The sequence below is a fragment of the Bacillus cereus group sp. RP32 genome, from assembly GCF_040459735.1.
Classification (GTDB): Bacteria; Bacillota; Bacilli; order Bacillales; family Bacillaceae_G; genus Bacillus_A; species Bacillus_A wiedmannii.
Map to the genome: position 1 here is coordinate 2,363,092 of NZ_JARVHO010000001.1, position 57,671 is coordinate 2,420,762.

The following is a 57,671-nucleotide window of genomic DNA, read 5'->3' on the forward strand; positions in this document are numbered from 1 at the left end:
TTGGGACAAGTAAATTCTCCTTATTAATGAGAGCGCCATTCGTATCTTCAAATATTGTTTTCCACATAAAGTCTTTCAGTTTTGTTTGGAAAGATAAATCTCCTTTTGGACTTAATACAGCTCTCATAAAATCACTATTTTCATTTAGAAATTCAAGAATAGAAGTAATAAGTATAAACGGCATTGTTGGGGAAGGATTGGACCCAAGATCCGCAATAACTTCAGGCAATCTCTGCTTGGCAATGCTAGAAAACTCATACATAATTTCTTCTTGGCATTTCGTCATTAAATCAAATTTATCTTGATAGTGCGCATAGAAAGTACCACGATTTATGTTCGCTCTCGTTGTAATATCTTTCACTGTAATGGCGTCAAAGCCTTTTTCTTCAATTAATTCTACCAATGCATTTCGTATAGCAGTTTTCGTACGAACAACACGTAAATCTAAATTACTATCACGCAAAGTATGTCCCTCCTTCATTTTAGCCAACACATTTCAAGGATGTGTCTTATAACCGACACATTCACAATTTTTGATTATTGTATAAGGTTCGACTCGAACATATAATTCAAAATATAAATAAACAACACGTTGTTGGTTATTATAAATCAAATGTAAGGAGGAGAAAAGAAAATGTTTAAAAATAAACTTTTATTGTTATCACCAGTTATTGCACTACTCGTAGTTTTTATTTTTTCATTAACGTTATTTCCAACCGTTCAACCTCAGCCGAAAAACTTGCCAATCGCAATCGTAAATGAGGACCAAGGAGTAGAAATCCCGAATCAACCAAAAATGAACATGGGGCAAACGATTGTTGATAATATGAAAAAGACATCAAAATCAGAGGAAGAACCTGCGGTCAAGTGGGTAGAAGTAAAAGATAAGGAATCTGTGCAAAGAGGATTAAATAATCAAGAGTATTACGCAGCATTAGTCATTCCGAAAGACTTTAGCACAAAACAAGCATCATTACGAACACTACAGCCATCTTCGCCAGAGGTAGAAATATTCATCAATCAAGGAATGAATACAGCAGCATCAACTATGGCAGGGCAAATGTTAAATGGGGTAGTTGATAATATGAACAATACTGTTCGCACGCAACTATTAGAAGGATTGAAGGCAAAAGGAGCTACAGTAAAAGTAGATCAAGTTTCAAATGTAGTAACACCGATTACGAAGGAAGTGACAAACGTAAATGAGATCGGCAAAAATAGTGCGAACGGTAACTCGCCAATGTCTTTATTCCAGCCGTTATGGATTGCAAGTTTAGCGAGTGCGGCAATTATCTTTATTGCGATAAATAAAATGCCGATTCGTACAAGAAATGAGAACTTCGTATTAAAACTAAAACAAATCATAACAGGTGCTATCGCGGCATCTGTCATTGGGTTCGGTCTTACATGGATTGCAGATGGTATGGTAGGACTAAACATTTCAAATTTCACTGATACGGCACTGTTTTTATCTATTACGTCCTTTAGTTTCTTCTTAATGATATCAGCGGTACTTTCACTAGTTGGACTAAAGGGAATCGGTTTATTCGCTCTTTTACTATTCTTCGGGGCACCGCTATTATCGTTAGCACCTGAAATGTTGTCGCCATTTTACCAAGACTGGGTGTACGCATGGTTGCCAATGCGATTTATGATTGAAGGACTTAGAGAAATATTCTTCTTTGGAAAAGGGTTAAGCTGGAGTACACCTGTAACAGTGCTCGTTTGGATTGGAGTAGTAAGTATCGTTATTATTTTAGCGACTGCTTTCAAACGTAGTGCAGGAAAGGAACAAAAAACTGAAGTAAATGCTTGAAAAATAGTAGAGGGAAAACCGTTTCACTAGTAGTGGAGCGGTATTTTATTTGAGAGAAAAGTTAGATAACATAGAAGAGGTATTTAAAATGTAGTAGTTAATTGTGTAATATGATGTATAAAATAAAAATGATAAGAAAGAAGAAAGGAGAAAAAATGAAACGAGGGATTTTTGTAGATATTCCAAATGAATATGATAATCTACTTTGGAAAGTGTTAAAGCCGATCGATATTACATCATTTGATTGGCGAGTGGAAAACGAGGAATCTTATTTCATATTACCTGATGGATTAGGACCAGAATTATTTTCAGAAGATAACAAGGTAATGAGTGGATTAGAATTTAAAAAATTAATAAAAGATAACATATATTATCTCATTTTTGCAGATTTAAAAGCGTATCCAAAAGGAGAAGTACTAGAAGAGATTGAAACATATGAAGAGTTTAAAGAAAGCAAGTGTGAAGTAGTCGTATTAGTAGCGGATGGTGATTACATACACATTTATGCGAAAGGCCAAGAAGCAATTGAATTGATGTATGAAAACGCAATGAATCAAGGTTTTTACGTTGAATACGTGACAGACGAAAATGACGGTAGAACGCGATTATCAGTATGGTAGTAATTTGAAAGGGGAACGGCAATATGGAGAGAAATACAGTTAAAGAATATACAATTCGAACTGCTATTGAAGGGGAAAGTGATAGCATAATTACTCTATTAAAAGAAGTAGCAGAGTGGCTACAACATAAAGAAGTGGATCAGTGGCAGTATTTGTTAGGTGGAGAGGCTACGGCTGAAATACTAGATGGGATAAGAGAGAAATATACATATGTGGTTATGAAAGAAGATGAAATTGTCGGTACGGTTACAGCATCTCCTAAACAAAATGAATGGGATGAACATATCTTTGGTAAAGAGGAAGTTTCTAATTCATTATATATTCATAGATTTGCGGTGAACCGGAAGTATAAGGGGAACGGAATAGGAGAATGGATTTTACGGTGGATAGAAGAGAATGTACAACATGACAAAGAGTTTTTGAGGTTAGATTGTGTCGGGCATAATCGTACGTTGAATGATTTTTATAAGCGATGTGGTTTTGGATATATCGGTAGTACGGATGGACATAGTAAGTTTCAAAAGAAAAGGGGAAAGTGAATGAATTTAATTAACAAAGAGTTAGTTAAAAGATTAGTGCAAGAACAGTTTCCTAAATGGGCACATTTAAATGTGAAGCCTGTAAAGTTTAGTGGGCATGATAATCGAACGTTTCATCTAGGGGATGAGATGAGTGTCAGATTGCCAAGTGATGTGGCATATGTACCGCAAGTAGAGAAAGAAAATAAGTGGCTACCTATATTAAGTAAGGAGCTTTCTTTACCGATTTCTACACCAGTTGCGAAAGGAAATCCATCTGAAGAGTATCCGTGGCCTTGGTCTATTAATGAGTGGATAGAAGGAGATACTGTTACGAAACAAAATGTTCGTGACTTACATGAATTTGCAGCGGACTTAGGATCATTTTTAGTAGAATTGCAATCCATTGATGCGAGTAATGGCCCAATAGCTGGAGCACATAACTTTTACAGAGGTGGGCTTATATCTGTATATGATGAAGAGGCGAGAAATGCTATCGAAAATAATAAGGACGTTTTTGATGAAACTGTATTAAAGCACCTTTGGGATGTAGCACTTCAGTCAACGTGGAAGCGTAAACCAGTTTGGGTTCATGGAGATGTTGCACCAGGAAATTTACTCGTTAAGGATGGAAAGCTTTGTGCTGTAATTGATTTTGGTATTTTAGGAGTAGGAGATCCAGCTTGTGATGCAGCGATGGCATGGACATTTTTTGATAAAAGTAGTAGAAACGTATTTAAAGAAATATTGCAAATAGATGAAGAAACGTGGAATAGAGCGAGAGGATGGGCACTTTGGAAGGCGTTAATTACATATGATGCAAATAAGACTAGCAATAAAATAGTGGCAGAAGAATCGTATCGTGTTATTCAAGTGATTGTGGATGATTATGAGAGGTAGTAGAAAAAGCCTATTTTTTAAATAGGCTTTTTCATATGATTAAATATTAGAAATCGAAAGAAGGAATGTAACATTATTATACAGAATATTTAGATAATAGGAGGTGTCGAATTTTGAGTGAAATTGAATTAAAAAGGAATGTAATTAAGACAGGGAGTGAGAAGGGGATCATTCTTCGGTTTATACTCGCTAGTCTAGTTGGGGTATTTATGTTTTTCGTACCAGTTACGATAAACGGTGCTTCTTCCATTATGATTGATCATATCGTATCATGGATCCGGACTTCGGTTCCGAGCGTAGTACCTTATTACGCTCTACTCGTTATGATAATGGGGGCGATTTATCCGTATTATACGAAAAAGTGGAATGCATCTATCGTAGATATTTGTTTTTCGATTTTAAAAGTAGTTGGCGTCGTTTTTGGTGTATTATATTGCGTGAAAGTAGGGCCAGCATGGTTCTTTGCGCCAGATGTAGGGCCGTTTTTGTATGAAAAACTAGTAATATCGGTAAGTTTACTCGTGCCAATTGGTTCGGCTTTTTTAGCGTTATTAGTCGGGTACGGATTACTAGAATTTATCGGTACGTTTTGTCGTCCGATTATGAGGCCGTTATGGAAAACACCTGGACGATCAGCAATTGATGCGGTTGCATCCTTTGTGGGGAGTTATTCGTTAGCTTTATTAATTACGAATCGCGTGTATAAAGAAGGGAAGTATACGACAAAAGAAGCAGCTATTATCGCTACAGGTTTTTCTACAGTATCCGCAACATTTATGATCATCATCGCAAAAACATTAGACATTATGCATTTATGGAATGTTTATTTTTGGACTACTCTTGTTGTAACATTCATCGTAACTGCTATCACCGTAAGAATTCCACCACTTAGTAGAAAATCAGATACATATGTAACAGAAGAAGGGTTCCCAGAGCCCGTTTATAAAGAGAAAATGCTAGAACGCGCTTGGGAAGATGCGCTAGAAGTATCGAAATCTGCACCAAGTATTATGAAAAATATCGCAGTAAATTTAAAAGACGGATTTATCATGACAATGGGCATTTTACCATCCATTATGTCAGTCGGATTAATTGGTATCGTCTTAGCGAAATTCACGCCAATATTTGATTGGATCAGTTATATTTTCTATCCGTTTACATGGCTATTACAATTACCAGAAGCAGAACTAGCTGCTAAAGCCGCATCCGTTGGTATCGCAGAAATGTTTTTACCTTCTCTTTTAGTTGTAAGTGCACCACTTGTGACAAAGTTTGTCATTGCGGTTGTTTCGGTATCATCTATATTGTTCTTCTCAGCTTCCATTCCTTGTATTTTATCGACAGACATTCCGTTAAAAGTATCGGAACTTATTATTCTCTACGTACAAAGAACGATATTAACATTACTTATTATTACGCCGATTACTTATTTGTTACTTTAAAGTTTTAAAAAGATAAATCTCTAACAAAAGAAGCCTTCTGTAAAAGGAAGGCTTCTTTTGTTTAAAATCGGGTTATTCCCACATCACTATCATGCTAAGAAAATCAAATATCCTAAAATGTGAAAATATACTATTTTCTGTTTTTGTGATGTTTTTATTTATTTTTTGAATATGACGTCATGCTTCTTAAGAAGATTCCTAGTCCTGCAAAAAAGAAACCTAAGCATAATAAGCTGCCTGGTGTTCCCCAAGTAATTTGATCTAGCATTTTCATCCCCTCCCATTTATCATTACATAGCATTTATTGGGAATTATCAAAATTTCCCTTTTTAAAGGTTAGTGATGAGCTTTCCCGCCTTATACGAGAAGAATATATTTGAAAAGGAATTGTTTTAAATACATTCTATTATTCTTATAAAACGTTTTCTTTTCATATGATATAGTAACAACAAAGGGGGCTTTCAAATGGAAATAATTCACGAAAGAGCAAAGTTACGGATAATAGATAGTGAGGATGTCGAAACTTTGTTTTCGATTGTAGAAGGAAATCGGGATATTTGGGCGTATTTAATTTCTAAAATGGATAGTGCGCAAGATATGCAGCAATACGTTCAAAAAGCGATACAGGGTTATGGAAAGGGTACTCAAATACCTTTCGTTGTAGTGGATCAACAGACGAATACGATTGTAGGAAGTACACGTCTATATAATATTTCAGTAGAAGATAAGACAGTCGAGTTAGGGCTGACTTGGTATCATCCAAGTGTGCAACGTACGAGTATAAATACAGAGTGTAAGTACATGCTTCTCCAGTATGCTTTTGAAAAATTACGTATGCTGAGAGTACAAATTAAGACGGATGCAAGAAATGAAAAAGCACAACGAGCAATTGAAAGGTTAGGTGCAGTAAAAGAGGGTGTGCTTAGAAACGAAAGAAAATTGCCAAGTGGTCATGTGAGAGATGCGGTTGTGTATAGTATTATCGCAAGTGAATGGCCAGTTGTGAAAGCACGTTTATTAGAAAATTTAGAGTTGTATAAAGAAAAGTTATAATTCGTGTTTTGAAAGGTATATTGTTCGTGATGTATGAAAAATATACCTTTTTTCTTACAAAATGCTACTTTATTTTAATTCCTTTTGTTTCATCGTTCCCTTCTGAGAAAAAATTCGTTACAATGTAGTTGTATGGTAATAAACTTATGAATTGAAAATATGTAATGAAAACCGCAAATAAAAATGAATTGATAATCCTCAATTTTAAATGAAAACCCTTTTATACATAAATAACAAGTAAAGTTCCTTCTTTTAAATAAACTCAAACAAAACGATTTGATATAAATGTTTTTTTATAGAAGTATGGATGATGTACGGAGGCAATTACAAATGAAAGAAAATAAGAAGAGTAAGAAAAGACGAATCTTTCAAGTATTTTTACTAATGATTTGTTCTGCTATTTTATATGTAAGTTATGCAGCTTACGATATTTGGAGCTATCGCTTTAAAACAGATGATAGTGTGAAAACGGATGCTGGTATCGTACTAGGAGCAGCTTCATGGAACGGAAAACCATCTCCTGTATTTAAAGAAAGAATTAATCATGCGATTTCTTTATATAAGAACGGAAATATTAAAAAGATTATTTTTACAGGTGGTACAAAGTTCGAGGCAGAACTTGAGGAAGCGCGTACTGCAAGAGTATATGCAATGAAACAAGGTGTAAAAGAGGAAGATATTTTAATTGAAACAAAATCCCTTTTCACAGAAGAAAACTTAAAGAATGCGAAGGAAGTTGGAATAGAGAACGGAATACGCACATACACGATTGTAAGTGATCCACTTCATATGAAACGCGCAATGAGAATCGCAAAACATATTAATATTGAAGCGTATGCTTCACCAACGCCGACATCAGCATATAAAACGTTAGACACAGAAATACCATTCTTCTTTAAAGAATTATTCTCGTACATTGGATATGTAACCTCTTTGCCGTTAAAGGCATTGAAGGGAGACTAATATAAGAAAAGAACCTATTTTAAATGGGAACTTTTCTTATTGGTCAAAAACATTGTATTTTTATCGGAATAGTGAAACAATAGAGAGGTAGCTTCATATAATCATAATGAAAAAGTGAGCGGTTGATGAATCGAACATAAAGGAGATTATAGTATGGCACTCTCATTTGTTGAAACAGAAGAACAATCTTTCATTATTGAACAAATAAATAAATTGATTCCGAAGTTCATGGAAAGAGAGCATCAACTAAGTGAATTAGGATCATTTCCGTATGAAAATATAAGTGATTTGAAAGATATCGGATATACGAAATTAACGTTACCGAAGGAATTTGGTGGTAGTGCGATTTCTTTATATGACTTCGTTTTATTTCAAGAGAAAATCGCGGAAGGCTGTGGAGCTACTGCGTTATCGATTGGCTGGCATATTGGCATTGTGAAAGAGCTAGCGGAAAATCACTCTTGGAATGATGAGATGTTCAAATGGTTTTGCGAAGAAGTACGTAACGGTGCACTCTTTAATCGGGCAGCAACAGAACCAAAAACAGGGAGTCCGACGCGTGGTGGTAAGCCAGAAACAATAGCGGTTCAACAAGGCGAGAAGTGGATTATAAATGGAAGAAAAACTTTTACAACGATGGCGCCAATACTTGATTATTTTATTATTTCAGCGAGTATTGAAGGTCGAGAAGAAGTTGGAGAGTTTGTCATTCCGAGAAATACGCTCGGTGTATCCATTGAAGAAACGTGGGATAGCGTTGCGATGCGAGGGACTGCTAGTCATGACCTTGTCTTACAAAATGTAGAGATAGAAAGTCGCTTTTTTACAGATGTAAAGGGCGGGAAAGTGAAACAAAAGGGTATTGGCTGGTTGCTACATATACCAGCATGTTATTTAGGAATTGCACAATCAGCAAGAAATTATGCAGTTCAGTTTGCGGGATCATACAAGCCAAATAGTTTAAATCATTCTATTAGTTTATTGCCGAATGTTAGAAGATTAGTTGGAGAATTAGAACTTGAGCTTATGCAAGCTCGCGTCTTTTTATATCAAATTGCGAAAAAGTACGATGAGGCAGAGGATAAACTATCATTGCAAGCCGAACTAGCAGCAGTGAAATATGCTGTAACAAATGCGGCAATATCTATTGTAGATAAAGCAATGCGCATCGTAGGAGCAAAAAGTTTATCAGAAAAAAATCCGCTTCATCGTTACTATTTAAACGTCAGAGCAGGATTGCACAATCCGCCGATGGATGATGCAACACTATCTATGTTAGCGGATGCGGCGTTTCGGTCGTAGTTTTTTTAACTTGCATTTTATTGTTTATGGACAATATAGTTGTTTTGAAAGCACGTGTTTGATTAGTAATCGAACACGTGCTTTTTATGTGTACGACGTACCAAATTGAGATGTAAATTTTTAGTATAAATGGTTATCATGATTTTGTAAGTGTTCCTTGATGGAAAAACATTTTCCATGTTCCATTTATCAGTTTCCAAATGGAACTTCGCAAAGTATTCTGCATTCTAGTTTCATCTCTTACAAGATATGTCGTCAACACAGTATCCTTCGATAAAGGGAATATTTCAAAATTACAAAGAGTCATTTCTCTCACACTAAGTCCGTCTCCACCAACAGAATCCTTCTTATACCAAACGTTTCCCGAACTTCCAAACTCAAAAAAATCGTCTGCAAGTAATTTGTCCAGTTCTGCTGGATTTGTACGAGTTTTAGGTTCTAATAGTTTTTCCTCCAGTTCACATAAATGCTTTTTTAATTCAGAGTGCTTTTTCACGTGATCATCCCCATATATTCATTATCGTACAACAACTAAATTGCTCTTTTTAACTAACGAAAAGAATTTTGACTAGTTAGATAATTGGTTGCGTATTATTATAATGCCAGTTTGAAAGCTTTGTAAACATTTGTTATATTTAATCCCAAATTAAAGGTCTTTCCAAGTTTATCATTCGTAAATATTGTAAAAATTGACCAGTATGGACCGCATCATGATAGGCAATTCGTAATAGCATGTCGCCTAAATATCTTTGATAGCCAACATCGCTTCGATCAATAAGGGTTGAATCTAGCTCAGCTATGCTTATGGATTGAACATACTCTATGAAGTCAGTAAAGTACGATTGTGCCAATTCAATTTCTTTTTTTACACAAGTAATTGGCTCGTCATCATACGGGAAATGTATATCATTTATTGAGCCGTTGTTTTTTAAAATCATATGATAATAAAAAGTTGAGCTCCATACATGACGAATCATCTCACCAAAGGACATAGCTTCATGATCAGGCTTCCAATTAAGAAAATTATCGGGAAGAGAATTCCATAATTTTTCTGAGCGCCTTCTCGTTTCTTTCAAATTTAATATACTAAGATTAATTGCATTCATAATACATTCTCCTTTACTATTAAACTTAAAATAATTGTATCAGTTTAATAGTTAGGGTATCATCGAAATATGAATGTATATCCGAATATCTCATATATAGCTAAACTAATTGCTGAACCTACAAGAGCAATTATCTTAGATTGTCTAATGAATAATCAGGCACTACCTGCTAGCGAATTGGCTTATATGGCAAAGGTGTCACATCCAACGATTAGTTCTCATCTTTCTAAATTAGTAGAGGGGAATCTACTTACAGTTGAACAACATGGTAGACATCGTTACTATCGACTTGCTAATCAAGAGGTAGCAGAAGTTCTTGAAAAGTTAGGAACAATTGCACCATCAGTCCAAGTTCGGTCTTTAAAACAATCGGATCAATTAAAACAAATTCGTTATGCTCGAACTTGCTATGATCATCTTGCAGGCAGACTCGGTGTAGAGATAACTGAAAAATTACTACATAGGGAATTTATAATTTTAAAGGAAGGAGAATACATTGTAACGGAACAAGGTAAGCGATGGTTTCTGAATTTTGGAATAAATATTGAAACGGCAGATATAAAGAGAAGGGTATTTGCAAAACCTTGTCTTGATTGGAGTGAACGACGCTACCATATTTCTGGTTGGTTAGGATCTGCGATAGCAAAACTATTTTTTGAACAGGAATGGATTACAAAAACGGATAAGAATAGAGCCGTCCATCTTACAAAAAAAGGTATGAAGTTATTGAAAGACCAATTAGGCATTGACATGGAAAATAAAAAAGTCCATCAAAATGCAGTGCCTCCTATCGAGTAAACAGTATTAAATAACCTGAGTTCTATATTTATATAGACTCAGGTTATTTAATTTGTTTTAAAATCTTTGATGATATTTGCATATGGCAACTTTAACCTCATTTGCTTTACGGAAAGAGGTTAAATGAAAACATAGTAGTTTGAGGCAGTTCTATTAAATTATTAATCATATTCATTGAAAATTAAGCGTAAGAATATAGTAAATGAAGGGAGATATAAAATGAATAAAATTAAACTGAAAGTATTAAATGTAAGATATGTAGTGATATGTATTTTATTCACTATTATATGTATCCTCACTTCATTCTTCATTTCTAGTAATTCCAGCGTATTTAAATCATTTTATATGAATCAGTTATTAGGAACGAATTCTACTAAAGGTCTTATGTATATGATAGGAAGTGAAAATCGTTATTTTGCAGAAGAATTTCATAAAGAAAAAGGACGAGCGTCTTTGGAATCTTTTTTACTGTCACTTTCTACAAACATTAATGTAAATGATCTCCGAAGTTTATTAACTAGAGAACTTCCTAATATGAATCAATTTTATTCGGAAATATTAATTGCTGGGGAAGGAACAGATTATACGAACATTCCTGAAGAATCCAGTATTCCTTTAGATAACATTAAAGATAAAGGTACTGCTATTAAACACCCAAAGAGTGGGAAAGAAAACAATTCTACTGGTGAAAATTCAAATACACAAAATAACGGTGAAAATAAAGTTTTTATTTATCATACACATAGTTGGGAAGCGTTTATTCCTCTCATTCCAGGTGCTACGATACCCGATGATGCTTCCAGTACAAATAATGAAGTGAATATTACGTTTGTTGGAAACTATTTAAAACAAAAGTTAGAAGAAAAAGGAATAGGTGTTTCACATGATACGACAAATATGAGGGATTTTCTGCGAAATAAAAATTTAAATTGGGCCCAATCTTACAAAGGATCCCGTCAAATATTACAAGATAAATTAGCACAAGATAAAAATATTATGTTTCCAATGGACCTTCATAGAGACGATGCACGAAAAAATATTACAACAAAAAATATTAACGGAAAGAATTATGCTCGGCTTTATTTTATTTTAGGACGAGAAAATCCTAACTATGAAAAAAATAAAAAAATAGTAACGGCAATAAATTCCTATTTAGATGAGAAGTATTACGGTTTAAGCCGAGGGATTTTTATTAAAGATCGTAAAAGCGGGAACGGAGTATATAATCAAGACCTTTCTCCCAATGCATTACTTATTGAAATGGGAGGGGTAGATAATACACCAGAAGAATTGTATGCGTCAGTTGACGCATTAGTAGAAGCATTTAGCCACTATTATAATGAAGTAACTAAGAAAAATAACTAAATGTATAGGGGAAACCTAGTATTTTTGTAAAATAAAAAGGAGTGACACCTAGTCAGAAGTTCTAGGGGTTACTCCTTTTTTAGTAGAATATAATATTAACAATGAAGGCAATCAATAAAAAAAATCTTTCTTTTCATTCTTCTTTTTACAGTTTTATAGGAGAATGCTATGTTTCTTATTTCAGCTACTGTATAATAAGAAAAAAGCACGAAAAGAGGTCATCTCATGCTAGAGGTTATTGCAACATGTTTAGAAGATGTGAAACGAATTGAACGAGCTGGCGGGAAGCGAATTGAATTAATTACATCTTATACAGAAGGCGGTTTAACGCCGAGTTATGCATTTATTAAAAAAGCGGTAGAAGCAGTACATATACCGATTCACGTTATGATTCGTCCGCATGCGAAGTCTTTTACATATACGGAAGAAGAAATTGAAATGATGAAGGAAGATATTATCATTGCGCAGAAGTTAGGTGCAGCTGGTGTTGTATTAGGTGTATTAAACGAACGAAATGAAGTGGATGAAGAGAAATTAGCGAATTTACTATCTGTTGTAGAGGGAATAAATGTAACGTATCACCGAGCGATAGATGATATAGAGAATCCAGTAGAAGCGATGAAAACTTTAAAGAATTTTCATAAAGTGACTCACGTTTTAACTTCAGGTGGACAAGGAAATATAGTAGAGAATATTCCGGTGCTTGCAGAAATGCAAAAGGTAAGCGGTGGTCAAATTCAGCTTGTAGTTGGAGCTGGTGTGACAAAAGAAAATATAAAGCAATTGCTAGATGAAACTGGAATTTCGCAAGCTCATGTCGGTACAGCGGTTAGAGAAGGGAAATCATGTTTTTCTGAAATTGATCCTAATTTAGTACAAGAATTAGTTCAAATCATACAATAAACAGTTAAGAAAGAGGAGAAACGATGAAGGAAAATACGAAGAAAGAATTATTCTCATGGGCTAAAACGATAGGATTTACTCTTGTATTAATTGCTATTATTCGCGGTGTTTTATTTACACCTTCATTAGTACAAGGTGAATCGATGATGCCTACTTTAGAAAATAACGAACGAGTTCTTGTGAATAAGATTGGTTATAGTATAAGTGGATTAGATCGCTTTGATATTATCGTCTTCCACGGAAAAGAAGGATACGATTTAGTAAAACGAGTGATTGGTTTACCAGGCGATACAGTGGAGTATAAAAACGATGTTTTATATGTAAACGGAACAGCGATGGAAGAACCATATTTAAAAGAGTTTAAAGAAAAAGCAGCAGGCCGTGTATTAACTCCAGACTTTACGTTAGAACAAATCACTGGAAAAACGAAAGTGCCAGCAGGCCAAGTGTTTGTTTTAGGAGATAATCGTGAAGTTTCGAAAGACGGTCGAATGTTCGGATTTATTTCAGAAGATGAAATTGTCGGAAAAGGCCAAGCTGTTTTCTGGCCGTTGAAACAAGTAAGAGCGTTATAAAGAAGTATGGGAGAAATATTCTTCCGGTGGATTTACATCACATTTTTTGTAAAACTGAATGTTCATTTAAGAAAGACAGAGGTCATTTTGATTATTATTTTTCAGAATGGCCTCTGTTTATTTGAAGATAGTATTGCAAGGAGGGAATTTAAATGATAACGAAAGAAGCAGAAGTTATCTTAAACAGGAAAGGAGCCAGGAAAGTAAACGAAATTCCTAAAGAGGTCTTACAATTACTACAGCAAGGGAAAATAGAAAGTGTTAATCTAACAGAATGGCTATCTATAAATCATATTGAACTACTTAAAAATGTCTTACCTTCAATAGGACTCAAGAATAGTTTGGAATGTATAGTAGCTGAATTAGAAAAACAGAACGTTGAAAGAGGAATGAAAGTCATACGAAAAACAGGAACTTTATTGGATGAAATTATACTCAAAGAGAATGAAGGAAACAAGGAAGACATACTGTTAAAATTATCTGATCATATTTCAGATAGTGTACGATGTTGGGCAGCGTTTATGAATAAAAAATCAAATGACACATTAAAAGATACATTAACGTACATTCGACCTTTTGCGGCGGATCATCATTTTGGTGTTCGAGAAATTGCTTGGATGTCTATTAGAGAAGATCTTTCACAAAATATAGAAGAAAGTGTGGCATTGTTAGTAGAATGGGCAAAAAGTGAAGATGAGAATATTCGCAGGTTCTCTGTAGAATCTATTCGTCCTCGAGGTGTATGGAGTAAACATATTGAAATATTAAAACAAGAACCTGAAAAAGCACTTCCCATTCTTAATTTACTTAAATCAGATCCATCAAAATATGTACAAGATTCGGTTGGAAACTGGTTAAATGATGCCAGTAAAACTAAACCGGATTGGGTAATGAACCTATGTGAAGAATGGGCAAAGGATACTGACATAAAATCAACTAGTAGAATTATTAAAAAAGCTAAAAGAACGATTTTGAAAAATAAGTAATATGTAACTAAAAGACTTGTTAGTTGTACGAAGGAACAATCAATCGTGTTAAAAAAAGAATATTTCGAATAACTATGAGAAGAGCGTGTATTGATTAATACATGCTCTTTATATTTTCTTTTCTATCAGTGTTATGAATGAAAGGTGATCAAATTTTATTTCAAATCTACACTTCTGTACTTTTTTATTGTAATTTTTATTCTAATAGTTTTGTGGCAATATGTACTTTGGAAAGTGAACCGTCTCTATTTCTAAAAATAATTTTATATTCACCGTCAGGAAGCCAATCAGTCCAGTGAATATCGAATTCACTTATCGCTTGTTCCCCAGGTTTTAAAGTTCCGTCAATCATCCAAGCACCTTTAGCGTTATACAAAGTATAACTAAAAGGAGAATCACCTGTATTTTGTACAAGAACGCTTAAATTATCTCCATTTAAATAGTTGGAAGTATAAGTGGTTAATCCGAAAAATGCAACGTCTTCGTTAGTTATGGTACGTTGTTCAATTTGAGAGTTTAGTTTCGTATCCTCGTTTGTCGCAAATGTCACATTATAATCTATACAAAAAGATAACATAATAGCAGGAATCACTAGAAACTTTTTCAAAAGAAACACCCCTTATATTTAATTTTGTGCATATTATGATAAACGAAATATATGAGGAATGTAATAACTTGATTTAAAAATTTACAAATGAATTTAATTATTTACGTTTTTTAAACTACTGACAAATATATCGGTTCATAGGCTTGAAAAAAATATTGATATAATTGAAAGAATATTTTATAATTTTAAATTATATGTTTGTTTCGAAAAATGGAATATAAGTTCCGAAATTCGGAACAAGAGGGAGATAGAATGAGTATAAATAAAACGGCAGTTAAGACAATGGATATTTTAGAGTTGTTTTATGAGCATGAAGAGCTCAGTTTAACAGAGATGGTTCAGCTTACGAGTATGCCGAAAACATCTGTTTATCGTTTAATTGGCTCGTTAGAAGAAATGGAGTTTTTACAAAAAAACGAGAAGGGGAAATATCGTCTCGGAGTCGTTTTTTTACGGTTCGGTCAACTTGTTTCACAAAGATTATCAGTAAGAAATATTGCGATTCCCTATATGAAAGAGCTTAGAAATAGTTTAGGGCAGGCAGTTAATTTAATTATTCAAGATGGTAATGATGCGATTTATGTGGAAAAGATGGAAGGTGCTCAGCCTGTACGCGTGTATACAGCTGTTGGAAGAAGAGCGCCACTTTATGCGGGTGCATGTCCGAGAATTTTACTATCGTATTTCTCTGAGGAAGAGCAACGGAAGTACATAGAGGAAACAGATTTAAAACAGTTTGCGGATGGAACAATTGTGGATAAGGAACAATTGCTAGAAGTGTTACAAATGGCGAAAAAGGAAGGGCACACAATTAGCTACTCTGAGTTAGAAAATCATACAGCGGCTATAGCAGCTCCTATTTTTGCAAGTGATGGAACGGTTGTAGCAGGTATTAGTATTTCGGGATTAGCAATTGAGTATAACGAAAGTAACATTGCATATTTTATTGCGAAGGTGAAAGAAACAGCACATCGAATTTCGAAAGAACTCGGCTTTTTGGCATAGAAAGAGGGAGTAGGATGAAATTTTCTGCGTTAGGGGATCAAGCAATTATTGTTACATTTGGTGAAGAAATTGGGATGGAGACATACGAAAAAGTGCAGCGATTATTTCAAGCGTTGAGACGGTACCCGTTTACAGGAATGGTTGAGTGTGTACCATCTTTCACTTCATTAGCGGTCTACTACAACGTATACGAAGTATGGGAGCGAAATGGGAGAAGTGAAGGGTCATATCATTACGTTTGCCGGTATATACAGGAGCTTTGTAATTCGTATCAAGAAGAATTAAATCAGGATGTGAAACATATTTCTATACCTGTTTGCTACGGGGGAGAATATGGACCTGATTTAGAAGAGGTCGCACATTATAGAGGATTACGAGCGGAGGATGTCATTCGCATACATAGTGAAACAACATATTTTGTATATATGTTAGGCTTTACACCGGGATTCCCGTATTTAGGAGGGCTATCAAAAGAACTAGAAACACCTAGAAAAGAAACACCACGGTTACAAATTGCTCCTGGTTCGGTAGGTATTGGCGGAAATCAAACAGGTATATATCCGCTTGAAACACCGGGTGGATGGAATATTATCGGTCGAACACCAATCTCCTTATTTAATCCAGCAGAAGAAACACCAACATATATTCAAAGCGGTATGTATTTACGATTTATCCCAATAACGAAGGAAGAGTACGTATCACTTGAGGGGGCTAAAGAATGGATGTAGAAGTTTTACATGCAGGAATGTTTACAACAGTCCAAGATTTAGGGCGAGCTCATTATCAACAATACGGTGTACCAGTTGGCGGGGCCATGGATCAAAGTGCACTTCGGATGATCAATCTGTTAGTCGGTAATGAAGAGAATGAAGCGGGACTCGAAATGACAATTATGGGGCCTAAATTGTTAATAAAGAAAACGACTTTACTTGCGATTGGTGGAGCAAATATGGAGCCGTTACTGAATGGGAAGCGTATTCCATTATGGCGTCCCATTTTAGCGGAAGAAGGTAGTATGCTTTGTTTTGGGAAAGTGAAAAGCGGTTGCAGAGCGTATGTGACTTTTGCAGGTGGTATACAGATTGATCGCATAATGGGAAGCAAAAGTACTTACATACGTGCTGCAATTGGTGGTATTGAAGGAAGAATGCTGAAAAAAGGAGATTATTTTCAAATTGGAACGCACACAGAAATGGCGAGTCGTTGCATTCAAAACTTACAAAACGATGAACGAAACAAAACGAAATGGGCAATTAGCAAAAGCGTACTGCCAAAGTATAAGAAGTATCCTAAGCTGCGTGTCATAACTAACTTTGAATATGATCAATTTACAGAAGAAAGTATACAGGCATTTTTTACGAAAGAGTATAAAGTATCTAATTACGCTGACCGTATGGGTTATAGAGTTGAAGGAGAAGTTTTAAATAGAGTGGAAGAAAAAGAGATTTTATCGAGCCCCGTTACATTCGGAACGATTCAAGTGCCAAACGGTGGACAGCCGATTATATTAATGGCAGATAGGCAAACGACAGGTGGCTATCCGAGAATGGGAAATATCATTTCAGTAGATTTACCTCTTCTTGCTCAGCTAAAACCGGGGGACTATGTTTCATTTGAGAAAATTACGCTTGAAGAAGCGGAACAATTGTACATAGAACAAGAAGTAAATATGAGTCTATTAAAGAAATTCATCGCTTTACGAAGCTGACATTGGGAGGGAAAACATCGTGATGACAATCGATTTAAACTGTGATTTAGGAGAAAGTTTTGGAGCTTATAAAATGGGGAATGATGATGAAATTCTTCCGTTCGTTTCCTCTATAAACGTTGCTTGTGGTTTTCATGCGGGTGATCCGACTGTAATGAGGAAAACGGTCGAAAAGGCACTGCAGCACAATGTAGCAATAGGGGCGCATCCTGGTTTTCCTGATTTAATTGGATTTGGAAGAAGAAACATGAATGTTTCAGCAAGTGAAGTATACGATTACGTTTTATATCAAATCGGCGCATTAGATGCTTTTGTGAAAGCGGCAGGCGGGAAAATGCATCATGTAAAACCGCACGGTGCCCTATATAATATGGCGGCGACAAATCCGGAAATTGCAGATGCAATCACGAAGGCAATTTATCATAGTAATCCCAATCTATTACTTTACGGATTAGCAAATAGCGAGGCGTTTATACAGGCTGCGGAAAAATATAATGTAACTCTCGTACAAGAAGCTTTTGCAGATCGTACGTATAAGCAAGATGGAACGTTAACGAGCCGGACAGAAGAAAATGCGCTCATAAAAAATGAAGACGAAGCGATAAAGCAAGTGCTTCAAATGGTGAAAGAGGGGTATGTAAACGCGGTGAGCGGAGAGAAAGTAGCGGTTCACGCACAAACAATTTGTTTACATGGTGATGGAGAGAAAGCAGTCCAATTTGCGGGAAAAATATACAGAACATTCAAACTTAATGGTATTTCTATTTGTGCACCGAAATAAAAAATAGGGGGAATTGTTAGAAATGATTAAATTAATCGGGATACTACTTGTTGCAGTTGGTTTTTTATTTAGATTAAATACACTATTAGTAGTTATGGTTGCAGGTATTGTTACTGGTATGGTTTCAGGATTAAGCTTTTATGATGTCATCAGTATGTTCGGTAAATTTTTCATAGAAAATAGATATATGTCTATGCCAATTATATTAACTTTACCGGTAATCGGAATTTTAGAGCGTTACGGTTTAAAAGAAAGAGCAGAAGCACTTATTACGAAATCAAAAGGCGCAACAACTGGAAGAGTATTAATGTCATATTTTACGATAAGAGAATCATCGGCAGCACTTGGACTGAACATTGGTGGTCATGCACAAACAGTAAGACCACTCGTTGCACCGATGGCAGAGGGAGCTGCGCAAGGAAGATATGGTAAACTCCCAGAAAAGTTAAGAGAAAAAATTAAAGCAAACGCAGCAGCTGCGGAAAATACAGCTTGGTTTTTCGGAGAGGATATATTTATCGCGACTGGAGCTATTTTATTAATGAAAGGATTCTTCGATTCAGTAGGTATGCATGTCGGTGTATGGGATATGGCTCTTTGGGGTATTCCAACTGCAATATCTGCACTTATCGTAAGCTGGATCAGATTTAGAAGATTTGATAAATATATAGCTAAAACGATGACATCAAAAGAAAAAGAAGAGAAGGAGGCAATATAAAATGAACATTATCACAATGGATACAATTTATTACGTATTAGGTATAATCGTTGCCTTTATCGCTGTTCGTATTGTATTTGATCGTGAACATCCAAATCAATTTGGTTCTAGCTTATTTTGGGCGTTATTTGCCATTACGTTTTTATTCGGAAATGTAATACCTTCGTTTTACGTTGGTTGTATCGTGCTCGCTATGGTCGTGTTAGCTTCATTAAATAAAGTAACAAAGTCAGAGGAGAAAGAAGTACCAGTACAAGAACGTGTGAAACATGCGGAGAAATTAAAAAATAAAATTTTTATGCCTGCACTACTAATTCCTATTTTTACAATTATCGGTACGTTAACGTTAGGGAAAATCAAATGGGGGAATGTATCCCTTGTTGATCCAGATAAAGTAACGTTAGTTGCATTAGCACTAGGAGCATTACTCGCATTCGTTGCGGCGATGCGTATTACAAAATCGAAAATAACAACGCCTGTTCAAGAAGGAAGCAGACTATTACAAGCTGTCGGCTGGGCTGTCATTTTACCACAAATGTTAGCAGCACTTGGCGGTATTTTCGCGAAGTCTGGTGTTGGACAAGTCGTTTCAGATTTAGTCGGCCAAGTGTTACCGACAGAGTATCCGTTCGTTGCTGTTATGGCATATTGTTTAGGAATGATGCTCTTTACAGTCGTAATGGGGAATGCATTCGCAGCGTTTGCTGTTATTACTGGCGGAATTGGTTTACCTTTAATTGTACAAATGCACGGAGGAAATCCGGCAATTATGGCGGCACTTGGAATGTTTGCTGGATACTGCGGAACATTGCTTACTCCAATGGCAGCAAACTTTAATATCGTTCCGGCGATGCTTTTAGAGCTAAAGGATAAAAATGCGGTTATTAAAGCACAAGTACCAATTGCTCTTTCAATCTTTATTATCAATATGTTTATTATGTACGGTCTTGTATATCGTTTCTAATTAGGAGGGAAAAACTATGAAAACAGTATTACTAACAGGATTTGATCCGTTCGGCGGAGAAAGTATCAATCCGGCTTGGGAAGTCGCAAAGAGTTTGAATGAAAAAATAGTGGGAGAATACAAGATTATTAGTAAACAAGTACCAACTGTATTTCATAAATCAATACAAGTTTTAAAAGAATATATAGAAGAACTAAACCCTGAAATGATTATATGTATTGGACAAGCTGGAGGCAGACCAGATATTACGATAGAGCGTGTCGCAATTAACGTTGATGATGCAAGAATTGCTGACAATGAAGGGAATCAGCCGGTAGATGTACCGGTTGTAGAAGAAGGACCAGCTGCCTATTGGTCTGCACTTCCAATGAAAGCAATTGTAAAAAGAATGCAAGAAGAAGGCATACCAGCTTCCGTTTCACAAACAGCAGGTACATTCGTTTGTAATCATTTATTCTACGGTCTTATGCATGAACTAGTGAAACGTGATAAGAAAATAAAAGGCGGATTTATTCATATTCCGTTCTTACCAGAACAAGCGAGTAACTATCCAGGTCAACCGAGTATGTCACTTTCTACTATTAGTAAAGGGATAGAATTGGCAGTAGAGGTAACGACGACAGTTGAGGTGGATATAGTGAAAATTGGGGGTGCGACGCATTAAATAAAACGAATCGTACGACACCTCCTGTAAACAACTGGTATAATAAGTATAGCAATATACATAGAGGTGATTTTTGTGCAACAATTTAAAGAAGTACGCTCAATTTTAGAAAAAGCGAAGAAAATTACAGTGTTAACAGGCGCAGGAGCAAGTACGGAAAGTGGTATCCCAGATTTCCGTTCAGCAAATGGATTGTATGCTGATGCGAATGTGGAGATGTATTTATCAAGAGGATATTATAATAGAAGTCCGAAAGAATTTTGGAAGCATTATAAAGAAATCTTTCAAATTAATACGTTTCATCAATATAAACCAAATCGTGGCCATCGTTTTTTAGCTAAATTAGAAGAACAAGGGAAAGACATTACGATTTTAACGCAAAATATTGACGGTTTACATCAATTAGGCGGTAGTAAGCATGTCATTGATTTACATGGAACACTTCAAACAGCACATTGTCCGAAGTGTAAAGCGAGATATGATTTGCAGTATATGATTGATCATGAAGTACCTCGCTGCGGGAAGTGTAATTTCATTTTAAATCCAGACGTTGTTTTATACGGAGATACATTGCCGCAATATCAAAATGCGATAAAACGTTTATATGAGACAGATGTATTTATCGTTATGGGCACTTCATTAAAAGTACAACCTGTTGCTTCATTCCCGGAAATCGCAAAGAGGGAAATAGGAGCAACAACGATCTTAGTAAATGAAGAGTTAACAGGGCAAGAATATAACTTTGATTTTGTTTTTCAAAATAAGATTGGTGAGTTTGTTGAAGGGTTATCTTCAATGAAATAAGTTATCGGAAAAACTGAGGTATCCACCTCAGTTTTTTATTTGAGTAATCACTGTTTAAAATATTTCAATAATGTCGCAACCACATCTCTATAACCTATAAAAAAGGCTTTGGTTGGAAAAATAGCAGAATAGGAAGAAATGTTTTCTTTAGCGAATACACAATCGTCATAAAGTAAGCTAATGTGTAGCTGTTGTAAAGGTTCTATTTCGTTTTGTTTTAAGTATAAAACTAAATCATTATAAAGTTGCGTACTATACTCACTTACAGACCATTCTAATGAATGCTGACCTACTATGCTAGTCCACCATACTTTAAAACTATATAGTATTTCTTTAAAGGATTCCTCATTACATAACTGATTGTCAAAAAGCTTCTCGTAAAAGATATGGTTTTCCTCATGAAAAATGTGGAAATCATATTTGTCGTCAGTAATTTGTTTGCGAAGTGTATGCCATAATTCTTTGAAATTCACTTCAAAGCCAGTAGAGAAATTTACTTGTTTTGCTATGTAAGGAAATTTAAAATTTTCCTTTTTCTCTTTTTGGTTAAGATAAATATTTTGAATATAAATCATAAAGTTTAAACAATATGACGTATTAGTATGTATTGTGAATGGATCTGTCATTTCATGTTCTCCTTAGTAATGTCTTTTATTGTAGTATACAGAGAAATGTAAATGAATGGTATGAAAAAAGAATTGCATACACTCTTTCTTTCAGAAGAAAATTCATGTTATGACGTATTAAAGGGAATGGTAATAAATAGGTTGTAAAATTAAAAAACTGAAAATTAAATCTTTTATTTCTTTAGTAATTAATATAAAATTCTATATATATCATATAAATAAATTTGATACATAATGGTTCTATGTAGAAATGTTAATAGAATGAAGCGAGGGAGCGAAATGAGACAGAAAAAGGAGCAGAAGAAACAATCGAAAAAGAAAAAGACTCATATTCCTTTTCGATTAAATGTACTATTTTTTATCGTCTTTCTTTTATTTTCAGCTATTATAATTCAATTAGGTAAAGTACAAATCATTGATGGAGAAACGTATAGAAATGAAGTGAACAAAAAGGAAGATGTAACGGTAAGCACACCTGTTCCTAGAGGGAAAATGTTTGATCGGCAAGGTCAAGTGATTGTAAATAACAAACCACTACGAACCGTTACATATACGAAAATGAAAGGAGTAGATTCGAAAGAAGTTTTACAAGTAGCGAGACAGTTAGCTCAGCTAATAGAAATGTCGCCAGAAGATATAGCTAAGTTAACAGAAACAGATAAAAAAGATTTTTGGATGCAGTTAAACGAAAAACGAGCAGCAGAAAAAGTAACGAAAGAAGATGAGAGTACATTTAGGAAGCGAGAGATAGAGGGGAAAGAATTAGATAAAAAGGTTGAAGAGTTGCGCCGTGAAAGAATTACGCCAGAAGAATTAAGCGAACTATCAAAAGAGGATCTAGAAGTACTAGCAATTAAAAGTAGGATGAATGCGGGATATAAAATGACGCCGCAAATTGTTAAAAAAGATGTAAGTCAAAATGAATATGCAATCGTAAGTGAAAGATTGGCAAGTTTACCAGGAGTGGATACGACAGTAGACTGGGAACGTGAATACCCAAATGATAAAATACTTCGTTCCATACTTGGTAGCGTTTCTACTGAAAATGAGGGTTTGCCAAGAGAACAGTTAGATTATTATTTAGTGCGCGATTATAACCGAAATGATCGCATTGGTAAGAGCTACATCGAGAAACAGTACGAAGATGCATTACATGGAACGAAAGAACAGTCGAAAAATATTACAGATAAAGCGGGAAATATTATTCGAACTGAAAAAGTGACCGAAGGAAAAAGTGGTAACAACTTAATGTTAACAGTAGATATGGAGTTACAGAAAAAAGTAGAGGAAAGTCTTGAAAAGAATTTACGAGCATTTCATTCTGCAGAACCGATGATGGATCGCGCGTTCGTCGTAATGATGAACCCGAAAAACGGGCAAATTTTATCAATGGCAGGAAAGAAAATTGTAAATAAAGATGGCAGCATGCAAATAGAAGACTTTGCTTTAGGAACGATGACAAGTTCTTATGAGTTAGGATCAACTGTGAAAGGGGCTACGTTATTAGCCGGATATCAAACTGAAACAATTAAGCCGTATACGCATTTCTTCGATGCACCAATGTATTTTAAAGGAAGTACTAAGCCAAAGAAATCGTGGAAAGACTTTGGAGATATTGATGATTTAAGAGCTTTACAAGTTTCATCAAACGTATATATGTTTAATACAGCATTAAAGATGGCAGGTATAAATTATGTGCCAAACAATCCATTAGACATTAAACAAGAGACATTTAATAAAATGCGCTACTATTTTAGACAATTTGGCTTAGGTGTACCGACTGGTATTGACTTGCCGAATGAATCGATTGGTCAAATGGGTAGAACGGATACCATACCTGGTTTTTTACTTGATTATGCGATTGGACAATACGATACATATACGCCGCTTCAACTTGCTCAATATATTTCAACCATTGCAAACGGTGGTTACCGAATGAAACCGCAAATTGTGCAAGAGGTGAGAGAGCAACCACATAGACCAGAGGATGTTGGAAAAGTTGTTCGGTCTATTGAACCAGTTATTTTAAATCGAGTGGATATGGACACTTCATACATTAATCATGTAAAAGAAGGATTTAGAAGAGTTTTTCAAGAAACTGACGGGACAGGTACTGCAACGTTTAAAGGATTACCGTATAAACCAGCTGGAAAAACAGGAACAGCTGAAACCGTGTATGGCGGAGAAAGTGATATTGGAAGAGATGAAAACTATAACCGAAAAAAATGTTATAATTTAACTCTTGCCGGTTATGCACCATTTGATGCTGATCCGGAAGTAGCTTTTTCAGTTGTTGTACCTTGGGTGAATGATGACAAATCAGGAATTAATTCCGCGATTGGTAAAGAGATTTTGGATGCGTATTTTGAATTGAAAGCGAAAAGAGCGGGTGAAAATCCAGTCCCAGTAGAACAACCGAACAAGGCCCAGTAAAAATAATATCACTGCATGGAAACACATTGTGCAGTGATATATTTTTTGAGTTAAAAAGCGTTTAAATAAGGTGGGAATGGATATGAAAGAGGAGATTGAAAGAGGATGGGGAAAATACATACTGTTTGTGTTTGTTTTGGTAGTAGCCTATCATTCTTTTACTTTATGTAAAGTGGAAGGGAAATCGATGCAACCGACTTTATATGAAGAAGACTACGTATTTGTAAATAAAGCAGCAGTACATTTTTCTAATTTAGGGCACGGAGAAATTGTCATTATAAAGGAAGAGGATGGGTCGAAATATTATGTAAAACGAGTAATAGGACTTCCTGGTGACGTAATTAACATAACGAATGGATCAGTGTATGTGAATGATAAAAAACAAGAAGAACCGTATACAAATAAAGAGTTATTCAATAATACGCAAGTGTTTTATAACTTTCAAAAGACAAAAATTCCGCCAAATAAGTTATTTGTAATGGGAGATAATCGTGAGCTTAGTAGAGATAGTCGAAATGGCTTAGGATATATTGAAGAAGATAATATAATAGGCAAAGTAGAATTTGTATATTATCCTTTTTCAAAAATGAAGATCATAGAATAAGTGGGGTTATACAAAACCCCACTTATTAAAGTTTCACTTTATCTTCTTTAAAAAACCTTTTGGATTAAATGATATGAAAAACTTATGTTTAGATTCATCAATTATGAAGTTGTTGTTTTTAGCTAAAAACTCTTCTACAGCTTCCATTGGGCCGGGGCCCCAATCGGGAGAAACAGGATTTCCATTAATAGATGTATCCTCTACAATAATATAACTACCAGTAGTAACGATAGATTTATAAAGTAAAAGTTCTTTTGATACATGCTCTTTACTATGATCAGAATCTAAAATAACTAAAATCACATCATCAGGTTTGCGCATATTTAATATAGTTTGAACGGCATGTACAGAAACAGAAGAAGCTGTTACATACGTAATTCGGTCATGGGATGGACGATTTGGTTGAGGAAATATATCAATAGTAACAACGTGCCCTTTTCCAATTAAATCTAATATAGAAGCTAAATACAATGCGCTACCACCATAACAAGTGCCACATTCAATAATTAAATCGGGTTTTAATTCGTAAATAATTTCTTGATACAAAAAAAGATCAGAGGGAAGTTTGAAAATGGGGACCCCGAGCCAGTGTGTATCATGTAACCAAACGTTGCTGTCGTAATAAAGTTTTAGAAATTCATTGCTTATAGTATCGATGTTAATTCTCCTTTCTAAAAAGGATTCTTTCGCTTTACGTAAAGTGTTTACGTATGAAAGTTGTACTATATATTATGTGATAAGGAATTGTAAGGCGAGTGTTTTTACTTAAAAATAAGCTAAATAACTCATGTGTAAAGGAAAGGAAATGGACGTATGTATAAGTACACAATTTGCTTCATTAGAAAAGGAAATGAAATACTCTTATTGAATAGAAATAAAAAGCCGAATATGGGAATGTGGAATGGCGTCGGAGGGAAAATAGAAGATAATGAAACGCCATACGAAGGAATCATTAGAGAAACGTTTGAGGGAACGGGAATAGAGCTTCCAAGTGTAACGTATAAGGGGAATGTTATTTTTAAAGATAAAGAAGAGTCTTGGGATAGTGAGGGAATGTATGTATTCATTGCTGATTTACCAGATGGAGTGCATATGGAAACGCCATTAAGTACGTCGGAAGGATTATTAGAATGGAAAGAAATTGATTGGATATTAGATGATAATAGAGGTGTAGTTAGCAATTTACAAAGATACTTACCAATAATATTAACAGAAGAAAATAAGTTGGATCATATATTCACATATGATAACCGGAATATTATTAATTACACAACTGTAATTTTGACAGAAGATGATGCGAACAAACGGTATGAAAAGCAACTTGTTTCTCAATAGAAAAAATATGAAAACAATCGCTCTTATAATTTAGTAGATAATATTTTAATAGAGCAATTAGCATTATTATGTTGATTGCTTTCATTATATATGCGAGGTGATGATATGTTTCAGAAATATATTTCATTAGGCATAATCGTCATATGTACGATGTTCCTTTTTGTAGCTTGTTCAAAAAATGATAAAGAACTGAAAGACATTCAAAAAGCAGATTATCTTGTTTCCTATTCAAATGCAATGAAAGATGGTGGTTATATATATGGATATGATAAGAAAGGAAATGAGATTAGTAAAATAGAGATAGATGGACAAAGTATGATGAGTAATGCAAAAGATGAAAGGGGGTACTACTTCTCATCAAATAGAAATAACAATCATTATGCTATTGATAAGACAGGCAAGATACAAGAGATAAATAGACCTAAAGAATTACAAGATGTAAACGCAGGGGCATATTTCATCCATGCAGAGCAAGGGTATGTTTATTATGATGTGAATATTGGATTGATGGACGAAAAGAAGGGATATACAAGTGAACTTGTATATTGGAAAGATAGTGACAAAAGGCAAGAAAGTGTAGAAGTAAAGTGATAATGTGAATCAAAAGTTACCACCTAAATTAATTATGGTAAATACGAAGACTAGAGTAGTAGAAAAAGAAATGAGATTAGACGAAAAGCAATTCATACCTATTCTAGTGCAGGTGATTGATAATAAGGTTTATGTTTTAAATAATGATGAAAAAATGAAAGAGTTAGATGAGAATTTGAACATCATACGCACATATTCATTGAAAAGTGATGAAAATACAAAAATCGCTATAGAGGATAAAGGAATTTTTGATATGCAAGTACAGGGTAATAAGTTATACATCTTATACAAAGATATGAATACGAAGAGTAAAACGAAGCAATTTGTAGCTGAAATTGAAGGGTATGATCTGATAACAGGAGCCAGCATTGAAAAGACTATTTTACAACTAGAGAAAAAGTGGGATGATATTACTTTTCTTGTATTAAAAGAGTAAATAAAGCGATTTGAAGGGAGGAACTTAAATTATGGCATTTCAAAGTGAGGAAGAACTAAATGAAGCTATCGAAGAAGCTAAAGTAAGTCTAGCAATAGAGGGTATGATTATTACAAAAGAAATGGAAAAAATTATTAAAGCGAAGGTAACAGGAAAGATAACACATGAGCAATTTATCGCATTAGCTGATGCGATTGCAAGGCGTGAACTTACTTAACAATCTAGAAGGCACCACAAACTTTTGTTAAATAAACGGGAAAAAGAGATGGTAGATCCATCTTTCAGACTGTACACAAACTATTTTTGGAGAGTTCAGATGCTAAAAAATAGTTTGTCTCTAGCTTTATGACGAATTTACCCAACAATATATATACGTAGTACGTTCTATGCTACAATTTACTATAAGTGAGGAAGGAAGGTGTCTTATGAAAATATCTGTTTATGTTGCAAGTGCATTTAGCAAGGATCATAAAGGTGGAAATAAAGCAGGAGTGGTATTTATGGAGAATACATTGACCACTACTCAAAAAATGGCAATAGCCAAACAACTGGGCTATGCGGAAACCGCATTTATATCAGAGTCCGAAATTGCTGATTATAAATTTGAGTATTTTACACCAAAAGAGGAAGTTGATTTATGTGGTCATGCCACAATTGGCTCTTTCGCGATACTGATGCATGTAAATAAACTTTTCAAGAATCGCTATACGATTGAAACGAACAGCGGTGTTCTTACTATTACCATAAAAGATGACATCATATTCATGGAACAAAACGAACCGATATTCTATGATGTTATATCTCCAAATGAGTTTATCGACTGCTTTGACATTAAAGATATAGACAATACATACCCAATTCAAATTGTCTCCACGGGCTTAAAAGATATTTTAATTCCTATAAAAAGCGAAACACAATTACATACAATGCAACCTAATTTTGAAAAAATTAAAGAAATCAGCAAGTATTATAATGTTGTCGGGATGCATCTATATACTTTTAATGACAATCGAATTATATGCAGAAACTTTGCTCCGCTATACGACATCAATGAAGAAGCAGCGACTGGAACTTCAAACGGTGCATTAGCTTGCTACCTTTATGAACAGCGCTACTTACAAAAAGAAGTCTATGTATTTGAACAAGGTTATTCTTTACACTCGCCTTCCGAAATATTAGTTAAATTAGCAATCAACAGCAACAATAAAATAGAAAAGGTCTATGTTGGCGGCAAAGGCTATTACTGCGAAACTAAGTTTTTGAATATATCAAATATTGAGTGGAAATAAAAAAAGAGATGGTAGATCCATCTCTTTTTCAGTTTCATATACTCCATGATTAGTTGCGAATCGCTTTAATGATAAAGCGATGTTGCTTCACATCAAAATAGCCTTTTTGCAACATAATCTCATGTATGCGATATAATTCCTCATAATACCTTTCGACAGTAAAATCAGCAATTTGCCACGGAATCGCTTTTAAATAATATACGATAGCGCCAATATCATAAAAGCGTTGAAAGGGGAACTCTTCTTTTTCTTCTAAAATAGTAAATCCATTTTCCTTTAGCTCATTACATGCAGTTTCGAGTGACCAACTTGCAAATTCGCTATTTAGTGGTGTGCCAAACTGCTTATTAAGTTCTGCGCAATCAAGACCACCAGCTTGTTGGGTAAGAAATATTCCATTAGGAGAAAGGATTCGGTTTACCTCAGAAGCAGCATAGGATTCATGTTGGTTCACAATTAAATCAAATTGAGCATCTTGAAGTGGTAGGGCATCATCATCCTTTACTTCTACAACAATAACCCCTAAAGGCTCTAATTTCTTTCGGGCAATTGGCACGTTTGGGGCGTAGCCCTCAGTAGCATAAATAGTTGGCGGGAACGGTTGTAACATAGATAAAAGCTCTCCACCGCCAGTGCCCATATCTAGCATTGATTTTGCGTGTTGTATAAGCTGGAAAGCAGTGCTACAGTACGACCACGATAAAGGCTCACTATTCATTCGACCCGTTTCTGAAATGAAAGAAAAATCCCAGCCGCTAAAATTTGTATTTGCACTGTCTAATAAAGTTAAAAATAATGGATCACGTTTCATAATTGTACCCTCCTATTTTGTAAATGAATGATATGATGAGAAAAGTAAAAAGGAGGACCTCTTATAAAAGTGAAACGGATTTACGTTTCGTGTTCAAATAGATTCATATAAATTCGCTCCTTGTTAGAGTGGTTATTTGTATATTCGGGATAATTGAGTGGAAATCCTTTGAAGTTATTAGGGAAGATAGTTGTTTAAACGAAATAAGCCGGAAATGTTTCAAAATATTTTAAGACAAGGGTAATGTTTGAAAGAGAAAACCGCTTATACTTCATTTTTGAAGCATAAGCGGTTTTGTTTAAAATACTCAAAAACAAAAATCTTTTGGCAAATTACCATTTTTAATAACCGTTCGTAACCCATGTTTTATAATCCAAGGGTTAACAGGATGCTGTTTATCACATAACTGCTGCAACCATTGAAAAACGAGTTCTTTATCTTCTTTCGTAATATCGTTAATATGATTGGCTACTGATTTTTGGACATATTTAGAAGGATCATTCATTAATGGTTCAAGAAGCTGTAAATTGTTCTTAAAGTCACCTTTCAGAGCTCCTATTTTTTTAGCCCAAGGAAGTCTGGGCCTTGTACCTTCGGAAACTAATCTTCTAATGTGGCTGTTTTCGTCATGAATCCACTGTTGTAATATGTGTAGTGTCTCTTCATGGTATGTTTCGAGAAAAGGCCGAATGGCATATTCAGCAGTATTCCTTTTTGTTATTTCATACATGGCGTTAAATGAGGATTCAAAATGGTTAAGCCCATATTTTTCAATGTATTTTGCAATAGGCATGTACATATATCCGTTTGTAAATGTGCCTACTTCTGTTGTGTTTTCTGGCCCCAATGTTTTCAGTAAAATATGTATTGCTGTATTAAAATCTTTTTGTAATGCATCGTGTAATTCATCTGCTATTACTTCTATACGTTGCTTTAACTCTAAATTTTCAACTTTACATGTTACGGAAGATACGAAGTTTCTTTTCGGAAAATTAGGATCGTGTTTACAAATAGAATCAGCCATACTTTCTGCTAATTCTTCATTAAATAAAAATTTTAACGGAACATATTTACCCATTTTTTCACCTCATTTGTCAGCTGAAAACAATTTTTATTTTTTAATCGACAATCCATAAACTAAAGTCTCACTCGGAGTCGTAATGCTAAAACCAGTCGTCTTATAATCAAGTTTCACTGTATCACCAGTGTAGTCTTTCGTAAATGAATCCATTTGTACGATAAAATCTGCATCTTCATATACAACGTCATCTGCATCATATGTATCCCAAATTAAATCGACATCAACGAAAATACTACAAGAGTTTGTCATTGTTCCTCTAATGCGAATGATTTTTTTATCTTCACGTTCTAGTCTATGTATAGCTGTTTTTGCTTCATCAGTAATGCGAATGTTCATGGTATCCCAACCTTTAATGTATATTTCCTTTATTATGACAAAAACAGGAGTAATAGGGAAGGGAGAAGCATTGGAATAAAAAACGAGCAAACAAATTTGTTTGCTCGTTTTCCTTTATTTCAGTTCGCATTTATCAAGCGGAATCACTTTTGTTTTCTTCGTAAATTTATATCCTAACCATAGTACTAAGAAGAGTGGTAAACCGATGTAAGAAACGAGTACGCCGTTCCAATCGATTGCTTCGCCCATAAATGCGCCGTAGTTTTGTCCTAAAATTACGATGACACAAAGTGCAAATGCGAAAATTGGACCGAACGGGAACCATTTTGCTCTATATGGTAAGTCTTTTAAATCTTTACCTTGAGCGATATATGCTTTACGGAAACGGTAATGACTAATTGCGATTCCGACCCATGCGATAAAGCCAGACATTCCAGATGCGTTTAATAACCAAATGTATACAACACCGTCGCCGAATAAGGAAGCAATGAAAGCGATACTACCAACAATTGACGTTACGATTAATGCGTTAACAGGTACACCGCGGCTATCTAATTTACCAAGAAACTTTGGTGCTTTTCCTTGGCGAGCTAAATCCCAAAGCATACGAGTGGATGCATACATACCAGAGTTACCAGCAGATAGAACTGCCGTTAAAATAACAGCGTTCATAACAGAAGCAGCAAAGGCAACGCCCGCTTTTTCAAAAATAAGTGTAAACGGACTTACTGTAACATCACTTGCGGCAAGGCTTTCAGTCGTATAAGGAATTAATAAACCGATAACGAGAATCGCAAGGATATAGAATAAAAGAATACGCCAAAAGATAGAACGAATTGCTTTCGGAATGTTACGCTCTGGATCAGCAGTTTCACCAGCAGCTACTCCTAATAATTCAGTTCCTTGGAAGGAGAACCCAGCCGCCATAAATACACCGATAATTGCCATAATGCCGCCGTTAAATGGTGCATCTGCAACTGTGAAGTTTTTAAAGCCAACAGATTCGCCGCCCATAATTCCGAAAATCATCATAAAGCCGACAATTAAAAAGATAATAATAGTAACTACTTTAATAAGTGCGAACCAATATTCAGATTCACCAAACCCTTTAACAGATAAATAGTTTAAAAGGAAAATAATAGCTAAACATAATCCGCTCCAAATGAGGGAAGGGGTATCTGGGAACCAAAATTTCATAATTAATGTTACAGCAGCGAGTTCAGCAGCAATTGTAATGGCCCAGTTATACCAATAGTTCCATCCAAGTGCAAAGCCAAGGGACGGATCAACAAATTTTGTTGCATAAGTACTAAAAGATCCAGTAACAGGCATGTAAGCTGCGAGTTCAGCTAAGCTTGTCATTAAAAAGTAAACCATAATCCCAATTGCGGCGTATGCAATTAATGCGCCACCAGGTCCAGCTGAATGGATGACACCACCGCTGGCAAGAAATAGTCCGGTACCGATTGTACCACCGAGAGAAATCATCGTAAGGTGACGAGATTTTAATCCGCGTTTTAATTCACCTTGTCCTTGTGTAGTTTGCGTTTTAGAGGTAGCTTGATTCGTTGCGCTATTCATGTTCAACACTCCTTTTCTTGTAAGATAGGAAGGAACGGGGGAGAAAAATACAAAAAACCGCCAAAGGAATTTGGCGGAACGTTTCACAAATAACCACCCCATCATACCCTTCCGTTAAGATAGCACCCCACGTTTACACGGTAATTTTGTAAACGTGACAGTTCTGTTCCTTTCGGAGACAGCCCCAGCTCATAATTCCAGAGAAGAAATATAAACTTCGGCAACCTTTCCTTTCAAACGGAGTTGGTGACATTCTCTGTGTCTCGTCCGTTTTACTCATAAAAGTCGCAACCTCTACCTCATCGGATTGATGAGGATTTGATATATCGCTAAGATTTTTAATATATGGCAATTGTAATGACTTTCTGAATATATTGCAAGATATTTTGATAGGAAAAGTCAAAAAATATCGGTTATTGTATAGGAAACGCTCGCAAAACTCCACCCGAACCTACTGTTATGTAACAAAAAAAATAAAGAAAGAAATTGTTATACAAATGTTTCGCAAAAAATATTGAAAAATCCTTTAAAATTAAAAGAAAATTCAGAAAATATAATTCGACATAACTATCAAAAGAGGATTATTCCTTAAATTCGTTTCAAAGAATAAGTATAAATCTGATGAATAGAATGAATATTCTTTTTATTTATGATAAAATTGAGGCGTTGTTTAATTGAAAAGGGGAAATCAATATGAAATTAGAAACAGAAAGACTCTATATAGTGCCGTGTACAGAAGAAAGGGTGCACGTTGCTAACGAGCAAGGATATAACAGTGGCCCGCATATTGTAGGACATGTAGAAAATGTAAAACAAAATAAGGATGTATTACCTTGGGGAGCGTGGTATGTCATTCGAAAAGAAGATGACATCGTTCTAGGTGATATAGGATTTAAAGGGAAACCAAATGAGGAACATACAGTAGAAATTGGTTACGGATTTATTGAGAAATATTGGAATAAAGGGTATGCGACAGAAGCTGTAAGAGAATTATTAAATTGGGCTTTTCAAACAGGAGAGGTAGAAACGATTATTGCAGAGACACTCCCTGAAAATAATAGTTCGATTCGTGTATTAGAGAAATTACATATGAAGAGAATTGACACTACAGAAACGATGATTAATTGGAAAATAGAAATATAAAAAATACCGCTCGAAGTATATCGGGCGGTATCTTTATCGTTATGGTAGCATTTGTTTTTGATCATTCGGATATCCGGCTGTCGATGCGTTAGAACGCTTGGAATGATTGCGAACAGCAATGAAAATAGAAATAATAACGACAAGACCAACTGCCACGTAAGAAAGTGAAATAATAGTTGGATCAACTTTAAATGTAGTAAGCAATGTACGAATGTTTGTAAAGATAATAAGGCCACCAACTAATACGCCAAGTAAATGAGAAGGAACGATGCGTACTAGCCATGCAGCGATTGGTGCCGCAACGATACCACCGAGCATGAGAGAAAATACCCAAACCCAGCTTACTTGTTCCCATCCAAGTGAAATGAAAAATCCAATTGTTGCAGCGAGTGAAACAGGAAATTCGCTCGTATCTACAGATCCGATAACTTTTCTAGCTTCATTTCCTCTTGCCAAAAGTACAGGTGTCGTAATCGGACCCCAGCCACCACCACCAGTTGAATCAACGAATCCAGCGAATAAGCCAAGCGGAACAAGCTGTTTTGCAGACATACGTTTATTTGAAGTAACAATTTGTTTTTGAATGATGAATCGTAATAAAATATAAACCCCTAAAGTAAATAAAAATACGGAAATGTACGGTTTAATTACATCGCCAGGTAAATTGCTTAAAAAACATGCCCCAATAAATGCGCCAATTGCTCCTGGTAATGTAAGCCTGGAAACGGTATATTTATCAACGTTTCCAAATTTGATGTGAGATGCACCAGAAGCGGCGGTTGTAACGACTTCAGCTAAATGAACAGATGCGGAAGCTACAGCTGGTGCGATACCAAACATTAATAATAGTGAGGTAGATGTTACCCCGTACGCCATTCCAAGTGCCCCATCAATCAATTGAGCGAAAAATCCAATAATAGCAAAGACAATTAATTTCTGCATAAATAATCCCCCTGTAATAATAAATGAAAAAGGCACTTTTCCCGTATGAGAAAAGTGCCTTTGGTTTTTCCAATCAGCAATAATTAAATTTGTTTCATTATAATACATATTAATCGTATAAATCAACTGGGTTTTAAAGTTTTTTGAATTGAATGAAAGAAAAATAAAATATACAATAAAAGGATGGAGAGAAAGGGGAGAAAGACATGTTACGATTTGATCATCTCGTACACGCAGTATATGGTACACCGGAGGAAGCGGCAAAACAAATACAGGAGCGTGGATTTCATACTGCACTAGGCGGAGAGCATACTACTTGGGGTACTTGGAATAGTTTATGTTATTTTGATTTATCATATATAGAATTTTTAGCAGTTCAGCATGAAGATAAAGCGAAGAAAGCAGAAAATCCATTAGTACAAGAAACAGTAGTAAAATTACAAGACGGAGAAGGAATGTTACAAATCGCAATTCGAACAGATGGCATTGAAGAGCTAGCAGTTAAGTTTAGTAAACACGGTTTACATACGATAGGCCCATTTGAAGGGAAACGAATGAGAAAAGATGGCCGCCTTTTAGAATGGAAAATGTTATTTGTAAAGCAAGAGAAAAACGGACCGAAATTACCTTTCTTTATACAGTGGAATGAAACAGACGAAGAAAGAAGAAACGACTTACGTAATATAGGGACAATCACTGAACATAAAAATAAAGTACAACAAATTGAAACGATTCATTACGCAGTGAAAAATGTTCGAGAAACAGTACGGAAATGGAAAGAAGTTATGGAGCTAACTGCAAGCCTGGTCGTGAAAAATGAAGAATGGAATGCGGAATGTCAAAGTGTATCGTTTGGTGACATTCATGTGCAGTTTTGTGAACCAATTGGAGAAGGGCTAGTACTAGAACATTTGAATCATCATGGCGAATATCCTTTTGCGGTGGAGTTTAAAGGGGAAAATAAACGAGAGCATGAAGTGTTAGATAGTTTGTACATATATTGATAGAGGTGAACGTTGTGAAGGAAATGCTTAGAGAGATAGAGAGAAAACTAGAATGGCCTCGTATCGTAAAGTGTACAGCTATTTCAAAAGGTTTTTCACATGAAGAGAAATATAAAATAGAATTAGAAAACAGAGTAACATATTTTGTAAAAGTATGTGATGTTGTTCATTTTGAACGTAAACAAGAAGAATATACGTATATGAAACAATTAGAGTCATTACATATTCCAACGCCTAAATTAATTCATTTCATAAAGCTTGAGGAATTACATAAATGTATTCAAGTATTTGAATGGATCCAAGGTGTAAATGGTGAAGAAGGTTTAGAGAAGCTATCGGTGGAAGAACAGTATTATGCAGGAAGAAAAGCAGGAGAAGTATTAAAGAGAATCCACTCAATAGAAAGTGCAAGTAATAAATGGGAAACGGTTCGATGGAATAAATACGAAAGATACGTAGAAGCGTTAGCAAACTATGAAATAGACTTCCTTGATTTGAAGCCAGTATTAAGTTTTGTAGGGGAGCATAAACAATTATTGAAAAATCGCCCTATTACCTTTTTACACGATGACTTCCATCCAGCAAATAGTATGATTCATAATAAGGAATTTATCGTTATCGATTTTGGAGGATATGATTTTGGCGACCCAATACACGATTTTTATAACGTAGCGATTTTTACTACAAGAATAAGTAAACCATTTGCGGTTGGACAAGTTCACGGTTATTGCGTGGGAGAACCGTCACTTCATTTTTGGCAACTGTATTCATTATATGCAGCAATGACATTCCCAGCTGATATCGTATGGACAAACCGAAGCACGCCACATTTAGTAGATGATATGAAGGAAAGATTGAACGTAATTTTAGAAGATCATAACAATTTTTCATCCTATATTCCAAAATGGTATCAATCACAACATAAGGATATAATAAACTATAAGTAATGGAGGGATTCATATGGATAAAATAGCGGTAATTTCTGATATACATGGTAATATTCCAGCATTAGAATCTGTGCTACAAGATATTAAAGTAAGAGGGATTGAGCGCATTATTTGTCTTGGAGATTTAGTCGGAAAAGGTCCTCATTCTAGCGAAGTAATTGAAATCATTCGTAAAGAATGTGATGGAGTTGTAATGGGTAACTGGGATGATTTTATTACAAAACCGACTGAATTTGAAGCGTTAAAATGGCATCAAAAACAATTATCGGAAGAACAAAATGACTATTTAAGAAGCTTACCATTTTCAATCGAATTTTATATGAGCGGCAAACTCATTCGTATGTTCCACGCTTCACCTAGAAGTTTATATGAAAGAATTCAACCACACGCTGCAAGAGAAGAGCGTATTAGTATGTTTGAAAACAGTGAGCTCACAGAGAATATAGAAGGGGAAAGAAAACCCGATGTCGTTTGCTACGGTGACGTTCACCAAGCATTCGTTCAAAATTTCAGAGGGAAAACGTTATGTAATGCTGGTAGCGTAGGTAATCCTCTTGAAATTACACAAGCTTCTTATTTAATATTCGAAGGAACTTACAATGAAAAAGAAGCCGCAAGCTTTTCTATTCAACTCGTACGTGTACCGTATGATATTGAATTAGCTATCAGACTAGCAGAAGAACTCGATATGCCAGAAATTGAAGAATACAAACAAGAATTACGGACTGCTTTATATCGAGGGTTTAAGGGAAAGTAAGTCAATCATAATATATCAACGATTTTTTCAATATATCAACGATTCGACAAAGGATATCGATTTACCGACAAATAGTGACATAAAAAATTAATTGTAATTTTGTTATGTAAACTAAATGGAGGGGAAAATATCATGAACCGAAAACAACGTATAAAAGAAATTGTTAATCATATTTTAATGTTAAATTTAACGCATCCAACTAGAGTTGGAGTAAGTGGTATTACAGCGTCAGGAAAAACAACACTTGCAAACGAACTAGCTGAAGAAATAAAAAAACGCGGATTACCAGTAACACGCGCCAGCATTGACGATTTTCATAATCCTAGAGTGATTCGCTATGCAAAAGGAAAAGAATCTGCAAGAGGGTATTATGAAGATGCACACGATTATACAGCTTTCAAAGAAAGGTTATTAAGACCTTTAGGACCTAACGGGAATTTACAATATGAAACGATTTCTCATAATTTAAAAACGGATATTCCTGTACATAATGAGCCGTTAATGGCTCAACCTAATATGGTACTAATAGTAGATGGGACGTTTCTATTGAAAAAAGACGTAGAGCATTTATTTGACTATAAAATTTTCTTAGATACAGATTTTGAGATTGCGAGAAAACGTGGTGCAAAGCGGGAAACAGAAGCTTTCGGAAGTTATGAAGAAGCTGAAAAAATGTTTTTGAACAGATATCATGCTGCCTGTAAGATGTATATAGATGAGCATAATCCGAAAAGTTGTGCGGATGTTGTATTTCAGAATAGTGATTTTCATGATTCCGTAGTTGTATTTAAAGGAATTTAAAATCGTTTACATAGCAAAAAATCGTGAAAGGAGATGTTTTGGATGGATAAAAAAGATAGTCCGAACGATTGGCCTGTGTGGGCGAATGAGTCAGTAGAGATAGTTAATGCAAATCCTGATTGGCAAGATAAAGGCCGATGTGAAGAACAGCAACTTTATGAACTGCTTGCTCCTCTCGGTATAAGCAAAGTAATACATATAGGAAGTACATCCATACCTGGTTTACCTGCAAAACCTATCATTGATCTAATGGCTGAAATAGACTCATTTAATAGAGTACTAGATATTTTAGCGGAATTGGCCGTATATAATTGGCATTATGTAAGCCCAGAATTGGATGAAAGACCTTGGAGAAGGTTCTTTGTGAAAGTTAAGAATAATAGGCGTGTAGCTCACCTTCATTTAATGGTTAAAGGAACTGAGCAATGGGAGCATCAACTTTTATTTCGTAACCGCTTACGAGAAAATCCACAATTAGTTTATGAGTATTCAAATCTTAAACAAGATTTAGCTAAAAGATTTAACCAAGATAGAGAAGCCTACACAAAAGCTAAAACAGAATTTATTAAGCAAGTTCTAAAATGATGCAACCTTTGATTGTAACTACGTTTGAATACAAAAGAAAAAACATCCTTTATTTTATAAATTAAACTTACATGAAATGCATGTAAATAAGGTGAGAGACTGCGATGTTCTAAAGTATTTCCTTTTATTTATTAGGATAAATTATATATAATTGAATCAAGTTCATATAAGGATAGGCAATTACAGGGGATAAGGCGAAAATATGTTAATAAAGTAAAAAGGGGACAGAAAATATAATGAATGAAGTACTAGAATTAAAAGAAGAACTACTACAAATTAAAAATAATAATTATGCTGTACCAGAAGACGTAGATGCATATCCATATGCGCAGTGGATGTTAGATTATATCGGTTCACCTGATGCTGAATTACGTGATGATTTAATTTATAGTACGCTTCACACATGGATTACAAATGATGTGTTTAGACAAAAAGAGTTGCGAGGATTAATGTTACAAGCAATTAGTCCTGATTATTTATTTTATAAAATTGGTGAAAAGGGCACAGACTCTGTATTTAAACGTGCATTCTCCGTATTAATTCCGCCACTTATTTTATCTGTTCATGAAAGAGAACCACTGTTATCTGAAGAACAACTATACAGTGTGGCAGAACAAGTACTAGAATATGTATATTTAGAAGAAGATGTAAGAGGATACGTAGAAGGAAAAGGCTGGGCACACTCTACGGCGCATGCGGCTGATGCACTAGATGCGTTAGCACGTACTATACAAAATCGTGAGTTTTCATATGCAATACTAGCTGCTGTTCGCCAGAAGGTTCGATTAAGTGATTACGTATATGTGCACTTTGAAGATGAGAGATTAGTAGCGCCAATTATGTCGTTACGTAACCAAAATATTTTAACTGGAGAAGAGTGGAGCAATTGGCTACATAGTATAGCAACTGTTGAAGATATCCGACATCCGCAGCATGCTATTTTAGTACAAAATATTAGAACTTTCTTAAGAAGTTTTTATTTTAGAGTTTTAGAGGCAGAAGGTAGTACAGCCTTTACAGATGATATATTGGAGACTTTGAAGGGTTTGCGTAGGTATTAAAAATGGGAATATAAGAAAAGAATAAGAGTAAAAAACCGATTATACTTGTAGGCCCTCTACAAAAATGATCGGTTTTTTAGTTGAATTGAAATTTTAGACTTAACTATACACGAGTGTATTAAATATGTAATTGTAGATGTTCTTCATATAAACTATTCACGTACTGTTTTAAATTCTTGATGAATAATAGAATATCTTGACTAGGCATTCTAGCATGTAGAAGATGAAATATATTTCCTTTCCCAATTTCAAATTCATCCGAAGTTAAAGTAATAGGGATATTTTTAAAAACATGCCAGGGGAAATATAAGTGTACAAAAGTTTCTCTAAAATATATACCTGATTGACAAATTAATACCCCATCCGATCCTTTCCCCATATTCCCAAGAACAGATGTATCTAAAAAAGCGATGATCTGTTCTTCTATTGGAATGATAAACCGTGCCTCAATTGCTTTTAACTTTTTTTCTGAAATATGAGTGTCTACAAATAATCCATTATCAGGTTCTAATAATTCATTGTGCGTTTCAAATAAAGAGCAAATAGATTTTATCTCATCCATTTTTATAATTGGATGTATATCCTGTTGTTTTGAATTTTGGAATGAATTCGTAAGAGCTATAAGTAATTCTTTAAATAACAGTGGGGGATAATCACTCCCGTTAATATTGAAGCATTTTTGTGCATCAAAAGATAAGAAACCATCTTTATCAATTTCAATTTGTTGCACTTTATTTAATTGTTCCCATTTCAAATTTCCTTTACCTAATAACCAATTTTTCCAGTATAAACCCGAACTCGTAAAGTAAACACCATACTTGCCTGATCCAAATAAATTACAACTTAAAAAAGCGATAATTTGATCTTCCGTTGGTATAGAAAAACGTTTTTGGGCAATTGATAAGAAATCTTTAGGAATTCTAGTAACATAAAATCTAGATTGTTGAAACTCTAAACAAATATTAGTTAAACGATTAAAATCTATATTCATCTTAACCATTCCCCATTTCAAATTTTGTTTCGATATATTAAATTATAAGTTTGTTAGGAAAATATTAACACTTAAATTTACCTTAAATTAATAAGTAGAGGGTTTATAAAATAAATTTATATTAGGATAAAATTATGATTTACATTATATATTTGGAGTAGTAAAGTCTTGTTAAGTTAATAAAAAGGTACATAAAACCAACACCTCCCAACCATACTAAAAAATGTGTTGGAGGTGAATGTTATGGACAAAAAAGACTTTGAAAAAGTTTATAATGATTACTTGCATCAAGGAGAAGAACAAGCTCAATTTGAAGTTGACGATGAAGTTAATACAGGTGCAGAACAAATTGTTGCCGTTCGTAAAAATGATGATGGGGATTTAATAGCGTTTAAAACAAGTAGCGGGAGAGAGTTAGATTATATGACTGCTCTTAGTGAGGCGAAATCTGGTAAGTTAAATCATGTAGACGTATTTCATAAGTATGGTAGAGATATTATACGTAGTGAACCGGATGGAATAAAAGAAAATAACTTAGATAATTTACCTTCATTTTAAACGGGTAAACCTCAAGAAGAGAATGTTCATTTGGATATTCTCTTCTTTGTTTTGCGAAGTTTTCCTTGCAAATAGACGGTTCATTTTTAAAGTGCAATCATACTTTTAAAGAGCGCTCTAAATTTCTCTTTATCTTCTGCTGTAAATGGTTTTGGTCCCTTTGTACGCTTACCGCTTTTTCGAACCATTGCACTTAAATACCGTGTTTGTAACAATTGTTCAATGTTGTCATTTGTATACTTATAGCCTTTATGATGTAGTACGATACAGCCTTTTGCTAAAGCGAGTGAAGCAAGACCGTAATCTTGGGTTACGATTAAATCTTCTTTTTTTGCTAACTGCATAATTCGGTAATCCGCAGCATCTGCTCCAGAATCAACATAAATTGTTTCCACTCCTTTTGGCTGCTGAGCATTAGAATAATGAGAAAAACTAGTAACGAGGGTTACAGGGATTTCTGCATTCGTAGCTTCAAAAATAATTACATCTTTTACAGGACAAGCATCTGCATCAACGTAAATTTTCATTTTATCACTCCTATGACTAGGTTCGAGTTGATAATAATGGTAGATTTAGGTTTTGTCAAACGAGATAGCTTTATTTCATGTTATTTTTCACAAACCAAAATAGCCTCACGCAAACGAGAGATACCTTCCTCAATTTGATCAATATCCACTTTTCCATAAGATAAACGAATATAACCATCTTTCGCGCCGAAAATACTCCCAGGCATAAATGCAATTTCTTGTTTTAAACTTTGCATAATAAGTTGTTTTTCGTTTATCGGTTCTTTTAATTTTCCCCATATGTATATACCGCCGGTCGGGTTTGAAAAAGAGATTTTATCGTGAAGTTGCTCGTTTAGGGCGCGAACGATAAAATCTCTTTTTTCTGCTAGTTGTTTTCGTAACGGTACGATATGAGACTGAAATGGTACAGTTTCGAAAAATTGTTGCATAAGCCACTGCGGGAAAATGCTCATACCTAATTCCATTTGGTGTCTTGCGTCAGATAACCTTTCTACTACAGACTGCGGGGCGACAAGCCAGCCGACTCGTAAGCCTGGTGCAATCATTTTAGATAAGGAATGTACATAAATGACTGTCCCATTTTCATCAATTGATTTTAAAGTAGGGCAAGGTTGTTTCTTTTCTAGCGTAAGTAAACTAGAAGGATCATCTTCAACAATCGCAATTCGTAAGTCTGCGCAAAGTGATAACAGTTTTTTTCTACGGTTTGGATGAAGCATTGTGCCCGTAGGATTTTGGAAGTTTGGATTTAAAAAGATCATTTTAATACGGTGTTTTCTATATAACTCTTGCACATCATCTGGATTAATACCGTGTTCATCGACAGGTAATGGGAAAATACGAATACCAGCTGATTGGAATAACGGTAAGGAATAACAGTGTGAAGGGCTTTCGAAAGCAACTGCATCACCGGGATTTAATAAACATTGAACGATAAGGTGAAGTGCTTGCTGTGCGCCAGATGTAATCATTATGGATTGTTCAGTCGCTTCAACTTTTAAATATTCTTTCATATATTTTACGACCGCTTGTCTTAGCGGGAGATAGCCTTGCGGATGATCATAACTTAATGAATGCGTTAACGGTTGTTCTCGTAAAATTGTCTGTAGTTGATCGTGAGGATAAAGGTTACAACCGAGCTCGCCGTTTGCGAAATCAATGATATTTTCATTTTGTTGTACTTCTGCCCGAATATGGCGAAGTAACGGTAAGTTTGGTAAAAAAGTACCACCTTCTACGAAATTTCTCCAATTTGGAGTTAATGTTGGAGAAACGCCCCACATATGTGTACTTACACGTGTCCCTTTACCAGTCGTACTTTCCACAATCCCCATAGCACGTAGTTCATTATAAGCGGTCGTTACCGTACTTCGGTTTACATTTAACTGCGTAGCTAATTTCCGTTCGGAAGGGAGGAAGCTTCCAGGAGGAAGTTCTCCGTATGTAATACGTTTCTCAATAAAGTCAACTACTTGCTGATAAATTGGGATTTTACTGTCGTTATCTAGCTTCCATTCCATACAAACGCCTCCGCATCTCTTATATACATTAAGTATAACAAATTGGCTGGGGAAAAAAACAGCCAATTGGACGGTGCTATATCCAGCCAATTTTACTATGCTAAATATGGAAGGGGAGATTCGGATGAAACGATGGCAAATGGAGTGGCTCCTAGTATCAGTAGCATTAGTATGGGGAGCGAATTATACAATTGGAAAGTATGGCGTGGCATATATGTCATCCATTCAATTTAATAGTTTACGATTTTTAGTAGCATCTCCGGTATTATTACTTATTACATTTTTAATGGAACGCTCATTACGTATTGAAAGAAAAGATTGGTTACGACTAGTAGCAGTCGGTATCGTTGGTACGGCAATGTATCAAACGATGTTTATGCTATCTGTGAAATATACTTCAGCAACGAACGCCTCATTATTAATTGCGATGTCACCTATTTTTACAGGGATATTAGCAGTATTGCACAAACAAGAACGCTTTTCAATGAAAGTACAAATTGGTTCAATAGTAGCGTTTATTGGTGCAGCATTCGTTTTATTAACAGGACATACAGGAGGAGCTACTTATGAGTATGCGTGGCTCGGAAATGTAATTGGATTAGTCGCAGCAATTGCGTGGGGATGGTATCCAATATTAGCGCAACCTCTTATTACAAAATACTCCGCAATGAGAGTCACATCATGGTCTACTTTAATTGGAATTGTACCACTTGTTATATACTGTTTATTCAACGCAAATTCTTTAACGTGGCCAGTAGATACGCCAAGCTGGGGATCACTTGCATATTCAATCATCTTTGCGACCATCTTCGGACTAGCAATGTGGTATGTCGGTATTAGTCAAATAGGCTCAACGAAAGTAATGGTTTATATGTATCTCGTACCATTGTTCGCAGTAATCTTTGCGGCAGTTACAATAGGAGAGCAAATTAATATGATGCAGCTCGTTGGCGGACTTATTATTTTTATCGGCTTATATGTTGTAAAAAAAGGCGGAATGAAAAAGCCAGCTCTCAATTTGAAAAAAGTAAGTTAACAGTAAAAAGGATCTCTTTCATATAGAAGGAGATCCTTTTTGTTTTCGTAATAAAAGGGTTTGTTCAACGGCCCATTTTTGATGATCGTGAAGGAGAAGTTCTACAGCAAGTAAAGGAGACATCCACCTTAGAACATGATCATCCTCACAGTTTTCAGTTTGTTTCTGCACCATGTTCGCAATATAAAAGAACCCGTCATTTAAATAATATATATCTTCCTTTTCTGCATAAAAATATCGATCCGCATTACCGATATATTGATCAATTTCAATTGCCCATCCTAATTCCTCTAGTACTTCACGATGCAAACATTCTTCTTTTGTTTCATTACCTTCCATACCGCCACCTGGTAAAAAATAACGGTCTCCTTTTTGGATAACAGCAATCAGTAAAGAAGATGGATGGAAAATAATCGCATAAAAACTAGGTCTTAATACATAATGAACGGTACGCTTTTTCGAGCCAAACGTGAGTTTTGAAATCATAAAACACGACCTTTCTCTATAAAATACATAAAAGGGATATTAAGGTAAATATAGAGTGATATAAGTATAATCTTAATAGATTGGAGTTGTAACAACATGATAAATCGAAAATGTTCAAGGTGTAAAGAGATAACAGGTACGCTGCACGGTGGTAAAAAAATTAAGGAAGAATTTTTATGTGAGGACTGTTTGCAAAAAGGAATTGCGAACGGGGAAATCGAATTATCACAAGTGGAGAAAGAACAAACTTCGTATCTTTCTATAAAAATATTAAAAATAATGAGTGTTATTTATTTAATAGTATCTATTATAACCGCTTTTTCTGCTGGAGCATTTATACAGGATCCAGGGCTTGGTGGAATATCCTTTTCAATAACAGGTGCAGTTGGTGTTATGATAATTGGATCGATATTTTAGTCTGTTCTTGTATTTTGTGGAATATGGGTATTCATCCTTTTAGTAGAAACGGTCATTAAAATTTATGAAAAAATGAAGTGAGTGAGAGGGAGAAACATATGCAAGTAAGAAACATCCAAGGGGAAGATTATGTAAAGATTCATTCTGTTTTAAATGATTGGTGGGGCGGGAGAGATATGGCTGCTATGTTGCCAAAACTGTTCTTCGTTCATTTTCAAGAAACGAGTTTTATCATTGAAGAAGATGGCGAAACGTTAGGTTTCTTATGCGGATTCTTTTCACAAACATATAAAGATGAAGCGTATGTTCATTTTACCGGTGTAAATCCGAAGTATAGAAGAAGAGGAATCGCATCGACATTGTATTCTTATTTCTTTGATATTGCTCGTGCAAATAACCGTAAAGTTGTAAAAGCAATTACGTCACCAATTAATAAAAAGTCGATACAGTTTCATCAAGAAATCGGTTTTCGAATTGAGGCTGGGGATGATGAGGTAGAGGGTGTATCGGTACATAAAAATTATGATGGGAACGGTGGTAGTAGAGTTTTGTTTTTGAAAAATGTGTAAAAGTAGGCTAGCTTAACGTTAGCCTTTTTGTTGTGAGGAGATACAAGTATGGAGAGTAAACAATGTAGAAATGAGTACTTAAGACGCATTTATAAAGTGCAAGATTATATAGAATCACACATAAATGATTCACTTTCAATTGAAGAGTTAGCAGATGTAGCAGGATTTTCAAAGTTTCATTTTCATCGTATTTTTAAAGGTATAGTAGACGAGCCATTATCACGGTATGTAAACCGATTAAAATTAGAAAGAGCAACAAATTTACTTACATACCGTTTGGATATGACAATTACAGATATTGCGTATCACTTCGGATTCACAGATTCAGCAGTTTTCTCCCGAACATTTAAACATTATTACGGAGTAAGTCCGTCTCAATATCGAAACAACAATAGCAAGAATTGCAAAGACGTAAGTGACCCTTCTCAATACAATGAATGTAAGAAGGTTCGAGGAAATGTTGAAATTGTATCAGCGGAAGATATAAACGTTGCATACATAAGGTATATCGGTACATATGAAGAGTTAACGATAGCTTTTCCAAAAATGATAGAGAAACTATTTCATTACGCAGCTGAGGAAAACTATCATGTATTTGAGGATACGAAAGTATTAACCATTTACCATGATCATCATGAATTTACTGAGGACTATCATTTAAGAACAAGTTTATGTATAACAATTCCGAATGAGTCCGCAGTAGAAACGAGCGACATTGGAATAATGGTAATACCTTCTGGAAAGTATGCGGTAGGTCATTTTGAAATATTCCAAGATGAATATAAAGGAGCATGGGATTTCTTATACGGTGAGTGGCTTCCAAATAGCAGATATAAACCGAGAGATTCGTATCCTTTTGAAATGTATAAAAATGACCCAAAGCAGCACCCGGAAAATAAACATATAGTTGATATATATGTACCTATCGAACCTTTTTAATTATAGGTTAAAGGGGAAGGAATAATGAAAACTGCTGAAAAGTTAGATCAGATTATACAAGAAGAATATGAAAATATGAATGGTATGTTAGTAGTGCAGAAAGGTAATGTTATTTTTGAAAAATATTATAACGGGCACGGTCCAGATGATGCATTTCATGTAGCGTCAGTCACAAAAACGATTGTTTCTGCCCTAATTGGGATATGTATAGATAAAGGCTATATAAAAAGCGTTGATCAAAAAGTAATAGAGTTTTTCCCGGAATATACTGTCAATTCATCTGAAATAACAGTACGACATCTTCTTACAATGACGACTCCACATCCTTTCGTAGACTGGCAGGAACCGTTAGAAGAACTATGTACGCAACAAGATTGGGTACAGTATACGTTAAATAGGATAGGAGCAGGCGGAGAAGTTGGGATTTTTAAGTATTCATCTGCAGGAGCTCATTTATTATCAGCAATCATAACGAGCGCAACAGGAAAAAGTGCCCGTGACTTTGCGAATGAGTACTTATTTCAACCACTGGGCCTGAGAGAAATTCCAAACTATAATATGAAAGCATTTGGATTTGATGACTTATTCGGAAAAGATGTAAAGGGATGGGTTCATGATCCAAATGGTATTTCGACAAGCGGCTGGGGACTAACGTTAACGGTTAAAGATATGGCTAAGTTTGGACAGCTGTATTTGAATGAAGGTATTCATAATGGAAAACAAATACTATCAAAATCATGGATAAAAGAATCGACAACAATGAACCAAAATCAATACGGTTACTTATGGTGGTTACGAGAAGAGGATGGAATCTTTTCATACTGTGCAATGGGCGATGGTGGGAATGTGATTTGCTGCGTACCAGAGAAGGAGCTCGTGGTGGCGATCGCTTCTGAAGTCATACCGAATGCAGGGGATAGATGGGAATTGATTGTGAAATATATTCTTCCTTATACAGGATCAAATAAATAACGGAAGCAAAAAGATGGTGTGAATGGGTGTTTCATACCATCTTTTTGTTTTATGACGGAAAGTTCATGAGAAGGTAATTTGTATGCGAAAAATGTAAATATTAGGATTTTTCGATATTTTATTATTTTCTTTATGTATAATGAGGACAAGGCCTAAAAATACTTAAATATTTAAGTGAATATTTTAAACAAGGGAGATTGAGTTTATATGAAAAATTTACTTCAAAAAACTTTAGCTGTTACAGGACTAATTGCTTCTTTATTAGGTATGGTTTCTTCCGTTTCATTTGCTTCGATTAGTTGGGATAATAAAGCAAGTTGGTCAGGAGCCGGATCAAAAGCTACGGCAACTGCCTACACTGCAAAATCAAATGAACCTCTTATGTACAAAATGACTGTAACAGCTAAATTTAGTGATGGCTCTTTTAAAAAAGAAGAAGTGGATGATGCACGAATTACAGATCGTATAGATCTTTTTCTTCCATCCAAAGGGAAAGTGAATGGTGGTTATTCGACTCATGAATGGTCAGTCGTAGAGGATGATAGTGCGTTCGCCTATAAGGAAATGGTAATTAAATAAAAATCAACAAAAACCGTGAAAAAGGATATATACTTTTTTCACGGTTTTTAAAATAAGGAGGATATATGAATTTAGTATTAAAAGAAATAGTGGTGAACAAAGCGATATTCATTATGTTATTTATTGCGTTTGTATTGACAATATGGCCGATACTTATCGCAATGTCGACGAAAGATTATTATGATGAGAGATTTTATGATAGTAAAAGTGGTTATTTTAATTATTACTATTCCGTTCAACTTACTAATATGGGGGAATTCAATTTCAAACAATTTCAGACGTTAGTAGAATCTGATTTTAAAAATGCTAGCGTTATTACAAATGATATTCGTATTACTATTCCAGATATCGGGCGGATAACAATGAATGGTCTCATTAATAAAAATTGGTCTCCACCATTGCTAAAAGGTTCTCAGATGGAACAACATGAAGAAAATAGTGTAATAGTGGGAAAGAAAATTTATAAAAATACGGAAACAATAAAACTATTTAATAAGGAATATACAGTTAAAGGCGTAGCAGGAGTAAATACCGAATATGAGTATGATATGAAAATTTATGTCTCTTTACATGACATGCCAGATGAAGTGAAACAAAAGATACAAAATGAAAAGACATTCCAAATGATCGTTCGTTCTAACGAAAACCCTAAAGAAGAGATAGAAACTTTCATACAGCATTTAAAGCAGAACAATAAAGATATAAATGCCAAAGTGATTAGTGAAAAAGAGAACTATGAGAAAGAAAAAAACTCTAGTGAAGCCGTAGAAGAGTTACTCAGTTTTCCATATAGGCTTTTATGTATAGCTTTAATTACCAGTATAATAGTCAGTTATTATTGGATTTATACGAAGAAAAAGAGCCTGTCGTTAAGGAAGGCTTTGGGAGCAAGTAATGTAAATCTTTTTATTTTTATATTTAGTCAATTATTTTTATGTGCAATTACTGCATCAGCCTGTGCAATATGCATACAATGGATTTTTAAAACTTTGAGTGAAAATATTTTAGAGTTTACAAGTTATAGCATTAGTTTACAGTCTACTCATATTGTAATGTGTGTATTTCTTTCACTTACTATAGCTTTTATCCTCTCTGTAATACCAATTGTATATGTGCTTAAAAGTGAACCTGCTAAAGCATTAAAGGAGTAAAAAAGATGAGAATAAAAAGTGCGTTCATAGCATTAAAAAAGAGATTTCTATTTTCGGTACTTCTTCTAATACAGATTACATTTGGATTAGCAACTATAACGAGTTCAATTAATGTATTTTATAACTTACACCATCTAAACGATAAATCCAGCTCAGTATTAAATGTGGATAAAACATATTTAATTAATTTTGAAACGACGGCAGATAGGTTACAAAGCAAAAAATTTAATAAAGAACAAATTCAAGAAGTTTATAAAACGATTCAACAAAATAAAGATGTGATTTCGTATGGTACATACGAACAGAGAGTTATTGAAATAGAGTCAAGTAATAGACCACTTCAAACCAGTATGATTACTGATTTGAAACATAAAACGTTTCGCGATGACAGACCTACTATTAAAACAATTTTTGTGGATGAAAATTACTATAAAATGTTACATTTACCTTTAAAATCTGAAGAAGGTTTCTTACATGAAGATTTTCAAAAAAATAGTGAAGAGAAAACAAAGGTTTTAATGGGTTCTTACTTTAAGAAATATTTTCAAGTTGGGGATACAATTAATAATCAATATACAATTATAGGATTTTTGCCGGAGAATAAATTTATCGTAAATAATAATAATCCGTTGAACGCATATTTGAAGTTGGATTATGCAATGATAATGCCTATGTCATCTAATAGATACGAAAAATATGAAGCTATGTTTTTAAGACTACATCAAAGTACAGTTTTATATTTACGAAAAGATGCAGATGTAAAGAAACTAGAAGAATCAATTCAGCTTAAAGGAAACGATGGTACGTTTTATTTAAAAAGTTTAGGTGAAGAAATAAATGAAGGGGTTACTCTTGATAGCTATTCTGAAATACCTCAACTTATAGTCGGAATCTTATTTATTTTATTCTCAATCGTCGGAATTGTAGTAACGACTATTATTTCTATCTTGATGAGAAAGCGGGAATTTGGTATAAAAATAGCTTTTGGCGAAAGTAAATTTGGAATGTTTATTCAAATTGTTTTAGAAAACATTATTGTAGCAATAGTTGGCTTAGGGATGTCACTAGTTTACTTTTCATGGAGATATGGGGCTCTATTGCAAATGTCAAAGGATATAAAAACAGCAACGGTATTAGACTTTAAATTGGATATGCCTATATTATTTTTAGTATTTCTATTCTTATCATTGATCATCGTTGTCTCGAATGTAATTGTCTTCTTATTTATTAGAAAGCTTGAACCGAAAACATTAATAGGTGGGATGGAATAATGGGGTTAATTGAACTAAAAGATATTAAAAAGGTGTATAGCAACAAGAACCATAATACGTTTGCGCTAAACGGTATAGACTTAACGATAAATAAAGGCGAAATTATAGCGATAATGGGGCGATCAGGTTCAGGGAAAAGTACATTATTAAATGTTATAGGGCTAATTGATATGCCAAATGAGGGTGAATATACGTTAAATGGAAAAACATTAACTGAAATTAGAGCAAATAAAGTTCATAAAACAAGAAATGAAATGATTGGATTTATATTTCAATATTTTGCATTGTTAAAAGAACATACTGTACTAGATAATGTAGCACTACCACTCACATATAGAAAGCTAAAGCAACGGGAAAGAGAAAATAAGGCAAAGTTCTATTTAGAAAAAGTAGGTTTAAAAGAACATATGCATAAAACACCGGACGAGCTTTCAGGTGGACAACAGCAGCGAGTCGCAATTGCTAGAGCATTAGTAGGCGAACCAGAAATAATTTTGGCTGATGAACCGACAGGGAATTTAGATAGAAAAACAGGAGAAGAAATTATGGATCTACTATTACAACTGAATGAAGAAGGGCGCACGATTATTATTGTAACGCATGATAATGAGGTAGCGAATAAGTGTAATAGAATTATTGAGTTAGTTGACGGGGAGATTGTGTAAAGGTAAAGAATGACCGGTAATAATTATTTATCCCGCTTTAATGGGCAGTAAGACCCCCACCTCAAAATTCAGCGAAAGCAAAGAATTTAGGTGGGGGTCGGGCTGCCCATAAAAGTCCGATTGGTGAGGGCTGATTAAAGTTTCACTTTATTATTTTAGAAACCATGATGATTAACTTTTCAAAATGGTTTCTTTTTATTTTTACAGGACTAAAATTATAGTGAAAATCTGCATCCCAGCCGTAACTTTCCGCAGCAAAAAATCGTTTAATACAAGTAAGGATTTTCAATCACGAATGGGGGAGAAATATGAAGATTCTAATTCTAGGTGGTACACGATTTTTAGGAAGAGCTTTTGTAGAAGAGGCTTTAAAAAGAGGGCATGAAGTTACATTATTTAATCGCGGAACGAATAAAGAAATTTTTCCAGAAGTAGAGCAGTTAATCGGTGACAGAAATCATGATGTTTCAAGTTTAGAAAATCGAAAATGGGACGTTGTCGTAGATACGTGTGGATTTTCTCCGCATCATATTAGAAATGTTGGAGAAGCATTACATGATAATATAAAGCATTATATATTCATCTCAAGTCTTTCCGTATACAAAGATTGGATCCCGCATCACATAAAAGAAGATTATATATTACAACCCGAACCTACGAGTGATCAAATAAAGGCTGTGGAGAATGGTGAAGTTTCTCCTTATGAGTATTACGGTGCGCTGAAAGTATTGTGTGAAAAAGAAGCAGAGAAGTATTGGCCGGAGCGTGTTTTACACGTAAGAGCAGGACTTCTTTCAGGTATGTTTGATTATACAGACCGGCTTCCATACTGGATTGGGCGTGTAGCAAAGGGAGGAGAAGTGTTAGTTCCAGGAAGAAAAGACCGCCCAGTGCAGGTAGTTGATATAAAAGACGTCGCAAACTGGGGACTAAACATGGCAGAAAACAATAAAGCAGGAACATTCAATGTTACAGGTCCAAATTATGAATTGACGATGGAAGAGCTATTAAATACGTGTAAAAAGGTTACGAATAGTGCTGCTGCATTCGTTTGGGTAGATGAATCGTTTATGAATGAACATAAAGTGCAGCCTTGGACAGAGATGCCTTTATGGCTTCCAGAAACTTTTTCATTAGAAGGTGAAACGAAGCCGTGGAAAGGTGGTTTTTCTATTAGTATAGATAGTGCTGTGAAAGAAGGGCTTACTTTTAGAAGGTTAGAACATACAGTTACAGACGTGTATGAGTGGATGAAGAGTGTGGACGAATGGGAATTAAAAGCAGGTATTTCAGGCGAGAGGGAGAAAGAGTTGTTAGAAAAGTGGTATCAATAAATTTAGATGAGCTCTTTGAATATACTTGATTGCACATAAGGAGGAGAAAAGGTGATGTGGAAAAACACCATTCACAGTATCTCACCAAACTTAAGTTTGAAACAACCAGCTATGACGGATGAACTAACTGATATACAAAACTGTTTACATGTGGAGTTGCCGAATGATTTACATCAATTATTACAGGAAACAAACGGTGTAGAAGGTGAATACGGGGACTTTATATGGTCTGCTTCAAAAATTAAAACTGAAAATATAAATATGAGAAATATAGTTGATTTCAAGGATTTATATATGCCTTTTGACTGTTTATTATTTTTTGCTGATGGCGGAAATGGTGATTTGTTTGGTTATTCCATTTTGAACGGAATCGTGCAAAGAGATGATATATATGTATGGAATCATGAAAATGATAGTAGAACTTGGGTTGCTCCTTCGTTAGACACTTTCATGAAGTGGTGGGAAAGTGGGAAGATAACAATTTAAACATAGTATCAAGAAAAAACGCCTTGTTAATAAAGAAACAAGGCGTTTTTCGTATATAAATCTACCACTCAATCGGTTTTTCTCCATACATTTCCCATAGCATAGGAAACATCTTTTTCAATCCTTCCTCGTCATCTTCATACCAGTCTAACTTGATATCAACTTCCTCAGATTGTTCTTCTGTTTCAAACTCTTTTGCTTTCACACTACCAGCTGTGCCAATTTCTCCGTAAAACACAACGTAGTCTTTATACCGCATTAGATAGCAGTAAGACCTCCACCTCAAAATCGAGCAAATACGAGGAAGACCCGTATAAATAAGTTGTATGAATTACATTTATTATTAGATTGTGTTTGTGACTATATTTCGGGAATTTTCTGTTGATTTACAATGTACGATAGTATATATTGTATATAAAGTATATATACAATATTTTTAAAAAGAGGTATTTGCATGCAAATCGTTATTACGAACACTTCAAAGGAACCTATTTATGAACAAATTGGTGTCCAAATAAAAAAACTTATTTTACTAGGTGATTTAAAGCAAGGAGATGCTCTTCCTTCAATGCGTCAGTTAGCAAAAGATTTAAGAGTAAGTATTATTACAACGAAAAGAGCATATGAAGAACTGGAAAAAGACGGTTTTATTTATTCAATTGTCGGAAGGGGGTCCTTTGTAGCAGAACAAAACATTGAAACTATGAAAGAAAAAAAATTAAAGACAGTTGAAGAAAAGTTGTGTGAAGCGATTCAAAATGCTAAACAAATGGATGTTTCTTTAAATGATCTAAAAGAAATGCTTACAATTTTATACGAGGAGGAAAACTCTTGGAAAACGTAATAGAACTTCAAAATGTCAGTAAATCTTTTAAAGGATTTCAAATTAAAAATTTTTCGATGGAAGTAAAAAAAGGATTTGTTACGGGTTTTATTGGGGGAAATGGATCAGGTAAATCTACAACGATTAAAATGATTATGAATCTAATGAACCCGGATAGTGGAAATGTCTCCTTATTTGGCATGAACTATTCGACTGATGCGAAGCGAATTAAAGAAAGAATTGGTTTCGTTTATGACGATAATGTGTTTTATGATGAACTCACATTAAAGGAAATTACTAAAATTATTGCGCCAGCTTATAAAAAATGGGATTTTAACCAATTTACATATTATAAAGATCTGTTCGAATTACCATTAAATAAAAAAATGAAAACATTCTCCAAAGGAATGAAAATGAAAGCCTCTCTTGCAATTGCCCTTTCACATCATGCTGAACTAATTATTATGGATGAGCCTACTTCCGGACTCGATCCGGTATTTAGAAGAGAATTATTGGATGTTTTACAAAATATTATGCAGGATGGTGAGAAAACTATCTTTTTCTCATCTCATATTACAACGGATTTAGACCGCATTGCCGATTATATTACATTTATTCAAAATGGGAAGCATATTTTTACAAAAGATATTTATGCCATTGCAGAAGATTATATTTTGGTCAAAGGACCACTAGATATGTTAGATTTTGATACTGAGCGTGAATTTATATCTGTATGTAAGGCAAATACAGGTTTCGAGGGATTGATTGAAAATGTAAATTCTATCGAAACTTTATTTAATAAAGAAGTGGTGATTGAAAAACCAAGTTTAGAGGATATTATGTATTTCATGAAAAAGGGGGAGTCAAGATGCTTAATTTAATTAAAAAGGATTTGATTTTACAAAAAACTTTTTTACCTGCTTATCTCTTATTTCTAGTTACCTATTTGTGGGCTGGCATGGATGTAGCATATGTCATAATCATTTGTAGTGCCGTTTTTGTAATTAACACATATCAATCTGATGATAAAGATAATGCTAATATTTTAGTAAACTCATTACCGTATACTAGGAAGGAAATTATAAGTTCAAAATACGTTGGAACCTTATTTTTTACAATAGTAATCATCCCGTTTTGCTTAATTGGAAAATATTTCATTTTAGACAGCATGGAATTTCAACTTTCCTTAGAAAGTTACATCCTAGGCTTCTTGGCAGTCATGCTGATTACTGCATTTTACATCCCATTTTTTGTTGCATTTAAAGTGAAAACACTTGTACCAGTTTTTATATTTTTATCTATTGGAGTTATATATTTAATGCGAAATACTCCATATTTATTAAATAAATATGCTAATGGCGTACTGACCTTCTTAAAAGAGATTTCAGATTTGAAATTATTTCTTATATTTGCTGTCATAGCAGTGGGGTGCTATGGGGTTTCATGGATATTATCTATTCGTATCTATCAGAACAAGGCTCTTTAATAGCAAGTTCTAAAAGGAGGATCATTTAAATGACATTAAAAAAGGCCATCCTATTCGAATACGAAATTGGCTTAAAACTCTTGGAGCATTTTTCGTTATGCAACTAATTTTTATCATCCTTGATATGAATTCGTGGATACCGAACTTCAAGGAAGGAGGAGTTGGGGAGCGTCTCGTTAATTCAGAGTTCTTTACGGAATGGTTCGCTCCTTATAAAACAAAGCAATTTAACGTATTAACGGTAGTTATGGCTATTTTATTATTCCTAAATGTATTAACAAGTGCAATAAAAGACGCTTTTTCTAGAAAAAGAATTAATTAGCACATAAGTTGACCTTGCGTCTTTTTTAATAATGTCTTAACAATATTTAAAAACAACAGGGGAAAGATAAAAACTCCATTTATTGAAGTTTTACTTTATCTTTTATAATGATTCTTTAAAAATATTTGATTTTTCAGTTTTATATATTGACAATGTTTCCATTCGTCCCCCCATAATGCTTCTCTAGTGTGTGCAGTGATTGTGACATATGTATTTATACTTGTGATGACAAATGATGCGTATTGTTTTCGGAAAGTTCGAAAAATATTGAATGAAATAGAAAAATTTAGTAATCTTATTTAGCACATAAATAATAGTTTTGTAATGATACATTGGAGGGGTTTGTTGTGGATCTTACGTTTAAAGTAGAGGAAACATGTTTTAATTACCGCGTCGGAGCAATTTGTAAATATGATAATAAAATACTCATTCTGCAAGGTGATGGTGAAGATTTTTGGTACGTACCGGGCGGACGAGTGAAAATGCTAGAAAATAGTGAAGATGCATTAAAACGAGAGCTTGCAGAAGAAGTGGGTGTTCCTATTAAAGTGAAGAGATTAATGTGGTCAGTAGAAAATTTCTTCACCCTTTCTGAGCGAAAGTTTCATGAAATTAGTTTTTATTATGAAGTAGAGCTGCAAGAATTACCTGCAAATGGGGCGGATCAATATATTCTGAATGAAGAGGGTAGAACATATATGTTTAAGTGGGTGCCGATAGAAGAATTAGATACATATAACTTACAGCCAGCGTTTATAAAAGATAAAGTAAAGGATGTATCAGTTCATACAGAACATATCGTTTTACAAAAGTGAGCCTACAAACCCCTTTAAATCAATGTTTTCAAGTGTTTTTAAAAGGGTTTGCAAACATTAGCATCAAAATATGTTTTTTGCGAATGCTTTCACCGCATCTTCTTGCATATTTGGTAAAACATGAGAATAGATTCTTAAAGTTAAAGAGATATCCGAATGACCCAAACGTTCACTCACAACTTTTGGATGGACTCCTTGTTTTAATAATAGAGTTGCGTGTGTATGTCTTGTGTCATGAAATTTAATTTTCTTAATCCCAGCATTTTCGATTACCTTATTAAAGTGACTAGTAAAAGTTGATCTTGTTGTGACTTTCCCTAAATTGTTACAAGTGATTAAATCTAAATCATGGTAGACTGGACCGATTCGTAATTTATCTTTATTTATTTGAAGTTTGCGCTTCTTTAATTCTTCAATTACCTCTAAAGGGATAGGGATTGTTTGCTTTGAAGAATTATTTTTTGCACTGGCTTTAATTTTATTATCATGACCTAATGTTTGGTTAATTGTAACTGTATGGTTATTGAAATCAACATCTTGCCAGCGTAACCCTAGAACTTCTCCCAAACGCATGCCTGTAGTTATTGCAAGAAGATATCCAATATGATATCGTGATTCTTGTGAATGTAATAAAAACTGTTTTACTTCTTTCTCTGTCCAAGTCTGGATGGAGCTTTTTTCTGTTTTGGGTATCACAGCTAAAGTAGCCGGATTTCTAGAAATAATATTTTGTTTTACAGCTAGATTTAAAGCTGCTCTT

The 57,671-nt window shown here is 34.6% G+C and carries 65 protein-coding genes, 3 pseudogenes and 1 riboswitch (2 of these 69 only partly in view); of the genes and pseudogenes, 51 read left to right on the forward strand and 17 right to left on the reverse strand.

What is annotated here, in order from left to right:
- Positions 1–463: the 5' portion of a TetR/AcrR family transcriptional regulator gene (locus QCI46_RS12120; protein ID WP_353840354.1), read on the reverse strand. 155 nt of this gene lie to the left of the window's left edge; only the first 463 of its 618 coding nucleotides appear in the window; its start codon is at positions 461–463; its stop codon lies beyond the left edge, outside the window.
- 171 nt (positions 464–634) lie between these two features.
- Between QCI46_RS12120 and QCI46_RS12125 the strand changes: the two genes are divergently transcribed.
- The 8 genes from QCI46_RS12125 to QCI46_RS12160 all read left to right on the forward strand — a co-directional run bounded on the left by QCI46_RS12125 (position 635) and on the right by QCI46_RS12160 (position 8,614).
- Positions 635–1,816, forward strand: a complete 1,182-nt coding sequence (locus QCI46_RS12125; RefSeq protein ID WP_353840356.1) for a YhgE/Pip domain-containing protein — start codon at positions 635–637, stop codon at positions 1,814–1,816.
- A gap of 155 nt (positions 1,817–1,971) precedes the next feature.
- Positions 1,972–2,436, forward strand: a complete 465-nt coding sequence (locus QCI46_RS12130; protein ID WP_353840357.1) for a DUF2691 family protein — start codon at positions 1,972–1,974, stop codon at positions 2,434–2,436.
- A 23-nt stretch (positions 2,437–2,459) separates the two neighbouring features.
- Complete coding sequence (locus QCI46_RS12135; RefSeq protein WP_353840358.1) at positions 2,460–2,975, forward strand: GNAT family N-acetyltransferase; 516 nt, start codon at positions 2,460–2,462, stop codon at positions 2,973–2,975.
- The gene (locus tag QCI46_RS12140) at positions 2,976–3,854 is read left to right on the forward strand and encodes an aminoglycoside phosphotransferase family protein (RefSeq protein WP_353840359.1); all 879 of its coding nucleotides are present in this window, start codon (positions 2,976–2,978) and stop codon (positions 3,852–3,854) included. It abuts the gene before it with no gap.
- Positions 3,855–3,967: 113 nt separating this feature from the next.
- Entirely contained in the window at positions 3,968–5,296 is a 1,329-nt protein-coding gene (locus QCI46_RS12145; protein WP_353840360.1) for a YjiH family protein, read from the forward strand.
- A 465-nt stretch (positions 5,297–5,761) separates the two neighbouring features.
- Entirely contained in the window at positions 5,762–6,349 is a 588-nt protein-coding gene (locus QCI46_RS12150; RefSeq protein WP_353840361.1) for a GNAT family N-acetyltransferase, read from the forward strand.
- Positions 6,350–6,679: 330 nt separating this feature from the next.
- Positions 6,680–7,312: a YdcF family protein gene (locus QCI46_RS12155; RefSeq protein WP_000662223.1), complete on the forward strand. Its 633-nt coding sequence runs from the start codon at positions 6,680–6,682 to the stop codon at positions 7,310–7,312.
- A gap of 153 nt (positions 7,313–7,465) precedes the next feature.
- On the forward strand, positions 7,466–8,614 hold the full coding sequence (locus tag QCI46_RS12160) for an acyl-CoA dehydrogenase family protein (protein WP_098858050.1): 1,149 nt from the start codon (positions 7,466–7,468) through the stop codon (positions 8,612–8,614).
- Between the two features lie 136 nt (positions 8,615–8,750).
- Here QCI46_RS12160 and QCI46_RS12165 read toward each other — a convergent pair whose 3' ends face one another.
- Both QCI46_RS12165 and QCI46_RS12170 read right to left on the reverse strand, forming a co-directional pair.
- Positions 8,751–9,110, reverse strand: a complete 360-nt coding sequence (locus QCI46_RS12165; protein ID WP_353840362.1) for a nuclear transport factor 2 family protein — start codon at positions 9,108–9,110, stop codon at positions 8,751–8,753.
- 139 nt (positions 9,111–9,249) lie between these two features.
- Entirely contained in the window at positions 9,250–9,720 is a 471-nt protein-coding gene (locus QCI46_RS12170) for a DinB family protein (protein ID WP_353840363.1), read from the reverse strand.
- 69 nt (positions 9,721–9,789) lie between these two features.
- On the opposite strand from QCI46_RS12170, the gene QCI46_RS12175 reads away from it, so the two are divergent.
- The 5 genes from QCI46_RS12175 (at position 9,790) to QCI46_RS12195 (ending at position 14,347) form a co-directional block, all read left to right on the forward strand.
- The gene (locus tag QCI46_RS12175) at positions 9,790–10,518 is read left to right on the forward strand and encodes an ArsR/SmtB family transcription factor (protein WP_353840364.1); all 729 of its coding nucleotides are present in this window, start codon (positions 9,790–9,792) and stop codon (positions 10,516–10,518) included.
- A gap of 219 nt (positions 10,519–10,737) precedes the next feature.
- Complete coding sequence (locus tag QCI46_RS12180) at positions 10,738–11,883, forward strand: stage II sporulation protein P (RefSeq protein ID WP_088609233.1); 1,146 nt, start codon at positions 10,738–10,740, stop codon at positions 11,881–11,883.
- 225 nt (positions 11,884–12,108) lie between these two features.
- Positions 12,109–12,786: a copper homeostasis protein CutC gene (locus QCI46_RS12185; protein ID WP_353840365.1), complete on the forward strand. Its 678-nt coding sequence runs from the start codon at positions 12,109–12,111 to the stop codon at positions 12,784–12,786.
- Positions 12,787–12,809: 23 nt separating this feature from the next.
- A complete protein-coding gene (gene lepB, locus QCI46_RS12190) occupies positions 12,810–13,361 on the forward strand; it encodes a signal peptidase I (protein ID WP_199695180.1) in 552 nt (183 codons plus the stop codon).
- Positions 13,362–13,513: 152 nt separating this feature from the next.
- A complete protein-coding gene (locus QCI46_RS12195) occupies positions 13,514–14,347 on the forward strand; it encodes a DNA alkylation repair protein (RefSeq protein WP_353840366.1) in 834 nt (277 codons plus the stop codon).
- Positions 14,348–14,543: 196 nt separating this feature from the next.
- Here the strand turns inward: QCI46_RS12195 and QCI46_RS12200 are convergent, their stop codons facing one another.
- Complete coding sequence (locus tag QCI46_RS12200; protein ID WP_353840367.1) at positions 14,544–14,954, reverse strand: hypothetical protein; 411 nt, start codon at positions 14,952–14,954, stop codon at positions 14,544–14,546.
- Positions 14,955–15,206: 252 nt separating this feature from the next.
- Between QCI46_RS12200 and QCI46_RS12205 the strand changes: the two genes are divergently transcribed.
- The 8 genes from QCI46_RS12205 (at position 15,207) to QCI46_RS12240 (ending at position 21,598) form a co-directional block, all read left to right on the forward strand.
- Positions 15,207–15,959 carry an IclR family transcriptional regulator gene (locus QCI46_RS12205; RefSeq protein WP_087984561.1) on the forward strand — a complete coding sequence of 251 codons (753 nt, stop codon included), beginning with the start codon at positions 15,207–15,209 and terminating at the stop codon, positions 15,957–15,959.
- Positions 15,960–15,973: 14 nt separating this feature from the next.
- Positions 15,974–16,687, forward strand: a complete 714-nt coding sequence (pxpB, locus tag QCI46_RS12210; protein WP_353840368.1) for a 5-oxoprolinase subunit PxpB — start codon at positions 15,974–15,976, stop codon at positions 16,685–16,687.
- Positions 16,678–17,667, forward strand: a complete 990-nt coding sequence (locus QCI46_RS12215) for a 5-oxoprolinase subunit C family protein (RefSeq protein WP_353840369.1) — start codon at positions 16,678–16,680, stop codon at positions 17,665–17,667. The genes pxpB and QCI46_RS12215 overlap by 10 nt, the downstream gene beginning before the upstream one ends.
- A gap of 19 nt (positions 17,668–17,686) precedes the next feature.
- Entirely contained in the window at positions 17,687–18,448 is a 762-nt protein-coding gene (pxpA, locus tag QCI46_RS12220; protein WP_353840370.1) for a 5-oxoprolinase subunit PxpA, read from the forward strand.
- 22 nt (positions 18,449–18,470) lie between these two features.
- Complete coding sequence (locus tag QCI46_RS12225; RefSeq protein ID WP_327989009.1) at positions 18,471–19,166, forward strand: DUF969 domain-containing protein; 696 nt, start codon at positions 18,471–18,473, stop codon at positions 19,164–19,166.
- Position 19,167: 1 nt separating this feature from the next.
- Positions 19,168–20,130, forward strand: a complete 963-nt coding sequence (locus tag QCI46_RS12230; protein ID WP_353840371.1) for a DUF979 domain-containing protein — start codon at positions 19,168–19,170, stop codon at positions 20,128–20,130.
- A gap of 16 nt (positions 20,131–20,146) precedes the next feature.
- The gene (gene pcp, locus QCI46_RS12235; protein WP_353840372.1) at positions 20,147–20,794 is read left to right on the forward strand and encodes a pyroglutamyl-peptidase I; all 648 of its coding nucleotides are present in this window, start codon (positions 20,147–20,149) and stop codon (positions 20,792–20,794) included.
- Between the two features lie 75 nt (positions 20,795–20,869).
- Positions 20,870–21,598 carry an NAD-dependent protein deacylase gene (locus QCI46_RS12240; RefSeq protein ID WP_353840373.1) on the forward strand — a complete coding sequence of 243 codons (729 nt, stop codon included), beginning with the start codon at positions 20,870–20,872 and terminating at the stop codon, positions 21,596–21,598.
- A 47-nt stretch (positions 21,599–21,645) separates the two neighbouring features.
- Here the strand turns inward: QCI46_RS12240 and QCI46_RS12245 are convergent, their stop codons facing one another.
- Positions 21,646–22,224 carry a hypothetical protein gene (locus QCI46_RS12245; RefSeq protein ID WP_353840374.1) on the reverse strand — a complete coding sequence of 193 codons (579 nt, stop codon included), beginning with the start codon at positions 22,222–22,224 and terminating at the stop codon, positions 21,646–21,648.
- Positions 22,225–22,503: 279 nt separating this feature from the next.
- Here QCI46_RS12245 and QCI46_RS12250 point away from each other — a divergent pair, with 279 nt between their 5' ends.
- Positions 22,504–24,657, forward strand: a complete 2,154-nt coding sequence (locus QCI46_RS12250; RefSeq protein ID WP_353840375.1) for a peptidoglycan D,D-transpeptidase FtsI family protein — start codon at positions 22,504–22,506, stop codon at positions 24,655–24,657.
- A gap of 82 nt (positions 24,658–24,739) precedes the next feature.
- Positions 24,740–25,261, forward strand: coding sequence for a signal peptidase I (lepB, locus tag QCI46_RS12255; protein WP_353840376.1), 522 nt, complete (start codon positions 24,740–24,742; stop codon positions 25,259–25,261).
- 33 nt (positions 25,262–25,294) lie between these two features.
- Here the strand turns inward: lepB (QCI46_RS12255) and QCI46_RS12260 are convergent, their stop codons facing one another.
- The gene (locus QCI46_RS12260) at positions 25,295–25,918 is read right to left on the reverse strand and encodes a CmcI family methyltransferase (protein ID WP_033658741.1); all 624 of its coding nucleotides are present in this window, start codon (positions 25,916–25,918) and stop codon (positions 25,295–25,297) included.
- Positions 25,919–26,074: 156 nt separating this feature from the next.
- Here QCI46_RS12260 and QCI46_RS12265 point away from each other — a divergent pair, with 156 nt between their 5' ends.
- The 4 genes and pseudogenes from QCI46_RS12265 to QCI46_RS12280 all read left to right on the forward strand — a co-directional run bounded on the left by QCI46_RS12265 (position 26,075) and on the right by QCI46_RS12280 (position 28,912).
- The gene (locus tag QCI46_RS12265) at positions 26,075–26,596 is read left to right on the forward strand and encodes an NUDIX hydrolase (protein WP_353840377.1); all 522 of its coding nucleotides are present in this window, start codon (positions 26,075–26,077) and stop codon (positions 26,594–26,596) included.
- 105 nt (positions 26,597–26,701) lie between these two features.
- Positions 26,702–27,623, forward strand: a pseudogene (locus QCI46_RS12270) (hypothetical protein).
- A gap of 31 nt (positions 27,624–27,654) precedes the next feature.
- Positions 27,655–27,840, forward strand: a complete 186-nt coding sequence (locus QCI46_RS12275; RefSeq protein WP_353840378.1) for a hypothetical protein — start codon at positions 27,655–27,657, stop codon at positions 27,838–27,840.
- A gap of 208 nt (positions 27,841–28,048) precedes the next feature.
- A complete protein-coding gene (locus QCI46_RS12280; RefSeq protein WP_353840379.1) occupies positions 28,049–28,912 on the forward strand; it encodes a PhzF family phenazine biosynthesis protein in 864 nt (287 codons plus the stop codon).
- A gap of 49 nt (positions 28,913–28,961) precedes the next feature.
- On the opposite strand, the gene QCI46_RS12285 is transcribed toward QCI46_RS12280, so the two are convergent.
- From QCI46_RS12285 to QCI46_RS12300, 4 genes are all read right to left on the reverse strand, one after another.
- Complete coding sequence (locus QCI46_RS12285) at positions 28,962–29,723, reverse strand: class I SAM-dependent methyltransferase (RefSeq protein WP_353840380.1); 762 nt, start codon at positions 29,721–29,723, stop codon at positions 28,962–28,964.
- 307 nt (positions 29,724–30,030) lie between these two features.
- On the reverse strand, positions 30,031–30,801 hold the full coding sequence (locus QCI46_RS12290; RefSeq protein WP_353840381.1) for a DNA alkylation repair protein: 771 nt from the start codon (positions 30,799–30,801) through the stop codon (positions 30,031–30,033).
- Positions 30,802–30,834: 33 nt separating this feature from the next.
- Positions 30,835–31,140: an iron-sulfur cluster biosynthesis family protein gene (locus QCI46_RS12295; protein WP_098096419.1), complete on the reverse strand. Its 306-nt coding sequence runs from the start codon at positions 31,138–31,140 to the stop codon at positions 30,835–30,837.
- 114 nt (positions 31,141–31,254) lie between these two features.
- On the reverse strand, positions 31,255–32,721 hold the full coding sequence (locus tag QCI46_RS12300; protein WP_001083377.1) for an amino acid permease: 1,467 nt from the start codon (positions 32,719–32,721) through the stop codon (positions 31,255–31,257).
- Between the two features lie 112 nt (positions 32,722–32,833).
- Positions 32,834–33,026: riboswitch (Lysine riboswitch) on the reverse strand.
- Between the two features lie 388 nt (positions 33,027–33,414).
- Between QCI46_RS12300 and QCI46_RS12305 the strand changes: the two genes are divergently transcribed.
- On the forward strand, positions 33,415–33,864 hold the full coding sequence (locus QCI46_RS12305; protein ID WP_327960310.1) for a GNAT family N-acetyltransferase: 450 nt from the start codon (positions 33,415–33,417) through the stop codon (positions 33,862–33,864).
- 39 nt (positions 33,865–33,903) lie between these two features.
- Here QCI46_RS12305 and QCI46_RS12310 read toward each other — a convergent pair whose 3' ends face one another.
- A complete protein-coding gene (locus QCI46_RS12310; RefSeq protein ID WP_002096492.1) occupies positions 33,904–34,914 on the reverse strand; it encodes a sulfite exporter TauE/SafE family protein in 1,011 nt (336 codons plus the stop codon).
- A gap of 98 nt (positions 34,915–35,012) precedes the next feature.
- On the opposite strand from QCI46_RS12310, the gene QCI46_RS12315 reads away from it, so the two are divergent.
- The 6 genes from QCI46_RS12315 (at position 35,013) to QCI46_RS12340 (ending at position 39,961) form a co-directional block, all read left to right on the forward strand.
- A complete protein-coding gene (locus QCI46_RS12315) occupies positions 35,013–35,810 on the forward strand; it encodes a VOC family protein (protein WP_327960309.1) in 798 nt (265 codons plus the stop codon).
- A 14-nt stretch (positions 35,811–35,824) separates the two neighbouring features.
- Positions 35,825–36,757: an aminoglycoside phosphotransferase family protein gene (locus QCI46_RS12320; protein ID WP_353840382.1), complete on the forward strand. Its 933-nt coding sequence runs from the start codon at positions 35,825–35,827 to the stop codon at positions 36,755–36,757.
- Positions 36,758–36,770: 13 nt separating this feature from the next.
- Positions 36,771–37,514: a metallophosphoesterase family protein gene (locus QCI46_RS12325; protein WP_166703165.1), complete on the forward strand. Its 744-nt coding sequence runs from the start codon at positions 36,771–36,773 to the stop codon at positions 37,512–37,514.
- Positions 37,515–37,646: 132 nt separating this feature from the next.
- Positions 37,647–38,315: a nucleoside/nucleotide kinase family protein gene (locus tag QCI46_RS12330; RefSeq protein WP_353840383.1), complete on the forward strand. Its 669-nt coding sequence runs from the start codon at positions 37,647–37,649 to the stop codon at positions 38,313–38,315.
- A gap of 42 nt (positions 38,316–38,357) precedes the next feature.
- Positions 38,358–38,900, forward strand: a complete 543-nt coding sequence (locus tag QCI46_RS12335; RefSeq protein ID WP_353840384.1) for a GrpB family protein — start codon at positions 38,358–38,360, stop codon at positions 38,898–38,900.
- 236 nt (positions 38,901–39,136) lie between these two features.
- Positions 39,137–39,961 carry a DUF2785 domain-containing protein gene (locus QCI46_RS12340; RefSeq protein WP_098132507.1) on the forward strand — a complete coding sequence of 275 codons (825 nt, stop codon included), beginning with the start codon at positions 39,137–39,139 and terminating at the stop codon, positions 39,959–39,961.
- A 118-nt stretch (positions 39,962–40,079) separates the two neighbouring features.
- Here QCI46_RS12340 and QCI46_RS12345 read toward each other — a convergent pair whose 3' ends face one another.
- Positions 40,080–40,952 (reverse strand): hypothetical protein, encoded by an 873-nt coding sequence (locus tag QCI46_RS12345; RefSeq protein WP_353840385.1) that lies wholly within the window; start codon positions 40,950–40,952, stop codon positions 40,080–40,082.
- Between the two features lie 243 nt (positions 40,953–41,195).
- Between QCI46_RS12345 and QCI46_RS12350 the strand changes: the two genes are divergently transcribed.
- On the forward strand, positions 41,196–41,510 hold the full coding sequence (locus QCI46_RS12350; protein WP_353840386.1) for a DUF3892 domain-containing protein: 315 nt from the start codon (positions 41,196–41,198) through the stop codon (positions 41,508–41,510).
- An 86-nt stretch (positions 41,511–41,596) separates the two neighbouring features.
- On the opposite strand, the gene QCI46_RS12355 is transcribed toward QCI46_RS12350, so the two are convergent.
- Positions 41,597–42,037, reverse strand: a complete 441-nt coding sequence (locus QCI46_RS12355; RefSeq protein ID WP_000708768.1) for a YaiI/YqxD family protein — start codon at positions 42,035–42,037, stop codon at positions 41,597–41,599.
- Positions 42,038–42,117: 80 nt separating this feature from the next.
- Positions 42,118–43,560: a MocR-like pyridoxine biosynthesis transcription factor PdxR gene (pdxR, locus tag QCI46_RS12360; protein ID WP_353840387.1), complete on the reverse strand. Its 1,443-nt coding sequence runs from the start codon at positions 43,558–43,560 to the stop codon at positions 42,118–42,120.
- A 124-nt stretch (positions 43,561–43,684) separates the two neighbouring features.
- Between pdxR and QCI46_RS12365 the strand changes: the two genes are divergently transcribed.
- Positions 43,685–44,596: a DMT family transporter gene (locus QCI46_RS12365; RefSeq protein ID WP_353840388.1), complete on the forward strand. Its 912-nt coding sequence runs from the start codon at positions 43,685–43,687 to the stop codon at positions 44,594–44,596.
- A gap of 18 nt (positions 44,597–44,614) precedes the next feature.
- Here QCI46_RS12365 and QCI46_RS12370 read toward each other — a convergent pair whose 3' ends face one another.
- Complete coding sequence (locus QCI46_RS12370; protein ID WP_353840389.1) at positions 44,615–45,082, reverse strand: NUDIX hydrolase; 468 nt, start codon at positions 45,080–45,082, stop codon at positions 44,615–44,617.
- Between the two features lie 96 nt (positions 45,083–45,178).
- Between QCI46_RS12370 and QCI46_RS12375 the strand changes: the two are divergent.
- From QCI46_RS12375 to QCI46_RS12420, 10 genes and pseudogenes are all read left to right on the forward strand, one after another.
- Positions 45,179–45,580: pseudogene (locus tag QCI46_RS12375) on the forward strand (DUF3980 domain-containing protein).
- A gap of 17 nt (positions 45,581–45,597) precedes the next feature.
- Positions 45,598–46,068 (forward strand): GNAT family N-acetyltransferase, encoded by a 471-nt coding sequence (locus QCI46_RS12380; RefSeq protein WP_353840390.1) that lies wholly within the window; start codon positions 45,598–45,600, stop codon positions 46,066–46,068.
- A gap of 48 nt (positions 46,069–46,116) precedes the next feature.
- Positions 46,117–47,007, forward strand: a complete 891-nt coding sequence (locus QCI46_RS12385; protein WP_353840391.1) for an AraC family transcriptional regulator — start codon at positions 46,117–46,119, stop codon at positions 47,005–47,007.
- A gap of 24 nt (positions 47,008–47,031) precedes the next feature.
- Positions 47,032–47,979 (forward strand): serine hydrolase domain-containing protein, encoded by a 948-nt coding sequence (locus QCI46_RS12390; RefSeq protein ID WP_353840392.1) that lies wholly within the window; start codon positions 47,032–47,034, stop codon positions 47,977–47,979.
- 207 nt (positions 47,980–48,186) lie between these two features.
- Positions 48,187–48,558, forward strand: a complete 372-nt coding sequence (locus QCI46_RS12395) for a hypothetical protein (protein ID WP_353840393.1) — start codon at positions 48,187–48,189, stop codon at positions 48,556–48,558.
- 65 nt (positions 48,559–48,623) lie between these two features.
- Complete coding sequence (locus QCI46_RS12400) at positions 48,624–49,709, forward strand: FtsX-like permease family protein (RefSeq protein WP_353840394.1); 1,086 nt, start codon at positions 48,624–48,626, stop codon at positions 49,707–49,709.
- Between the two features lie 5 nt (positions 49,710–49,714).
- On the forward strand, positions 49,715–50,980 hold the full coding sequence (locus QCI46_RS12405) for an ABC transporter permease (RefSeq protein ID WP_353840395.1): 1,266 nt from the start codon (positions 49,715–49,717) through the stop codon (positions 50,978–50,980).
- Positions 50,980–51,645 (forward strand): ABC transporter ATP-binding protein, encoded by a 666-nt coding sequence (locus QCI46_RS12410; protein ID WP_353840396.1) that lies wholly within the window; start codon positions 50,980–50,982, stop codon positions 51,643–51,645. Before QCI46_RS12405 ends, QCI46_RS12410 begins: the two co-directional genes overlap by 1 nt.
- Positions 51,646–51,953: 308 nt before the next feature.
- Complete coding sequence (locus QCI46_RS12415) at positions 51,954–52,979, forward strand: SDR family oxidoreductase (protein WP_353840397.1); 1,026 nt, start codon at positions 51,954–51,956, stop codon at positions 52,977–52,979.
- 54 nt (positions 52,980–53,033) lie between these two features.
- Positions 53,034–53,465: an SMI1/KNR4 family protein gene (locus QCI46_RS12420; RefSeq protein ID WP_353841865.1), complete on the forward strand. Its 432-nt coding sequence runs from the start codon at positions 53,034–53,036 to the stop codon at positions 53,463–53,465.
- 61 nt (positions 53,466–53,526) lie between these two features.
- Here the strand turns inward: QCI46_RS12420 and QCI46_RS12425 are convergent, their stop codons facing one another.
- A complete protein-coding gene (locus QCI46_RS12425; RefSeq protein ID WP_001269544.1) occupies positions 53,527–53,724 on the reverse strand; it encodes a hypothetical protein in 198 nt (65 codons plus the stop codon).
- Between the two features lie 195 nt (positions 53,725–53,919).
- On the opposite strand from QCI46_RS12425, the gene QCI46_RS12430 reads away from it, so the two are divergent.
- The 5 genes from QCI46_RS12430 (at position 53,920) to QCI46_RS12450 (ending at position 56,911) form a co-directional block, all read left to right on the forward strand.
- On the forward strand, positions 53,920–54,309 hold the full coding sequence (locus QCI46_RS12430) for a GntR family transcriptional regulator (RefSeq protein WP_001167593.1): 390 nt from the start codon (positions 53,920–53,922) through the stop codon (positions 54,307–54,309).
- Positions 54,297–55,169 (forward strand): ABC transporter ATP-binding protein, encoded by an 873-nt coding sequence (locus tag QCI46_RS12435; RefSeq protein WP_000432454.1) that lies wholly within the window; start codon positions 54,297–54,299, stop codon positions 55,167–55,169. Before QCI46_RS12430 ends, QCI46_RS12435 begins: the two co-directional genes overlap by 13 nt.
- Positions 55,157–55,774, forward strand: coding sequence for an ABC-2 transporter permease (locus QCI46_RS12440; RefSeq protein ID WP_098649230.1), 618 nt, complete (start codon positions 55,157–55,159; stop codon positions 55,772–55,774). Before QCI46_RS12435 ends, QCI46_RS12440 begins: the two co-directional genes overlap by 13 nt.
- A 34-nt stretch (positions 55,775–55,808) precedes the next feature.
- Entirely contained in the window at positions 55,809–56,096 is a 288-nt protein-coding gene (locus tag QCI46_RS12445) for a YfzA family protein (protein ID WP_353841866.1), read from the forward strand.
- 347 nt (positions 56,097–56,443) lie between these two features.
- Positions 56,444–56,911: an NUDIX hydrolase gene (locus QCI46_RS12450; RefSeq protein WP_353840398.1), complete on the forward strand. Its 468-nt coding sequence runs from the start codon at positions 56,444–56,446 to the stop codon at positions 56,909–56,911.
- A 63-nt stretch (positions 56,912–56,974) separates the two neighbouring features.
- On the opposite strand, the pseudogene QCI46_RS12455 reads toward QCI46_RS12450, so the two are convergent.
- Positions 56,975–57,671, reverse strand: a pseudogene (locus tag QCI46_RS12455) (tyrosine-type recombinase/integrase) (its annotated part continues 89 nt past the right edge of the window); the annotation flags it as partial.

Bases quoted from the DNA above. Each gene is read 5' to 3' on its own strand.
- QCI46_RS12315 (WP_327960309.1), top strand. From the start codon at position 35,013: ATGTTACGATTTGATCATCTCGTACACGCAGTATATGGTACACCGGAG.
- QCI46_RS12175 (WP_353840364.1), top strand. From the start codon at position 9,790: ATGAATGTATATCCGAATATCTCATATATAGCTAAACTAATTGCTGAA.
- QCI46_RS12265 (WP_353840377.1), top strand. From the start codon at position 26,075: ATGTATAAGTACACAATTTGCTTCATTAGAAAAGGAAATGAAATACTC.
- QCI46_RS12160 (WP_098858050.1), top strand. From the start codon at position 7,466: ATGGCACTCTCATTTGTTGAAACAGAAGAACAATCTTTCATTATTGAA.
- QCI46_RS12185 (WP_353840365.1), top strand. From the start codon at position 12,109: ATGCTAGAGGTTATTGCAACATGTTTAGAAGATGTGAAACGAATTGAA.
- QCI46_RS12125 (WP_353840356.1), top strand. From the start codon at position 635: ATGTTTAAAAATAAACTTTTATTGTTATCACCAGTTATTGCACTACTC.
- QCI46_RS12180 (WP_088609233.1), top strand. From the start codon at position 10,738: ATGAATAAAATTAAACTGAAAGTATTAAATGTAAGATATGTAGTGATA.
- QCI46_RS12215 (WP_353840369.1), top strand. From the start codon at position 16,678: ATGGATGTAGAAGTTTTACATGCAGGAATGTTTACAACAGTCCAAGAT.
- QCI46_RS12155 (WP_000662223.1), top strand. From the start codon at position 6,680: ATGAAAGAAAATAAGAAGAGTAAGAAAAGACGAATCTTTCAAGTATTT.
- QCI46_RS12365 (WP_353840388.1), top strand. From the start codon at position 43,685: ATGAAACGATGGCAAATGGAGTGGCTCCTAGTATCAGTAGCATTAGTA.
- QCI46_RS12345 (WP_353840385.1), bottom strand. From the start codon at position 40,952: ATGAATATAGATTTTAATCGTTTAACTAATATTTGTTTAGAGTTTCAA.
- QCI46_RS12290 (WP_353840381.1), bottom strand. From the start codon at position 30,801: ATGGGTAAATATGTTCCGTTAAAATTTTTATTTAATGAAGAATTAGCA.
- pdxR (WP_353840387.1), bottom strand. From the start codon at position 43,560: ATGGAATGGAAGCTAGATAACGACAGTAAAATCCCAATTTATCAGCAA.
- QCI46_RS12405 (WP_353840395.1), top strand. From the start codon at position 49,715: ATGAGAATAAAAAGTGCGTTCATAGCATTAAAAAAGAGATTTCTATTT.
- QCI46_RS12230 (WP_353840371.1), top strand. From the start codon at position 19,168: ATGAACATTATCACAATGGATACAATTTATTACGTATTAGGTATAATC.
- QCI46_RS12420 (WP_353841865.1), top strand. From the start codon at position 53,034: ATGTGGAAAAACACCATTCACAGTATCTCACCAAACTTAAGTTTGAAA.
- QCI46_RS12370 (WP_353840389.1), bottom strand. From the start codon at position 45,082: ATGATTTCAAAACTCACGTTTGGCTCGAAAAAGCGTACCGTTCATTAT.
- QCI46_RS12310 (WP_002096492.1), bottom strand. From the start codon at position 34,914: ATGTATTATAATGAAACAAATTTAATTATTGCTGATTGGAAAAACCAA.
- QCI46_RS12350 (WP_353840386.1), top strand. From the start codon at position 41,196: ATGGACAAAAAAGACTTTGAAAAAGTTTATAATGATTACTTGCATCAA.
- QCI46_RS12250 (WP_353840375.1), top strand. From the start codon at position 22,504: ATGAGACAGAAAAAGGAGCAGAAGAAACAATCGAAAAAGAAAAAGACT.
- pcp (WP_353840372.1), top strand. From the start codon at position 20,147: ATGAAAACAGTATTACTAACAGGATTTGATCCGTTCGGCGGAGAAAGT.
- QCI46_RS12415 (WP_353840397.1), top strand. From the start codon at position 51,954: ATGAAGATTCTAATTCTAGGTGGTACACGATTTTTAGGAAGAGCTTTT.
- QCI46_RS12245 (WP_353840374.1), bottom strand. From the start codon at position 22,224: ATGACAGATCCATTCACAATACATACTAATACGTCATATTGTTTAAAC.
- QCI46_RS12335 (WP_353840384.1), top strand. From the start codon at position 38,358: ATGGATAAAAAAGATAGTCCGAACGATTGGCCTGTGTGGGCGAATGAG.
- QCI46_RS12205 (WP_087984561.1), top strand. From the start codon at position 15,207: ATGAGTATAAATAAAACGGCAGTTAAGACAATGGATATTTTAGAGTTG.
- lepB (WP_199695180.1), top strand. From the start codon at position 12,810: ATGAAGGAAAATACGAAGAAAGAATTATTCTCATGGGCTAAAACGATA.
- QCI46_RS12340 (WP_098132507.1), top strand. From the start codon at position 39,137: ATGAATGAAGTACTAGAATTAAAAGAAGAACTACTACAAATTAAAAAT.
- QCI46_RS12430 (WP_001167593.1), top strand. From the start codon at position 53,920: ATGCAAATCGTTATTACGAACACTTCAAAGGAACCTATTTATGAACAA.
- QCI46_RS12410 (WP_353840396.1), top strand. From the start codon at position 50,980: ATGGGGTTAATTGAACTAAAAGATATTAAAAAGGTGTATAGCAACAAG.
- QCI46_RS12130 (WP_353840357.1), top strand. From the start codon at position 1,972: ATGAAACGAGGGATTTTTGTAGATATTCCAAATGAATATGATAATCTA.
- QCI46_RS12300 (WP_001083377.1), bottom strand. From the start codon at position 32,721: ATGAATAGCGCAACGAATCAAGCTACCTCTAAAACGCAAACTACACAA.
- QCI46_RS12385 (WP_353840391.1), top strand. From the start codon at position 46,117: ATGGAGAGTAAACAATGTAGAAATGAGTACTTAAGACGCATTTATAAA.
- QCI46_RS12295 (WP_098096419.1), bottom strand. From the start codon at position 31,140: ATGAACATTCGCATTACTGATGAAGCAAAAACAGCTATACATAGACTA.
- QCI46_RS12390 (WP_353840392.1), top strand. From the start codon at position 47,032: ATGAAAACTGCTGAAAAGTTAGATCAGATTATACAAGAAGAATATGAA.
- QCI46_RS12400 (WP_353840394.1), top strand. From the start codon at position 48,624: ATGAATTTAGTATTAAAAGAAATAGTGGTGAACAAAGCGATATTCATT.
- QCI46_RS12380 (WP_353840390.1), top strand. From the start codon at position 45,598: ATGCAAGTAAGAAACATCCAAGGGGAAGATTATGTAAAGATTCATTCT.
- QCI46_RS12170 (WP_353840363.1), bottom strand. From the start codon at position 9,720: ATGAATGCAATTAATCTTAGTATATTAAATTTGAAAGAAACGAGAAGG.
- pxpB (WP_353840368.1), top strand. From the start codon at position 15,974: ATGAAATTTTCTGCGTTAGGGGATCAAGCAATTATTGTTACATTTGGT.
- QCI46_RS12425 (WP_001269544.1), bottom strand. From the start codon at position 53,724: ATGCGGTATAAAGACTACGTTGTGTTTTACGGAGAAATTGGCACAGCT.
- QCI46_RS12305 (WP_327960310.1), top strand. From the start codon at position 33,415: ATGAAATTAGAAACAGAAAGACTCTATATAGTGCCGTGTACAGAAGAA.
- QCI46_RS12285 (WP_353840380.1), bottom strand. From the start codon at position 29,723: ATGAAACGTGATCCATTATTTTTAACTTTATTAGACAGTGCAAATACA.
- lepB (WP_353840376.1), top strand. From the start codon at position 24,740: ATGAAAGAGGAGATTGAAAGAGGATGGGGAAAATACATACTGTTTGTG.
- QCI46_RS12150 (WP_353840361.1), top strand. From the start codon at position 5,762: ATGGAAATAATTCACGAAAGAGCAAAGTTACGGATAATAGATAGTGAG.
- QCI46_RS12225 (WP_327989009.1), top strand. From the start codon at position 18,471: ATGATTAAATTAATCGGGATACTACTTGTTGCAGTTGGTTTTTTATTT.
- QCI46_RS12395 (WP_353840393.1), top strand. From the start codon at position 48,187: ATGAAAAATTTACTTCAAAAAACTTTAGCTGTTACAGGACTAATTGCT.
- QCI46_RS12355 (WP_000708768.1), bottom strand. From the start codon at position 42,037: ATGAAAATTTACGTTGATGCAGATGCTTGTCCTGTAAAAGATGTAATT.
- QCI46_RS12330 (WP_353840383.1), top strand. From the start codon at position 37,647: ATGAACCGAAAACAACGTATAAAAGAAATTGTTAATCATATTTTAATG.
- QCI46_RS12325 (WP_166703165.1), top strand. From the start codon at position 36,771: ATGGATAAAATAGCGGTAATTTCTGATATACATGGTAATATTCCAGCA.
- QCI46_RS12275 (WP_353840378.1), top strand. From the start codon at position 27,655: ATGGCATTTCAAAGTGAGGAAGAACTAAATGAAGCTATCGAAGAAGCT.
- QCI46_RS12195 (WP_353840366.1), top strand. From the start codon at position 13,514: ATGATAACGAAAGAAGCAGAAGTTATCTTAAACAGGAAAGGAGCCAGG.
- QCI46_RS12135 (WP_353840358.1), top strand. From the start codon at position 2,460: ATGGAGAGAAATACAGTTAAAGAATATACAATTCGAACTGCTATTGAA.
- QCI46_RS12140 (WP_353840359.1), top strand. From the start codon at position 2,976: ATGAATTTAATTAACAAAGAGTTAGTTAAAAGATTAGTGCAAGAACAG.
- QCI46_RS12440 (WP_098649230.1), top strand. From the start codon at position 55,157: ATGCTTAATTTAATTAAAAAGGATTTGATTTTACAAAAAACTTTTTTA.
- QCI46_RS12280 (WP_353840379.1), top strand. From the start codon at position 28,049: ATGAAAATATCTGTTTATGTTGCAAGTGCATTTAGCAAGGATCATAAA.